This is a genomic window from Paenibacillus liaoningensis (assembly GCF_059609455.1).
This window is the reverse complement of the sequence record NZ_JCAALU010000010.1, coordinates 173,015-230,685: the sequence shown is the minus strand read 5'-3', so window position 1 is coordinate 230,685 and position 57,671 is coordinate 173,015. Positions and strand designations below refer to the sequence as shown.

The following is a 57,671-nucleotide window of genomic DNA, read 5'->3' as shown; positions in this document are numbered from 1 at the left end:
TCTGATTCAGCTTCAAGTAAATAATCCCTTACCGACCGCGCAACAACACTATCACGGAGCAGCATGCCAATCCTTAAAATGGCGCGGCGCGGAATCACGGTGAAAGCTGCTGCATTTTTTCCAATTACACCCATCTGCTTAAAGTAGGTCAGTTCAGCACCAGTTAAAACAAGAAGACCATCGGACTCTACCTCTTCGCGATTATCTTGAATCGCTGCTTCAAGGGTTTTTTTGTTGATCTCGTAATACTCGGCTACCATTTCGACGCTCGCATTCATATCATCAGGTAGCATAATTAATTTCTTAACCTTGTCCAAAACGTCCGTTCGGTTCATGTGCGCTTCTCGCAATGACTTACTTTCGATCAATCCATCACTTTTCGACATACAAATTCCTCCTTTGATGGTTTAAGCTCCTGAATCTCAGTGAGGAAATTCCGGTTCATTTCCCTTGCTGCCCAAAACCTTCAATTCAGTTTTTCGCGGTTCCATTGATATGATGTCGCCGTATTCGTCGAACCTAGCAGAATAGGTTGTGATCGGCTTCCCTGCAATCTTTTCCAGCAGCTTAAACGTATCAATCATCGGCTTTCCATTCTCTTCTTCATACCTGTCCATAAGTATGAACGTATGCTTTCGAAGAATGTCCCCGAGATAACTGTCGTTTTCATCTTCCAAATTTTCAACAAAAATCAATTTCTCAAACTCGTCGTATCCCAATTCGTCCGGAAGACTGGAAAGGGTAACCGAAAAAGGTTCGACAAGCGTTCCATCCCAATGCTTCCTGCCCTTGTTCACGGTTATTACCTGTAAAAAATCATCAGTTTTTATTTTTCCGCCTCCGACAAACAGCGACATTACCGCTGCCCAAAAATCAAAGTCAGAACCAGGAAGCTCCTCATCTAAACTTTCTTTCATACTGTCTCTGTAATAGATGATGTTCTCATAAGCACTTTCAAGATCGGCCGACAAATCAGTTTTCATAAGTTCTTTAGCAGCCAGATCAAGCGCCTTAAGCTCTTTGAAAAATGAGTTGACAACTTCTCTTTCTTTGTAAAATTCCTTTCTTATGGAACGAATTTTCCTGTAATTGATTCGCAAAGTAGCGAGTGCTGTAATAGGGCCGATAACAGGCGTTTCCTTCCACTTATCTAAATCGACGTCAGGGACCACTTTCTTTGCGTCTTCCAAATCTTGTTCTGTCAACGTGTGATAAGACGCTTGCATGAATTTATCGCTAATCTTGATGTTTATTTCAAGCAATTGCAGGCCTAAACGATTACGTTTGTTAATGAATTTATTTAATGCATCTTGCGCCGCTACCGCCCAAGCCTTAAGTTTCATTTGCAATTCTTTTCTTTTCATGTGAACGCTCCTTGAATGATTTATTTTATTTGGGGGCTTGTCCAACAGCGCAACTCCATTAGGAGTTGCTTTTCACAATTTTATAAGTTTGACCAGTGGACATTTCCGCCCAAGCCAGCTTACAGCGGTCATGCAAACCTGCATGTTCTGAGTCAAGCGGATTTATCTCGCGCACTTCATTGACAGTTTTTAAAAATACCGATCTGATAATTAAATCAGGACGTTTTTTCATATCACCATCCTCCTTGGTTGATTCTATGCAGAACAGTTTGTCCGAGTTTACTTCTAAACCGCAGCGACATAACCTAGTTTTAAACTCGGATTCTCTTCAAAAAAAATGATGTCTGCCACATTACATTGCAGAGATTCGGCAATCCTGCAAGCATCTTCCATTTTTATACTAGGTGTATTGTCTTCCCATCTAGCATAAGTGCTTGGATGAACTTTTAGTAATTTTGCCATCTCCTGTTTATTGAGTTTTAGATATGCCCTCCATTCACGGAGGGTTCTTCCTTGTGCCGCCATACCAACACCTCCTTTCGATATACACAGCATATATTAGTTTAAAACTCGGTGTCAACAACAATTTTACCTACTAATATAGCAAAAATTATGTTTAAACTAACTATATTGTGGACATATTAGATTTTTAGTGGTATCGTTAGATTTATCGAGTTTAAAACTAAAGGAGAATCGTCATGTCTAATATCAATTTTGCGGAAAATCTGAAAAGGATTAGAGAAGCAGCTAAAATGACTAAAGCTGAATTTGCTCGCCGCATGGACGTATCCGATGTTACTGCAGGTCAATGGGAAAGCGGCAAAATTAAACCTCGCATGGGTAAAGTAGAGAAAATCGCGGAGATACTCGGTGTCACCACGGATGAATTGATTTTTGAAAGCCAATCATCACCAATAACGAACACATATAAAGCAGTCGGGCAAATACCGCTGATTGGCACCATTTGTGCCGGCGCTGGTTTGCTTGCTGAACAAAATATAGAAGATTACATTTTTTATCCGATCCCCAAAAAAAGACAGCCTGATTATGCGTTGCGCGTTAAAGGCGACTCAATGACAGGCATTGGCATCGATGATGGAGACATAGTTTATATGAGGACAGCAGAATGGGCCGATCACAGCGGCCAAGTTGTTGCTGTATTGCTAGGAGATTCAAATGAGGGAACCTTGAAACGAATTAAATGGTCAGAAGGCTCTAACAAGATATTTCTACACCCTGAAAACCCAAGTCATGAAACGATAGAAGTTTTCCCGAATCAAATAAGAATCTGTGGAGTTTATGCAGGTCATTTCAAATTTGAGGAGGATATCTGATGCGCGTAGCTGCTTACCCAAGGGTCTCGACGGACGAACAAGCTGATAAAGGTAATTCGCTGAGAGAACAGAAAGAAAGGCTAACCGCTTATTGCACTGTTATGGGATGGCCGCCGCCTACTTTTTTTGTTGACGATGGTTATTCTGCAAAGGACTTAAATAGACCAGGCATGCGCAGATTAATTCGCAGAGTAGAAAGCGGGCATTTCGATATAGTTTTAACTACAAAACTGGATAGGTTTTGCCGCAACCTCTTTGACCTCCTCAAACTACTTGAATTGTTCACAGAGAACGATTGCAGCTTTGTGTCCGCCACGGAGCACTTCGATACCTCTACTGCCGTAGGCCGAATGACTATTCAATTACTAGGCACATTTGCTGAATTTGAACGCGAGCGTAACAGCGAACGAGTCACGGACAATATGCTTTCTCTAGCCACCCACACAGACAAAGCCCTAACAATTCCTTGCTTTGGATACGACATTATAGATGGTCGTTATTCAATCAATGATTCAGAATCATTTTTCGTCAATATGATGGTTGAAGCTGGCGAAGACGGCCATGGTCACCGCTCTATTGCAAAAATATTAAACAATGCCGGATCAACGACCAAGAAAGGCAAACCATGGGATCAAACTAACGTTAAAAGGCTACTGAATAACCCTACAATAGCAGGTACGAGAATATACAATAAAACGAAAACCGTTAAAATTAAAGGCAAAACGAAAACCGTAGCCAGAGATAAATCGGAGTGGATCATTAAAGAAAATAACCATCCTGCAATAATACCCATTGAGCGACTGAACGCCCTTCACGATACTTTCAAGTCACGCGCACGCGCCCATAAACATGCCGAAAGCGAAACATACCTACTTACTGGATTGGTGAAGTGTAAGCATTGCGGAGGCGGTATGAAGGGCAGTACAGCACGACACAAGGCAAACAATAAAGACTATATTTACTATCGCTACATTTGTTCCGCTTATACCGCTGGATATGGTTGTAAGCATCACGCCGTGCATCGAGAAGATTTAGAAACGAAAATTATAGATTTCATAAAAGAAATTTCTTCACCTTCAGGAGCAGGACTGGAATTGCAGATATCAAGAACAAACACAGTAAAAGATGAAATAAAAGACATCGAGGTAATGATGGAGAAGATTAACAAGCGAATGCAAAGGCAAATTTTAGCGTTTGAAAATGAATTAATATCGGCTGAGGATCTGCTGGAAGCACGAAAAAGGATTGATTTAGAACGGGATGCTCTGAATCAGGATTTAGAGGCTTTCAAAAATCAGGAAGCTAACCCCGAAGTGATAAGAGCAAAAAGCAAAAAGCTGATGAGCACCATAACGGGCATAGACCGGATTAAAGCCAAAAACGCCCTAAGATCCTTGATTGACACGATTGTTGTAGAGGGACCGTTTTTAGATATAACATTCAAAGGATAGTTTGTGCCTTAATATACATAGGGCGATCCGCTTGCGGATTTATACGAGGATATTGCGGCTGAGGAGAAGGCGCGAGCGACCTATCAGTGGCTGATCGATATGACCGACGACGTCGATTTGCAGGACAGTCTGAAGTTTTTGCGCGAGCGGGAAATTGTCCATGCGCTGCGCTTCAAGGAAGCGGTCGAAATTATTAAGGAGGATCGGGATCAGAAGAAGGTTTATTGAGGAAGGGACAAAAAAAGGAGTAAAGCAGCCACCTGTGTGAGATGCTTTACTCCTCTGATTATTGCTGTGGGTAATCGCTTAAACATCAATGTTCTTAATGATTTTTGCAGGATTGCCTCCCACGACAGCATTGGCAGGTACATCCTTGGTTACTACCGCTCCAGAAGCGATGACGACGTTATCCCCAATCGTAACCCCCGGATTGATGACCGCTCTTCCTCCTATCCAGACATTGTTGCCGATGGTTACCGGCTTGCCAAATTCGGCGCCGGTGATTCGTTCAAACGGATTCAATGGATGAGTAGCTGTATAGATATGTACGCCTGGTGCTATAAAACAATTTTCCCCGATACGAACCTCGCATACATCCAGAATTACACAGTCAAAATTAACATAAAAATGGTTGCCTACATGAATGTTGTAGCCATAGTCGCAACGAAACGTCGGTTCGATATAGAGATGTTCCCCTGTTGAGCCAAAGAGCTGTTTGAGCAAATCAACCCGTTTGCCATAATCCGTCTCTATCGTTTGATTCAATAAACGGGTCAATTTCCTGGCATTTTCCCGGTCTTTCGTTAATTGCGGGTCCGAAGCCAGATATAGTTCTCCAGCTAGCATTTTTTCTTTCTCGGTTCTAATCGTCACGCTCGTTCACCCTTTCATATTGCATGAACTTATCTTAACAGCTGCACAATTAAATAGTATGGTCCGTCCATTAAAAAGGCTACCACAGTGCTATTTTCTCTTTAAAAGCGCGCTCGACCAACCAGACTGGCACCATGAGCTGCATGGAGTCGCCAATATAAGCGCCTATTGGGTCAGCAGTGGGCTTTCCGTTCACAACCGCCTCATTTCCCCAGCTGCGAACGACCAAAGTCGTATCATCCCGGGAGAAAATCGCCTCGCTCTTCTGCTCGTTCCACTCAAGAGAGGCTCCGATCCGCTCGGCCATTTCCTGTGCAGGTATCCTCGTTGCATTGTAGGCTTCCACATCCGCTGCGGATGCGACAGCATTTAAGGCATCACCCGGAATCTCAAATACAGCGAAGCCGCCTGTCTCCGGAAGCGGAAAGCGGAAAACGAGGCTCCCCAGCACAAGTGATGCGGATTCCCGAAGAGCCGCCACCGAATGATACATATGATCTAAATCGTTTGCTTCCATCGCCCGTTCCAGAGTAACTGCTAAATCGAAGGGCAGTTTTGTAGTTCCGTAATGCGGCACTTCCCCGCGAATCGACGCAAAATCATATTCACTGACCTTACAGCAGGAAAAATCGATACTCGCGTGTCGAGCGTAATCAGGCTGTATGGGACGCAGTAGTGCCTCCGCTTCATTCATCGCCTGTGTTTTCCAAAAAGTGGTCGCATAGTCGTCCGTTAATCCGAGCTCCCGTTCCTTACTATGGTAGATATAAAACTGGAGCGATGGATCGGATTTTGGCTGTACAGTCGCTACTAGCGGTTCTATGTTATCCCATAAATAACGAACGTTCACAATCGTCATGTCTTCGGCATAGGTCTCCGCCAAATAATGCTCCGCCCGCTGCTCGAATCGGAACTTTTGGTAAAAGCCGTATTGAAACTCCGCGTAAAGCAGAATAGGGATGAGAATCGCAGCAACGATTCCCACCACCACGATTTTTCCGGCATTTAGCTTCATGGATGCGCTCCTTTTGCTTTGCTTATTCCCAAGTCGTTACTAGGAAGTACAATAACTAGACGTTCCCATTCCATTCTTTGTTGCCATAAATGGGTATCCGTCAATAATTCGAACTAACTACTATAAAGAAAAAGCAAGATATAGATTCAAACTTTAAAAAAAACAAAAAAAATCATTTCAATGCACCCCAACTTCGATTACAATATGAACTGTCTTCATATTATTGAACTGGGGTGTTTGATGTGGATAAATACAAGTTTAGTCCTGCACATAATAATATGATTGTTGATGCTATTGTTGAAGGTTATCGTGACTATGTTGATCATCGGAAAGACAGAAAATCAAAAATGAAAATCAGCTCTGCGTTTTCTTGGACTAAGGGTAATTTTATTGAGAGCAAACTCGCTGAAGAGTGCATCGCTCATGGATTTACATACAAGAAAGCAAAGGCTGGATTAACATGGGACTACCTCCAATTCATGAATGGAGATTCCAAAATTCTTTTTCTTATTAAAAATGCCGCTTATTTCAATGAAGATTGCTTTTCACAAGCTACGCTCCCAGATGAGAGCGAAAGCAATGGGTCTCTTCGCACCTATCTTCACGAACTCTCAAAAATAAATAAAGATTTAGCATTTTCCTCATCAGAACAATCGCTAAAAAGAGGAAAACGAACAGAGCGAGTCGAACAACTTTCCTTATTTATTTTAGAAAGTAAAGTCAAAGCCGACCTGGATCATTTCAAATCTTCTTACAACGAATTCCACATACTCACCTATTCTATTGATGAAGCGTATCAAATTTCTGAGGTTTTGCACTACCTTCCTAATCCAAATGATAACATCGCATACCTTGTCGAGGATCTGTCCGATTTCATCTCAGGAGCTACACTATCTGATGAGGACCGAGAAGTAGTAGCACCTGAATTAAATGATGATCGTATGGACCCAGCAGCATTTGATATTGGTATTATTGAAAAAGATAAAAAACAAGATATATAAAATGGCATTATGTTAAATAAATTAGGAGGCAGCAGGCATGTTTATTGGTAAGAACCTAACCAATTTACGAATCATGCACGGATATTCGCGTAAAGAGCTCTCCGACAAGTTAGGCGTAACCGAACAAGCAGTCTGGCAATACGAGAATGCTTATACATCTCCTAAAATGCAAATCGTAAATGAGTTAAAACAGATTTTTCAAGTGAAAAGTAAATATTTCTATATAGAAGATATGCTTGAAAAGAATATCACTTCAGCCAATATCGACTTAACGAATATTGCTTATCGCTCAAAAGTGCTGAATGTCATCTCAAAAACACAAGCAGAGGCTAAGCATGTTGAATTTTTGAATGTATTTGTCAACTATCTTACAACTAAAATTAGTTATCCCACCCTTAAAATGATTAAATTACGCGATGAAGTTATAGCGTATTTAAATCATACAGAGGACGATAGATCTGTTCAAATCAACCATGTTGCTCTCTTGGCACGACAAAGACTTGAGCTATCAAAAACGAATAATGATGATCTTATGTTCTTAATTGAAAAAAGCGGTGTTTTCGTGTTTGAAAAGGCTATTGGTGAAGAAATTGATGCCTATAGCCTTTGGACTCTGGAGGATAGGCCATATATTATACTTGGCAATATGAAGCGTTCCGCCGTTCGTAGGAACTTTGATATCGCTCATGAATTAGGTCATTTATTACTTCATTATCGTATGGAGTTTACGAACTTAGAACGAAAAGAACACAAACTTATTGAGAATGAAGCAAATATGTTTGCTGGCGCTTTATTATTGCCTGAAGACGAATTCACCACCGATATGCAGGACGTGTCCCATCTTACCAATCCAGATGATTATTTGGATTTAAAAAAGAAATGGAAAACATCGTTGCAGGTGTTGGGGTATAGAGCAGCTAATCTTGGAATCCTTCAGCCAAAGGATCATCGTAACTTCTATGCAGCCATGCATCGGAAAGGTTATTTGGAGTTTGAACCCCTTGATAACGTAATTCCAATTCAGAAACCAATGAAAATCAAAACCATCATTGATTTCGTTTCAAAAAAAGGAGTTATTGACATTGGTCAAATGATTGAGAATGATTGGAAAGCCGAAATTCCCTTCTTCCATCAGCTGACAGGAATTGATTCAAGTTTTTTCAACAAATATTTGACTCGAAGCTTGGATTTTGAACTCCGTGATATTTCTGAAATATCTAAGCATACTTCTTAAGTAAAATTATTATACAAAAGGATTTGTATATTGTTGAAGGTGCAAGTTACTACGATCTCTACGACAGACCAGAACCGGTTAAACAAGCTGTTGTAAAATGGGGAGCTTTCTATAAAGCTAATCTTTAAGTGATTATTTTAATCGCAGAACACAAAAGTAAAAAAGCAAAAAAACACATTGTCGAAGTCGCAGACAATGTGTTTTTTTGCTTTCTACTGAAATAAGGTGGAAGATACGTTCCACCAAGCTTTATGAACCTATACCTTTACAAACTAAAAAGGCGAATCATTTTAGGCTTTTCATGGGTTTGCAACCCTCACTACAATTTAAGCGTCTTATAGATATTATTAGTGAGGGTTAGGTGGTGAGGACATTGAAATATATATTCTCTTTCTTGATTTTCCTTTTTGTAGTTACTGGTTGCAGTAGTAACGACGGAGGCTCTAACCATTCAAAAAAATCGAAAAACTCACTTCTTACACTTGAAGCTTTCGTTGTTGCAAAACATGATTTGGAAGGACGCAAGAAAATTCTGCTTGCATTAGATATAGAAAATACTGAGTTGCAGTCCAAATTAGAAACGATAGTTGATCAAAATGCCGAGGACATTCTAAGGGCTAATAAATTCGATTTACACTGGCTGGATGTAAGAAACATTTCCGCAGAAGAATTTGATTTTGACGCTATGAAAATCGGTTCGAAAATTCGTTTTGTTGCCGAAAATGAACAGCTGGATACCCATCCCCCAACTTCAATTGCCAAAGCAGTAAATATAATGAACTAGAGCGTGTATGCAAACGCAAGCGAGCTGGTTTCCGATAAAAACCAGCGTTCAAACGTCTTCCCTCTACTGCCGGGAATAGCACAACTTATAAATATGAAAAATGTGAACCTACGAACCAAAAGTCTGCTTCATGCTCTTCGTTTCTGGGGTTTGCTCCCTGCACAAAGACATATAGACAGACTTGGCGGACACAGAAACCGCTATTTTAATCGAATCATGGGCTACGACAGAGGCTGCGGACTCAGGGGCCGCTAATGCGCTGCACATCGTCATTTTGAGAGGATTATTAAGACAATAGCGGCTCTCCTGTCCGCTTAATGCCCGAAAGGGAATCAAAAGCCAGAATAACGGAGACTCAGTCCGCCAAAAAAGGAATTCGCTTCCAAAACTGCGTGTTCTCAGCCACAGTGCTCACTGCAACTGTGCTCTCAGCAACAATTGCATGCTGTGGTTCCTTAAGCCTTGAATGGTCCGAAGAGATTTGCCTCGAATAATCACTTAACAAGGAGCAGCAGAAGGGCTCCCGTTTGCATACACACCCTAGAGCAAAAGAAAAAGGCCGGAGGTTCACCTCCGGCCATAAGGAAAAGCTTATTTGTTTAAGTGTTTAGCGGTGTTACTTGATTACAACGTACTCCAGGTTCACAAGTTTAGCATAAGTCACGATTTGGTCTGTCGTCAGGTTCAAGGAAACGACCGTATGATGGCCGCCGCCATTCTCAATCCAAGCTTTTACGCCATCCTGGAAGTTCGGCTTCACCGTCCACAGCACACGAGCTACAGGGAGCTTAGGAGCTGGAACCGTTGGCTCGAATGCGGAAACCTCGTTGATTAACAGCTTGTAATGGGTGCCGAAATCCGCCATGGAGACGACGACACCTTCGCCAGCTTTGCCGTCGAATATGAGACGCGCTGGATCCTCGCGATCGCCAATACCCAATGGGGAAACGATGATTGTTGGTTTGTTGCTGGCCAAGGTCGGATCTACTTCGAGCATATGAGATTGCAGAATGGCTTCTTGCCCAGCTGCCATCTCATATGTGTAATCCTCCATAAAGCCTGTATTTTGGTTATGACTCATCACTTTCAGCAAGCGATCAAGCGCAGCCGTCTTCCAGTCGCCTTCACCGGCAAAGCCGTAGCCTTGTGCCATCAGGCGTTGGACAGCCAGACCCGGAAGCTGCTTCATCCCATGCAAATCCTCGAAGTTCGTAGTGAAGGCATTGTAGCCCTTCTCTTCAAAGAAACGTTTCATCGCGATTTCATAGCTCGCTTGTACTCTTACGCTAGCTTCCCAAGACTCTTTGCTGCTCGTGCCATAATCAAATGTATATAGCTCTGCATAAAGCCCCATCAGATCGTCGATTTCTTGCTCCGTAACGGCATTTACGTATTGTACGAGGTCGCCGATGCCGTAATAATCTACCGTCCAACCGAATTGAATTTGAGCTTCAACTTTATCTCCATCCGTAACGCCGACGTTGCGCATATTGTCGCCAAAACGAGCAACCTTGATGTTAAAGCTTTCGTTATAGGCAACTGCTACGTCCATCCAGTCGGCAATTTGCTGATGCACTTCCGGACGCTCCCAGTAGCCTACGACGATTTTATTTTGCTTCTTCAGACGGGCATTGATGAAGCCGTATTCGCGGTCACCATGAGCGGCCTGGTTCAGGTTCATGAAGTCCATATCGATCGTGGCCCAAGGAATGCTTTCGTTGTATTGAGTTGCCAAGTGAAGCAGCGGCTTCTGCAGCAATTTCGTGCCGCGAATCCACATTTTCGCAGGCGAGAACGTATGCATCCACGTAATGACGCCCGCCACTTCGTCGCGATAGTTGACTTCTTTCATAATGCTTGTGATTTTATCTGCGCTGACAGCCAGATCCTGCAATACAACCGGGTAAGGCAACACACCGCTTGCATTCAAGGCATCCGTCATCGTCTGAGCATGTGCTTTCACTTCAGCCAATGCTTCTTCCCCATACAGGTTTTGAGAACCTACGACAAACCAAAACTCTTTAGCTAATGTTACTGACATACCGATCATCCTCTTTTCTAATTTTAGTCGTGGATAAAATGATTATTTCTGCCCGTAATAAGCGTCTTTCCCATGTTTGCGCAAATAATGTTTGTCCAAAATGCCTTGCGGCAGTTCTTTGGCAAAATGATTCAATTGCCGTGCATACAAGTTCATTTTGCAAACTTCCTCCAGCACGACGCTGTTCACGACTGCCGATTTTGCATCCTTGCCCCACGTAAACGGTGCGTGACCATGGAGAAGGACAGCCGGTATCGCCATGACATCCAGCCCGCGCTGCTCGAAAGTTTCAATGATGACACGTCCCGTTTCGGCCTCATAACCCCGGTCAATCTCCCCTTGATTCAGGAAACGGGCACAAGGCACAGCTCCATAAAAGGTATCCGCATGCGTCGTTCCCATGACTGGCACATCAAGTCCTGCTTGTGCCCAGATCGTTGCCCAAGTGGAGTGGGTATGCACGATGCCGCCGATCTCTGAGTAATGTTTATACAATACGGCATGAGTCGCGGTATCAGAGGAAGGTCTTAGCTCTCCCTCAACCACATTGCCATCGAGATCGACAACGACCATATCGCTCGCCTTCATCTTGTCATAACTGACACCGCTTGGTTTGATGACGAAGAGTCCGCTTTCCCGATCAATGGCGCTTACATTGCCCCATGTGAATTTTACGAGTCCATGCTTCGGCAATTCCAAATTCGCCTCATATACCTCTTCCTTCAGCTGTTCTAACATCGCTAGTCCCTCCCGTTCTCTATCAGATGGTCTACAGCAGCCTGCTCAATGGCCAGCCCATTCCGGTAGCGCTCCATAAATAATTCAAAACCCAACACATCGGATGGGTCTGGAGAAATTTCCTGCCCTTCCACATCTTTAAAGACCTTGTGTTCAAGGAAGTCGTCCAGGCTTTCCTGCTGATCCTTGTTGATCAAATAAGAAGCAAGAAGCGCCATTCCCCACGCCCCGCCTTCGCCGGCTGTAGACATGACGGAAATCGGAACGTTCATCGCCGCGGCTACCATTTTTTGTCCGACGACAGGGGTTTTAAATAAACCGCCGTGAGCCAAAATGCTGTCAATGGCGACTTGCTCGTTTTCAGTCAAAATGTCCATGCCAAGCTTGAGTGCTCCGAAAGCCGTGAACAGATGGGTGCGCATGAAATTAGCCAGAGTGAAGCTGCTCTCCGGCGAGCGCACGAATAGCGGACGGCCTTTTTCAATACCGGTAATGTTTTCGCCGGAGTAATAACCGTAGCTCAGCAAACCGCCGCCATCCGGGTCGGCCTCCAAAGCTTTATTAAACATGACGCTGAACAATTTTGCATTATCCGCTTCGTAGCCCATGGCTACAGAAAATTCGCGGAACAATCCCATCCATGCGTTGATATCGCTGGAGCAGTTGTTGGCATGCACCATGCCAACCGGACTCCCGTCTGGCGTCGTGACCATGTCGATTTCCGGATAGACCTTGGATAATTCCTTCTCCAGCACAATCATCGCAAAAACGGAGGTGCCTACAGAGATGTTCCCCGTACGCTTTCTCACGCTATTCGTGGCAACCATGCCTGTCCCGGCATCACCTTCCGGAGGACAAAGCAAAATGCCTGGCTGCAGATCCAGTGACGGGTCCAAAATGCGGGCTCCCGCCTCCGTTAATTGACCAGCTTGCTCGCCTGAAAGGAGGACTTTCGGAAGAAGATCCTCAAGCTTCCACGGATAACCGCCCGCTGAGATCAGTTCATCGAATTGCTTAACCATCAATGGATGGTAATTATGAGTCGATTCGTCAATAGGAAAAATACCAGAGGCATCCCCGATACCAATCGCTTTATTGCCAGTTAGCAGCCAGTGAATGTAACCGGCCAAAGTCGTCACAAAATCAATACGAGGCACATGCTCCTCTTTGTTTAAAATCGCTTGATACAAATGGGCGATGCTCCAGCGCTCAGGAATATTGAATTGGAACTTGTTCGTCAGTTCCCTTGCTGCCTCGCTGGTTGTTGCATTGCGCCAAGTCCGGAACGGTACGAGCAATTCACCCGTGCTGTCGAACGCCATATAGCCGTGCATCATTGCGGAAAATCCGATCGAGCCCACGGTCTTAAGGGTGACCTCGTATTTGCGTTCCACTTCTTGCTTCATTTCGCGATAAGCCGTTTGGAGGCCGATGAGAATATCCTCTTGGCTGTATGTCCAAAATCCGTCTTTCAATTGGTTTTCCCATTCATAGCTTCCTGATGCGATGGTCTCAAAACGATGATCGATCAATACCGCTTTAATCCGCGTAGATCCAAATTCGATCCCCAGCGAAGTTTCTCCCTTAGTTATCGCTTCTTTCAACTCTACATGATTCATGATCACGCATGTCCCCTCTCTGTTCGCGGTTTTTAAACCTGAAGGATGGAAAATAAAGTGAATGTGACACCTCATAATAACGGGTCTATGTTGTTTCGTATAATAGCTGCTCCTAATTAAACGGTTCACCTCTTAAAGAGAGGCGTATCGATTTAATCAAAAGAAGGCGCTTTCCATTAGTGACAGCCTTAGTATATTTTTTGTACGTACATTTGTCAATACAAACAAATAGTTATACTTACAACGGCACGCTCTCCTCTTAATCCTTGGAGTTAGCTTCTTCTTTTCAGACAATTCCCCATGTAAAATCCCAGTAAAAAGCATGGAATTACCTCATTTTTTTCATGAAAAATGGTACTGCATTTTCATTCACTGCAAATCATGTTAGAATGTGTACGTACAACTTTCTGAACAACGATGAAAGAAGTGGATTGCGTGAAGCCAAAGTATCAGATCATCATTGATGATATAAAAAGCAATATCCTGTCAGGAACGTACAAAGCAGGAGAGCAAATTTCTACAGAATCAGCTTTGCAGAGCAGTTATAATGTTAGCCGCCAGACGGTTCGGAAGGCCATTTTAGAGCTGTCCAATGAAGGGTTCCTAAGAAGCGAAAAAGGATCTGGGACGTATGTCAGCAGCCAATACCGCTCCAGATCGGGCGGGAATGCCGCCAAAAAAACGATAGGCGTCATTACGACCTATATCTCGGATTACATTTTCCCCTCTATTATCCGTGGTATTGAAGGCCGATTGAATGAAGACAACTATTCGTTACTGTTAGCCAGTACAAATAATGATATTATGCAGGAAAAAAAGGCGCTGGAAATGATGCTGTCCTATGGCGTGGACGGTCTCATTATTGAGCCGACCAAAAGCAATTTATACAACCCCAATATTGCTTATTACCTGTCTTTCAAGGAGCAGGAAGTTCCGTTCACCATGATTAACGCCTTCTATGAAGAGCTGGAGGTCCCTTTCTTCTGTTTGGATGACGTGCAGTCCAGCTATCTCGCAACCCGGGAACTGATTGCTAAAGGTCATTCCCAGATTGGCATTATCGCGAAAATGGATGATCTGCAAGGAAAATATCGCATGAAGGGATATATCAAGGCACTTGGGGAAGCCAAACTGCGGTTTCACCCCGAGCAGGTGCTTTCCTTCGACACGGCGACGAAGCCGAACCTCTCCACGAGCTTGGAGGAGTTCCTAAACGACAACAGGGATGTTCTGACTGCGCTTGTTTGCTACAACGACGAGGTAGGGCTGGAAGTTGTGCATGCCTGCAGAAAACTGGGGATATCCATTCCAGATGAACTATCCATCATTGGCCAGGACAATTCGTATATCGCCAAAAATGCGAATATTAAACTGACGACTCTGACGCACCCCCAAGAACAAATGGGACGGGACGCAGCGGACTGGGTCATTAAAAATTTACAAGGAAAAAAAGACCTGCCTACCAACACCTACTACCAACCCGTGTTAGTTGAAGGTGAAACCGTAAAAGAGATTGAAGTGGAGTAATTTTTTGTGATTAAGTTCGACTTAAAGGTTTCGGATCTGTCGGCGAAAAAGAAAAAAGGAGCCGCCGCGGCAAGCTCCTTCGTTGTGCTTATATTGCTGCCGGAAGCACCTCAGGCATCACGTTGTTCATTTTTAGACATCCGTTGGTCCTGCTCATAAATGCTGATGTCTAAATCTAGAACGGCCTACACACGTTTCATCCCCGAATATCGACCATTCAACTATTTCCTCATTTTTCTATCCAGCGTTCATTACCTGATCTATAAATGCCCTTAACTTGCCGCTTCGTGCTTCGAGAGACGTTTCAGCAATTCCTGCAGAGCTGGCATCTGATGGCCGCGACGCTGCCCTTCGGCAAGGGAGCTACGCATCGATTCAACGTCCTGAGCACGAACCTTGCCGCCATGATGGAAGCGGTTGAATGCCTGATAATCTAGCGGCAGCATGTCCCGCTCCATTTTAATGTGCACGTTTGCCGTCATGCGCGGCCCCATAACCAAGGCCATTAATTTGCCCAACAATCCATGCTGCGGCAGTGCCGCTATTTCGCCTTGTGCACGGATGGCAAGCCGCCAAAGCTCCTTGTTCGCCGAAACCGTCGAAAAATCAGACCAGCCCGCAATGTCACACGCTGCATATACAGGAAAGCCAATACTGGAATAAATGTTAAACATCGATGGGCTTACTTGACCACAGCGCGAAATCTTACTGCGGTTGTAAAGCTCAATGAATTGCTTCGCTGCCGCTTTATTGTTGGTCTCGACTTGGAAGCCGACCTTGTTCGTGGGATGCTTGTAACAGACAACAGCCTTTGCTATTTTCGCTGGATCTGTTGGTGCATGTACAGGCAGGTTCGCGCTTCCCTGGTGGCTGAGCATGCCGAGAATTCCTCTTAGCAAGCGGTCTTCCGAAATTTGCATGACCTTGATATAGTGCTCGCGAAGGCCAATCCCGAAACCGTTCATAATGACAGTAGCTTTAGAAGCGCGCACGATGTCGCCTAATTTGCTCAACATAGCCATGCCTTCTGCCGTTCGACTGGCATTTCCGTCAAGTGTAATGAAAATAAACTGAAGTGGTGTATCCGCCAGTTCAGCGACATTCTCAATGACGTTGAAGCCGGTAAAATTTTTCAGTGTTGCATCGTCATAGCAATAAAGCTGTTGAGGAGATTGGAATGCCGTTTTCCGTCCTTCTCGCACGAGGAAGGTAATGTTAGCGCCGGACAAACTGAGATGGTAGCCGACAGAGAAGCCTACTGCCCCCGCTCCTACAATGAGAATATTGGGTTTGTTCATGCTAGTTGTCATTTTTATTCACTCTCCAATTATTCGTTGAAATAAATTTATGCCGCAGGAATAAGAGGAACGACTATGTGATTGCCGTTTCGTCCACCCCTATAAGATGAACACCTGTTGATTTAATATCATGGTGATAGTATAATCTCAAAATAGCTGCAAGCTCAATCATCAATATGCGGAATAATGTTATTCATTCAACACTTTCCCTGGCGTTTGTTCGATTAGATACGGAAAGGGACGGATCTTATGGTCGGAGTAAAAAACAATAGAAGAACCAAATATACGACGGAGCTTATTAAGCAGTGTTTTCTTGCTCTATTGGAAACGAGGAAATTGCCGCAAATAACGGTTACCGAAATATGCAAGCAAGCTGACATTAACCGAGGTACCTTCTATTTGCATTACAAAGATCCTTATGAATTATTTGAAGTGATGCAGAAGGAATTTAATCAAGAACTATGGGAGACGCTGCAAAAGGATCAAAGTCCATGCGCGGAAGATGGCTCCTTGATCAAGCTATTGAACATTATCCAAGAGAAGAAAACAATTTTTCGCATCATGATTTCGGATCGAGGAGAAAGCAGCTTTTTATCCGAGGTGCTGGTTGAGGTTCATCAAGATTATTTGCAAAGAAAAGGAGATGACCCAAACCGAAAAGACTCGTCCGCATTGGACTACTCTTTTACTTATATGGTTCATGGCTCAATGGGAGTCATTAATCAATGGCTGGAATCAGATGGCGAGGAAAGCCCGGAAGCGATTGCGCGTATCATTTCTTCTTTCAAACCACAATGAACGGCTCCTTTCCACTTAGATCCATGGCGGAAGAAGCTTTTTATCTGCAATAATATACTATAGGCTTATCCCTTTAAGATGTAGCATATGAGAATAGCTTGAAAGGGGTATTCTCATGGATATGACATCTTTTTTAATTTATTGCGTGATTGCTACTTTTACACCAGGTCCTACTAATATCGTCATATTATCTACCGTGCAAAATTCGGGTGCCAAACTAGCCTTGAAATATACGTATGGAGCAGCGGTTGGTTTTGGACTATTACTCGTTATATCGGCTATGTTGAATACGGCGCTCTTAACGATATTGCCGAAAATTCTATTGGTGATGCAGATAGTGGGAAGCTGTTATATGATCTATCTCGCTTATCAAGTCTACAAAATGGATGCATCAAACCCAGCTGCAAACCATACGGCTACCTTTAAGTCAGGCTTCCTTATGCAGTTTTTAAATCCAAAGGTAGTTCAGGTGTACTTAGATAGAGGTGAATCGAGTGGACAAATTTATTTATAAAAAATCGGCAGGTATTACTGCGCTGTCAGCAAGCATGACTGATTTTAAATATAAAAAGCACGCTCATCAGGAATATGCAATAGGTGTAACCTTGCGTGGGATTCAACATTATAACATGGATGGCGGTTTGCAATTATCCTACCAAAACGGCATTATGCTTTTTAATCCTGAGCAGGCCCATGACGGTATGGCCCATGATAAGACAGGCCTCGATTATGTCATGCTGTATATTGAACCGCAATTGCTTCTAGACGTAATTGAGAAAAAGGATAAAAAGCAAAGGATATGCTTCATGCCCATTTTGAACATGTCCTTAAGCTTGACGAGATCTGTGAAGAGCTTCAATTATAACTGCAAGATCGAATATGCCAAGCAATTAATTGAAAAAAATAGCGATGTTTATTCAGCAGTAGCTGAATGCGGTTTTGTTGATTTAACTCATTTAAATAAACATTTTAAAGGCGTATATGGAACAACCGCATTTGAATATATTTCGCAAATAAATGGATGTGCAAAATAAAAGACTGCTCGTTCATCTTCCGTTCACATTGTCGTCATCGCGAGGACATCTTCGTCGTATAAGCTTACATGAGCAGCCTTTAAGGCAGTCTACTATCAAGATAACGACAGGAGAAGATACGATTATGAAAAAATGGCTTAGGGTTTTACTTAAAATATTGGCAGCAATTGTGATAGCAATCGTCGTTTTTATGGCTATTGTGTTTATAGTCAACAAGGTCAGCAGCAAATCTGAGCAAGGCAAAATACATGCCTATGGCCAGCTCGTACCCGTAGACGGGAAAAAGATGAATGTGCTGATTCAAGGGGAAGGCAAAGAAACCATCGTGCTTCTGCCGGGTTATGGAACAGCAGCGCCGGCGCTCGATTTTAAGCCGCTAATCGATGAGCTTTCACCCTCTTACAAAGTAGTTGCAGTTGAACCATTTGGTTATGGCTTAAGTGATGGAACCGATAAGGAAAGAACGACAGAAAATATAGTAAATGAACTCCATGAAGCGCTGCAAGCTCTTAACATTGACCGCTATATTCTAATGGGCCACTCCATTGCAGGCATTTACGGAATCGATTATGCAAACAAATATACAAGCGAAGTGACTGCCTTTGTCGGCATCGACAGCAGTGTTCCGACACAACCCGGCATGGATGTGAAATTTCCATTAAAAATGTTTGGTTTTCTCAAACAATCCGGTTTGCAACGATTGATCGTAAAAACAGGCAGCGACCCTTATGAAGGACTTCCATATGATGAGGAAACCAAAGAACAGCTGAGCATGCTTTCGCTCAAGAACAGCAATAGTCCCACGATGCTAAATGAAATGAAAAATATTTCTTCTAACTTTAAAGCAGCTGAACATTTAACCTTCCCAAAAGAGCTTCCGATTATTTTCTTTATCCAAGCGAATAATGAAGACATTCCAACCTGGATACCGCTGCATGAAGAGCAAATTAAAGATTCTGTGCATGGAAAAGTGATGACCTTTGAAGGCGGACATTATTTGCACCATACCAGATCCAAAGAAATCGCTGAAAACCTTAAGGCGTTTATGGAAGAAGCAAGGTGAAACGGCCGAAAGCCGTCCCCTGGCGGCGCGCGGCGTTTCAGTCCGACAAGCAGATAAACGCTTTTAGTATTCCCTATGCCATGGCCATATGTGCAAGCTTACTTGCATATGATGCCATGGCATTTTTTTACTTATTCATACTCCGTTCATAATGACGTCACGGTGAGGACATCCCCGTCATATAAGCTTTATTTAGCGGCCCTTAAGGCAGCTGAATACACTGCTGAAGATAGGAGTAGATAAACATGAAACGAACTTCCATTGTCGCTGTCACCCTCGCGCTGAGTATGCTGGCTCCCATGTCTGCAATGGCTGCTGCGAATAGCAACCCACTTGCTTTTGATGCGGCTAAAAAAATAGCGGCTGAGAAAACCAAGCTGCTGACAGAAACCTACAGCATCACAAGCGTCCAATACGCGCTCATCGATGACGGGGAAATTACGATTTCGGGGCATGCAGGAAAAAATGATTTAACGGATTCGATTCCACTTTCCTCAAAAACAATATACGGCATCGGTTCTACAAGCAAAATGTTTCTCACGGCGGCTGTTATGAAGCTTGTAGACGAGGGCAAGGTAGATTTGGATTTGCCCGTTGTGAACTATATCCCTGATTTTAAGATGAAAGACAACCGCTACAAACAGATTACACCACGCATGCTGCTGAATCATTCCTCCGGCTTACTCGGAACGACGGGCAATAATGCAACCTTGTACGGGGATAATGATACTTATGCACATGATACTTTTCTAGAGCAGTTGGCGACCCAAAGCTTAAAGGCAGATCCCGGAGCCTTTTCAGTCTATTGCAACGATGGTTTTACGTTGGCTGAGATTCTGGTAGAAAGAGTTAGCGGCATCGGCTTTACAGCATTTATACACAAATATATTACTGAGCCTCTAGACATGAACCATACGAAAACACCGCAGGATCTCATTGATCAAGCGGCGCTGGCCGGCATCTATTCCCCGCTGTATGAGGGACAGCTCCCACAAGAGAATTATAATATTATTGCAACGGGAGGGCTTTACTCCACAGCTGAAGATCTCGCTGCTTTTTCACAAATTTTCACAGGGCAGGCTGAAGGCATTCTTTCTGCAAAATCGCTAGAAGCGATGGCACAAGAGGAGTATAAAAGCGGCATGTGGCCGGAGGAAGCCAATCCGTCCTACCTCTCCTACGGGCTAGGCTGGGATAGCGTCCACTTGTTCCCCTTTAACGAATACGGCATTAAGGCCCTTTCCAAAGGTGGCGACACGATTTCGTATCATTCATCCTTAGTCGTGCTCCCGGAATACAAGCTGTCTGCCGCTGTTATCTCTTCAGGTGGTTCAAGCGCATTAGACCAAATGATCGCCAATGAACTGCTGCTTAGCGTCCTTCAGGAGAAGGGTGTTATTAAAGAACGGAAACCGGAGGAGTCGTATGGCGTGCCTATTAAGGCAGACATGCCGCAAGAAATAACACAGTACGCGGGTATTTATGGTAGTGGTTCAAATAAGTTATTGAAGATAGAAGTGAATACTGAGGGCGAAATGGCTGTATCCACGGTTACGGCTCCGAACAATCCTGCCCAAACGTATACGTACACTGCTGACGGTTCTTTTGTAAACGATGAAGGCACAGAGAAATTAAAATTCGTTGAGGAGAAAAATGGGCATGCCTACTTGTGGTCCCGCTCCTATATAGCTGTACCGGGGATAGGACAAACGGCAATCTCCGAGTATAATGCCGAGAAGCTTGAAGACAACCCATTAGCTCAAGACGTAGCTGACGCATGGGAACAGCGTGACGGTCAAAAATATTATTGGGTGAATGGAAAATACACATCAACGTCCTACCTCCATTCAACACCTATCATACCTTTTCAGACCATTAAAGCAGTTCCAGGGTATGTGTTGAATCATAAAATTATTGGAGCAAACAAAGCCGTTAACCAGTTGCAAATCCCTGGCATGGATGGCCGTGACACGATGGAAATCGAATTTTTCAAGAAAAATGGAGTAGAGTATTTGAAGGCAGCAGGCAACCTATACGCCAGTGGGGAGCTTGTAAAACCGCTCTATTCGGGTAAACAATCCTGGGCAACGATCCAAGCGGACGGCGAAGCCAAATGGTATACCGTTTCAGCGAAGGATAAAGGAAAAGTTTTGACGGTTAACATGCCTGCCCACGGCTCCTTTGCCGTCTATAATCAAGCCGGAATATGCATAAACCATACCGTTATCAGTGATAGCAATCAGGTCGTATTGCCAGAGAACGGCAGCGTTGTCTTTGCGGGCGAGGTTGGATCTACGTTTGGCATTTCATTGAAAAAGTAAAAAATAGAGACTTGTCTTCATATATTAAACAACACTAGGGGTCACCTCATTTAAGGTGGCCCCTTTACTCCTTGAATTCGTATTAGAGACGTTGCTCAAAATATTATGAATGAGCAGCATTCTAAAGAAGGGACTGAACAATGCTGACATCCGGAATCTTATACCCGTTTGGAGCTGCTTGAAAAACACGCTCCCAGATGCCCTCCTCTATTGGAGGAAGCTCGTCATATCGCGGGTATACAAATAGAGAAGATAAAAGATTAGAGATTTTATCTACAGGCTGCTCTGGCTGTATGGCTGGATCATGGTCATTTGTGGGCACTACTTGTTGATTTTGTAATACATGGCTTGCCCGTTTCAGTCTGGGGTGACGTTTACGTACCCGCCTTACGATCTTTTTCTTGTAAATCTTCTTTGTTTTCTTCTTATTTTTCTTTTTCGCTTTATTGCTGCCGGTTGTTTTTTTCTTCGATTGGCGCGCCATTTTCTTCTTCCCCTCTGTAGTGGCGTTATTGGGCTTTGCTGCTCAGTCTGCTGTGCGAGCTGTGGTTCGATTTGCGGTTCGATCTGTTGCTCAGCCTGCTGTTGAGCAGGCTGTTCCGGCTGCGGCTCAATCCCCGTATTTTGTTCGGGATGCTTGCTCCTCGCCAACTCATACAGTGCTAACACACGGTTAGTCATCTCAGGCAATGCCCAATGCCGCTCTCCCCATTCTTTTGCCTGACTCGCCATGCTGCTTAACCAGTTTGTATCCTGTAAAGCGGATCTTAAGCATAAATGAAGCTCATTAATATCTCCGGCATGAAATACAAGCCCATTCACGGAATGGGTTACCATTTCCGGTATACCGCCAGCGTCAGAAGCGATGACCGGCTTGCCCGCTATTTGAGCCTCAATAACGGCAAACGGCTGATTATCCTGCATGCTGGGCAAAACGATAAAATCTGCCTGATGAATCAAAGCTGGAACGTCCTCACGGTTTCCTAAAAATAGGACGTGGTCGCCCAGACCGTAATCTTTCGTTATATTCATGATTTCATCACGGAGTGAGCCTTCTCCAGCTAACCAGCAAACCCAGTCCGAACGCTCCGCTTTCAGTTTTACTAGTGCATGAATGAGATAAATATGTCCTTTCACAACATCAAAGCGGGCAGGGCATAAAAATACACTTACTCCTTCAGGCTTGACAATCATGGAATCACGCAGCATATTTTGTTGAAATTGTTCTTTATCAAATCCATAGTGGCTTACGATAATATTGGGTTCGGGAACTGCAAAATCCTCAACCATTACTCTTTTTAACCACTCTGAAGGCGATATCGTGACATCACTGACTGTTGCCCCCAGATGCTCACGTAATGACGAATATTTCCAAAGAGGGGAGTTTGTATCTTGGTCTGTTAACCCCAATGTCTTTAATCTAACGAACCATTCCTTCGTGAGGCATCCGTGAATAGTCGTTACTAAGGGCGTATGAGGAGGCTTCACACGTGACAATGCATGAGCACTCATAATGTCCTGTGCGTGTATTAAGTCATACTCGGCCAAGCCGAAATACATAGCAGCTGCTTCAAAACAGTAACGCTCAACTTCAGAAAATGTAATCCAGGGATCAATTCCGGACAAATGGTGATCCATGTAATGGTTCGATTGATGGGCAATCAGTGGTTGCAGCTTGGCTTTATCAATAGCCATTTCTTTGCCTGGAATATAAAACCCCTGCCCATCAGGTGTCGGGGAGAAGATATCAACATGATGCCCCGCGAACTTTAGTCCTTTTTCCAGCTGATTTACATATGTGTTTACGCCGCCGGCATGTGGCAGCGACCAACTGCAGGCGATTAATATTCGCATGTGTTCCCTCCGATTGGTCTGTCGTCCAAATATAATATGAGATTTCAAGTGCGTTGTTAACGTACACCAACCTATTTATCCCTCGTATCGATACAGGCAATTATCATATCGTTTTTTCTTTCCAGCCCCTTTAATTCCAACTATTGTTTCCGAAACCCAGCGCCTCTCTCTATTTCTGCTAGACCTCGTGATACTCTACTATTTCCATAAAATTTAGACACTCAACTATAGCGGCTTTCATTCATTCGCGTATCATGCTAGAAGATGAATGAAAGGAGTTGACAGAATTATGGAGCAGGCCCCTGAGTATAAAATTGGTATTATCGGTCTGGGGTACGTCGGATTGCCACTCGCCAAATTGTTTCTGGAAGGAGGAAACACGGTTTATGGCATTGATGCAGACGAACGAAAAATCAATATGTTGAACAAGCAGCAATCCTACCTGTCTGACTTTAATAGAAAAGACATCCGAAAGCTTTTTAGTAAAAATAGTTTTCATGTAGGTACTGCATTCGATGTCATTGAGAAAGTCGATGTCATAATCCTTTGCGTTCCGACACCGCTTGATGAGCAGCATCAACCTGATTTGAGCTATGTAATAGGCGCAGCACAAAGCTCACTCCCCTATTTGCATAGAGGGCAGCTTATTGTACTGGAAAGCTCTACATTTCCAGGAACAAGCGAGGAACGGCTAAAACCGATGTTGGAGTCAACTGGACTTCTTGTAGGTAAAGACATTTCGCTCGCCTATTCACCAGAGCGAATTGATCCCGGTTCTAAATGGGAGCTGGAACAAATCCCTAAAGTGGTTGGCGGCGTAACTCCATCCTGCACAGCCTATGCGAAGCAAGTATATGGCTCAGTGTTTAATGAAGTGGTCCTCGTGTCATCGCCACGCGTAGCTGAAATGACGAAGCTTCTGGAAAACTGCCAGCGATACTTGAATATTTCATTTATGAACAGTCTGTTGAAGTTAAGCGAGGAACTGGATATTAATCTCTGGGAAGCCATCGAGGCCGCGGGAACTAAGCCGTTTGGATTTACAAAATATTATCCAGGCCCTGGCGTTGGAGGGCATTGTATTCCGGTTGACCCCCTATATTTGCTCTGGAAGGCGAGAGAACATCATATGGATTTGCCGTTCATTGACCTTTGCCATCAAGTAAACGAGGATATGCCTGGGTATATTGTGGGACGAGTGGCAAAAAGCCTGCAGCCAAAAGCGCTTAACGAATGCAGTGTGCTTGTCATTGGAGTTACGTATAAAAAAGACGTTAACGATATGCGGGAGTCCGTTGCGCTGCCTATTATGGAGCATTTACTGCAAGCGGGCGTCAATCTGGGATACTTTGACCCCTATGTGAAAACTCTGAAAATAGGTGAAACTTTCCTTCATAGTACACCGCTTACTGCCAGAAAAATGAAAAATTATGATTGCACTTTAATTTTAACGGATCATTCTAATATCCCATATGAGCTTCTTGTGGCGCACACGCCCATTGTCATCGATACACGTAACGCCACTGGAAAAATGGCAGATCGAAACAATGTTATTTTACTCTAGGAGGGTATTCCAATGAAGGTAGTAGTAACGGGTGGTGCAGGTTTTATCGGCTCTCATTTAGTAGAGCGTCTGCTGGAAGCGGGCCATACGGTTTGGTCGTTGGATGATTTCTCGACCGGACGGCCGGAGTTTTTATCCCATCTTCAAGCTAATAAACGTCATACGCTCATCCAAGGCTCAGTAACTGACCGAAGGACGCTCAAGAAATTGATGGATAGAGCGGATGTTGTCTTTCATCTTGCTGCTGTATTGGGTGTCAAAAATACAGTAGAGGATCCCCTCAAGGTTATTGAAGGCAACATTGATGGCACGCGCAATGTCCTTGAATTGGCATATCCACGTCATACAAAGGTCATTTTTTCATCAACGTCAGAAATATATGGAAAAAATGAAGTTCTGCCCTTCCACGAAATGTCCGATCGTTTTTATGGTGCCCCCTCTGTCCATCGTTGGTGTTATGCAACAGCAAAATCGCTCGATGAGCATATGTGCTTCGCCTATGCAGCAAAGGGACTCCCTGTCACTGTGCTTCGATATTTCAATGCATATGGACCAAGACAAACGAACTCGCAATATGGCGGGGTAGTCGCAAGATTTATTAAAGCAGCTTTGAAAGGGGAACCGCTAGAGGTTTATGGCGACGGAGCACAGACGCGTTGCTTCACCTATGTGGACGATACGGTTAATGGCACCTTAGCAGCACTTCACGAGAAAGCAAACGGACTCGCCTTTAATATTGGCTCAAATTGCCCTATCACAATCTGGGAGTTGGCGCAGCTGATTATTAGGCTTAGCAGTTCGACCTCTCCGATCTTGCTCAAATCGTATGCCGAAGCTTACGGCTCAGGCTATGAGGATATGCCTGGACGTGAGCCGGATTTGACTCGATCCGAATCATTGCTCGGCTACAAGCCTTCCGTGAATTTAGAAGAGGGGCTTTACAAGACAATCGAATGGTATCGTAATCGGTTATGATATGAATCCTTGCAGCCGAAGGGGGAGTGACAGATGAAAATTGGACTTGTTTCCTATTGGTGTATTCCTTATACAGGCGGAGTATCCACTTATGTTTTGGCGCTGCGAAAAGGCCTTGAGGAGAGGGGACATGAAGTTGACATCCTCTCCCATAACCAATCCGGATTACATTATCATATCGTTGATAAAGGCAAATCCATGGATAAGCAAACCTTTTTAACTCCGATTATGAAACAAATTGGGATTCGCTTCAATATGAATTCAAGAAACTACGATGCTTGGCTTGCGGCAATGGAAGGTGAGCGTCTTGCTTTTCGTCAAGCTCTAACAGCATTCACACTAACAAAATACGATGTACTTCATGCACAAGATGTCATTTCTGCGACTGCTGTTTCTGAAATTAAGCCAAAGAACACTCCGCTTGTCGTTACCCTCCACGGCAAGCTGGCAGCCGAATGGAAGCTTCAAGGTGTTATTTCTGACCCCTCCCCGGCAGCAACGTGGGCCAATACACTTGATCAATATGGAAGCAGGGTGGGAGACCGAATCATCGTCCCTTCAGAGTGGCTCAAGCAGCAGTATGAGTCAACTAGCGATTTAGAAAAAGATCCATTTGACGTCATACCATATGGCTTCGATACGTTATCTTTTCTTCGCCAAACCATAAGTCTGAATGGGGCCATTCCAAAAAACGATTTAAAGCTAATCGTTTGTCCGGCGCGCCTAGACGCGGTTAAAGGCCACGAGGTTTTACTACATGCTCTTGAACTTCTGCGAAAGAGACGGTCAGATTGGGTTTGTTGGCTAGTTGGGGATGGTCCGCTGCGCCCAAGGCTTGACCAACTGACCCATGATTTAAAGCTTCAGCAGCATGTTATGTTTCTGGGACATCGCAACGATATGGCAGCACTTCTAAGTCAGGCTGATATGGTTGTGGCACCAAGTATTCATGACAATTTCCCTTTTGTCATCATGGAGGCACAAGTAGCCGGGAAGCCAATAATTGCGTCGGATGCAGGAGGAATTCCAGAAATGATAGCTGATAGAGAAAGCGGGTTATTATTCACATCCGGTCGTGCAGATTTATTATGTGAACGCATCAATGAACTTCTTGACGATGACAGGCTTCAGAAAAGACTTGCCAATCAAGCCAGATACCACGGGCTTAGGCAATGGTCTTTGGATACAATGACGGAACGAACGCTGCAACTGTACGATGAGGCACTTCAAACCAAGCAGAGTGGTGGAAAATGAGGATTCTCCTTGCCACGTATTGGAAGCTTCCACATGTTGGCGGTGTATGGGCATATATCCAAGATTTAAAAACTAGTTTGGAGCGTCTAGGCCATGAGGTAGATGTGTTTGCGTTACATCCCGATGAAAAAAGCTACTATATGCTGGGTACAGGGCAGCGAGTACAGAAAAGGTATTTCAAACAGCTCGTCGAGAGAGAAATTAAGGCCGTATATGCTGCACAGCAAATTCCCATCGATCCATGGATCGTCGACCAAGAAATTGAGTTTTGCACCTATGCGCTAGCAGCCTCGTATTTCGGACTGAAAAAATATGATTTGATTCATGCACAGGATGTCATATCCTCCCGGGCGCTATGGCAGATTAAGCCGGAGGGCCTGCCTTTAATAAACACTATTCATGGATGCCTGGCGACCGAATACTGGATTTCGCTTGAAGGAAAAGCACCACCTGAATTCATTTGGAAATATGCTTGCGCAAGAGAATATTACGGAGCTACTTCGAGCGATTTGTCCATCGTGCCGACAAAATGGCTGCAGCAAACACTAGCCAGCTATTTAGTGCCCATCGATCATATGGAAATTGTACCCTATGGAATGAACGTTGAACATCATTTGCAACGGATGAAAGAGAATACTACCTTAAAGCTCCCGTCCAATCTTAACATTATTGCCTGTCCAGCTAGGCTTGATAAAGTGAAAGGTCATAGCAGCTTGCTCAGTGCTTTATACAAGTTAAAGCAGATCAGGAGCGATTGGATTTGTCTGTTTATTGGTGACGGCTATCTTCGGTCGGAGTTGGAAAATCAGACTGCTCATTTGGGACTGAGTCATCATGTGCTTTTTATTGGCAGCAGAAACGACGTTCCCGCACTGCTGCAGCAATCCGATATTGTTGTACTCCCGAGTCTGCATGATAACCAGCCTTATGCTGTGATGGAAGCGCAAATCTCGCGCAAGCCCCTCGTCGTCTCCAATGCCGGTGGAATTCCGGAAATGGTGCGGCATAACCATACCGGATTGATGGCAAAAGCAGGTGATAGCAATGAACTGTCACGTTACTTGCAAGTACTGCTCGAAAACCAATCGCTTTCACAAAGATTAGCTTATAACGGTTACGAATGGGGGATCAGACAATGGTCGCTTCCGAAGATGGTCGATCGGTTAGTTGACTGTTATGAAATACTTCTAAGTAACCAGCATATACGAAAAGCAAATCATCCTCCGAAATATGCTGGCCATTATGGATCTGGCATATGTGAATTGCTCCGCAATAATCAACGAATGTATATTCCAGCTTCCTTCTCCATCGTGGATGATCACATTGTCGGCTCGATTATTTTTCAAGCGAGATAAGATTAACTAAAAGTATAGAAAGGAAGCTGCAGATGGCCAACATACAAGTAACCCCCTCAGGCCCTCAACAGGAGCCGTCGATTGCGCTCAATTCACTGGATCAAGCAACCGTTATCGTGACGACGAATGACTTGCGTTCGGGAAACAATATGACGACCGTTTACCGCTCAATTAATAGCGGGGCATCGTATACCCAGATGCTGATGTCACCCCCGGTTGGATTCGCAGCCTCCGGTGATGGGGTTGCTGCGTATGGTTATCCCAATTTGTTTCTTGTTGCTGCGACTGCCCTAAATGTTAACCCTGTAGCAGATTCATCCATCATTGTTTACCGATCAACAAACAATGGCGCTTCTTTCTCCACACCCATCATTGTCAATCAAGGGTATAGCACGGCGATCTATAATGATAAACCAGCGATAGCCATTGATACGGCGAATGGGAGTCCTTATGTTGGCCAGGCGTATATTGCATTTACACGCTATTTCAACAATTTCAAAAGCTCCGAAACGTTATTTCAACGATCACTCGATCAAGGTGTGACCTGGTCTGTGCCTATATTGCTAACGAACCAAGTACAAGGTGTAACTAGCTTCGGATCAACCATTGCTATTGGACCGCAAGGCGATATTTATGTGGGGTGGATGCAATATGGGCCAGGAACACCGCAATTTCTTATGCGTCGATCTGTTGATGGCGGGATAACGTTTGGACCCATTATTACGATATCGACCGTTTCGCTCGTTCCGACCCCTCTCCCTGTACCAACCTTTAGCTTTCGCGTCCTGACTATTGCTTATTTAGCGGTCGACATTTCGCCGTTCAATGGCGAAGGAATTGTCTATGCCGTCTGGCAGGATAACCGATCAGGCAATGCACACATCTATATGTCACGATCAACCGACAGAGGCGTTTCCTGGTCGACTCTCCGTCAAGTAGACGATAGCCCTGCCGCATCACAAAACTTTTTGCCCAATTTAACGGTTTCTCGTGATAATGGAGGGGTGCGGGTTATGTATTATACAAACCGTCTCACCACCACGCTGCTCGATGTGTATTTGGCAGAGTCCAACGATGCAGGCTCCACGTTTTTACCTAACCGCCGCATAACAAGCGTCTCCTTCGATCCTAACGCCGATCCGTCGATTGGAGTCCCTACTCCTTCAATTGGGGATTATAACGGCCTCGTCGTAAGAGCCACGGGCACTCCTATTATTGTATGGATGGATACTCGCACAGGGTCCCAAAACATTTTTGAGGATGTGTAAGCGTAAACGGCTGTCGCCGTCCTCTAACGGCAAAGCTTCCGTTTCGAGGGTGAAATATAAGCCCACTATACGGGGGAAACTTATACATGCTTATATTTTAAGAAAGAGTGGTCGGATTTTCATTTTCACGAAAATCCGACCACTTGGTAAATTTCAACTACATCATAAATAAACAATACCATCAAAATGAACGGGTCCGGTTATCGTGGCGGAGTTTTGCCCAATATGCTCTACAGTCAGGGCGTATTGTTGAAAGGTACCGACGATTCCAGCTGTGGCAGCTTCAGTATGCTGAAACGAAGTTGTGAAATCAAGCGGAACCCATGGACCTTCAGATGCTGTTCCCAAAAAAACGGAATCCGTTGTTTGAAATACAACGGTTGCCGGGGCGCTTGTTCCTCCGCGACGAATCCGAAAAAGCAGCTTCGGCACAATATTCAAGAGCAGTAATTGCGCCTCCCATCCGATTGTAGCTTTTAACTCAATACGGTTATTAATATTGTTAATCTGGAGAAAGAGAGACGTCAGCAGCACTTCCGATCCTGGAGAAATGATAAACGGAAGCGAACCTGTTCCAACAGCAACCTCTTGAAACTGATAATCTACTATTGTAACGGTCATAGCGATCACCTCCTTTCTAGTAACGCGTTCTATATATTAGATTCATAGATAGGGTTTGATGCAATGTACAGATGTACCAGGAGAAATAGCTGATATTTTCAAAGAGAGAAAGCCGTGAGAAAAGAGACTAGACTGGTAATGGAGGGAAATTAGATGGATGACGAAATCGCAAAGATGGAACGGATGTATGCTACCTCCATTCATGATGTCATGATGGATCATCATTACCGCTATCATTTTGCAACGCGCTTTATCCGCCCTGGAGATTTCATACTAGATGCAGCATGCGGCTCGGGATATGGCACTCATTATATAGCCATTCATTCCCCAAGTGCATTAGTCGTAGGGGTTGATCGCTCGGAGCATGCATTAAATTGGGCCATTGATCATTTTTCAGGTGACAATACGGTTTATGTAAAAACGGACTTGTCCGAATCGTTTCGTGATGAGCTTCCTATCCAAACGTTCGATGTTATTACCTGTTTCGAAACCGTGGAGCATATAAAGGATGATCGGACCTTTATTCAAAAGCTTTATGAATCGCTCCATACAAACGGTATTCTTCTCATCTCGGCCCCTAACGAAGAGATTATCCCCCATTTGAAAAACCCTTATTTTCTTAACGGGGTGAATCCTCACCATTATCGGCATTACCGGCCAGATGAATTGCGTAAGCTGCTAACGGATTGCGGTTTTACAATCGAACAGGTGCTGACACAGGATAATGCGACGTATGAGCTAGTTTATGGGCGGGAAGATGGGTTTGCGAATGTGCTTGTAGCCATAAAATAATGCATAATAGTAAAGCCGATATATGTCATGTTTTTGAATGACATATATCGGCTTTTGGCTTATACCTATCCTTCAACGATATTGCTGATAGCTTTGCGTTAATCCTTCAAACAGGCTGCTCATTGGCCGCCATCCTAGCACTCGTTCAGCTTTTGAGTTATCTAGACAGCTATCCATAATATCACCCGGCCGTTCGGTGCCATACGTAATCTGGGCGTCCTGGCCATGAATCATTTTCATCATGTGTATGAGGTTGTTTATAGAAGTCCGCAAACCCGTGCTTATATTAATCGTCTCTTGCTCTCCTTGGTGAATGGCCGCCATGTTTGCCTTAACAACATCCTGTACATAAATAAAATCTCGAGTCTGATCGCCGCTGCCGTGAACAAGTACAGGAAGTCCTTTATTTAATTTATTTAGAAATATGGCGACAACACCACCTTCTCCTGTATAGCTCTGTCGTGGGCCATACACGTTGCTATAACGCAAGATGGTATAGTTAATGCCGTACATTCTATGAAACAATCGAATATAGCTTTCGCTAGCATGTTTGGAAAGCCCATAATAGGAAATTGGGGCGGGAATAGCTTCTTCTTCATGGCGTTCGTTATTGGAGTCTCCGTATGTGGCAGAAGTAGAAGAGAAAATAATCTTACTTACTTTAGCTTGTTCGCAAGCTTTTAAGAGCCGGATTGTTCCGACAATATTAACAGTAGAGTCAAAAGCGGGGTCAGCCATTGAACGCTGGACATCGACTTGAGCAGCTAGGTGAAAGACAACATCAGGCCGAACATGTTCAATAATTTTAGAACAGGCATCACTGTTAATATCCTCAACATGCAGGATAGCGGCAGGATGCACGTGATTCTTTGATCCCGTTGATAGATTATCAATGACATGTACCACAGCACCGCTTTGGATAAGCATATCCGTTAGGTGGGAACCAATAAACCCCGCACCCCCGGTAACCAACGCTTTCATAACTCCACTCCTCATTAAACGATATACTTCATAGTACGCATATCAATGGAATTGGAAATGTGCATATATCTCATCAGCTATAGCCAATTTATTCGTTTGTAGACACTAACGATTACAACATGCTAAAATCATCATGTGATGAATTATTGTTTTGAAGAAAGTAGGCCGACAAAGTGAAAGAGACGAAGCGCCGCCCGGGGCGTCCATCCAAGGATGAACCATTCCAGAAAGAGCAGATATTGACTCATGCCCTTATTGAATTTGCTAAGCATGGTTATGAGGGGGCAAGTCTTAGAAAAATGGCAAACTTATCGAATGTGGATGTCGCCCTGCTATCCTACCATTTCGGGTCAAAGCTTGGTTTATGGACTTCGGTGGTCGATTATTTAACTGAACGGATCACGCTTCAAACCGTACCCTTTAAAAATAATTATAGGCATATGAAGCTAGAGGCTGCTTGCCTTGCTCTTGTCGACAACATTGTAGATTTTTGCTTTGAATTTCCTTTCCACATGATGTTTGTGACGAACGAGTTGTCCCACCCGAGTGAACGCTCCACCTATCTAATGGATAAAATGCTCCTGCCGACTTACCGGCATCTCGTGCCTTTTATTAAGGATTGTATGGAGGCTGGCGTTATCAAGAAACAGGAGCCTACTCTCTATTATTTAATGCTTGTGAACTCCGTTTCCCTTCTTGGAACGATTCCTAATTTTGTAAATGAGTTCAAAGAAGACGTTACGGCAAACAGCGATCTTAAAGGCGAAATGAAGCAATCCGTTTTGGCTAATTTTTTTCAAATAGCCGTCGATTAAAAAGGGAATAATAAGAAAGGGAAACCATTTTGCTGGAAAAATGGCTCCTCTTCTTATGATTATAATTCATCGATTGTTGAATTAATTCCATTCAAATTAGACTTGAAAGGTGTGGAACAAATGAAACGAAACAAGCATGAACATGAAGAAGAGCATGTGGATGAGTCCTGGCTGCTGCCCTATTCGGACTTAATGACTTTACTAGTCGCTTTATTTATCGTGCTTTATGCCATGAGCAGTGCTGATGCTGCAAAGTTTGAACAGATGTCGCAAGCTTTTCGAATGGCCTTTAATAGCGGTACTGGCGTACTCGAAGGGCAGCCTGCATTAGAGAATCCTGTCATTGCAAAATCAGATAAGGGAAACGTGCAGGAAACGCCGGATACCGCGCAAGCACAAGAAATAAACGAATTAGAACATATACAATCGCAGGTGAACCAATATATTTCCGAGCACCAGCTCACCGCAAAGCTAGAAACCCAAATGACGGATGAAGGGCTGCTCATTACGATCAAGGATGATGTTTTATTTGCTTCCGGCAGTGCCAAGGTCCAAAGCTCCAATATCAGCATCGTCAAAGATATATCACAGCTTCTGGTCATGGACCCTATACATAATGTAATCATTAGCGGACATACCGACAATGTCCCGATTGGCATGACTGAATTTGATTCCAATTGGCATCTTAGCGCCATGCGAGCACTCAATTTTCTAAATTTATTGCTGCAAAACAAGGAGCTCGATCCCCGGAACTTCAGCTCCAAAGGCTTTGGCGAATATAAGCCCATTGACAGCAATGCTACAGAGGCGGGCCGGCAGCGCAACAGACGTGTTGAGATTTTAGTGCAGTCTAATACGATTCAGATGAATTAACCTTCAGGATGCGTCACCAAATCAATGACCGTTTAATGCTGCGCCGATGCTTTCTTGGAGCCGAAGATTATAAAACTAATCGCGGCCAAAACCCACACGCCAAGGCCACCATAGAGCATCACCAAGCCAAAGCCGTGCACAAGTGCTGCATGGACCACTGCTCCGGACGCGTCCAGAGCAGTTAGCTCTGGCAAACCCTGCTTGAGAGATGCAAAGTTTCCGGCGGCTATTTTCTCGGCTAAATCCCGTAATTGCGTTGTATTGAGATTCCCAAGAAGGGTTCCCTTCAAATAAGACCGTATCCCTTCCTGTAAAATGAATCCCATCACGGCGATATTGATGGCTAGACTGATTAATCTCGCACTCATGTCTATACCTGAAGCCATGCCTGCACGGGTAATCGGAACGGAGCCAGTCGTCGTGTTGGTCACAGGCGTATTGGTCAAGCCCAGCCCAATCCCAGCCAACAGAGAGCCTGGAAGCATGGTCAGCCAGCTGGCGTGATCGCCTCCACTGCCATATTTCATCAAAATAAAGCCCAGCCCAATGATGAACAGACCCAATGGGATAACTATACGAGGCTGATAGCGAAGCGAAAGGCGCTCTGCCAAGGGCGGGATCACCAGAGTGGGAAGAGCATACGCCAAGAGGGATAACCCGGCGGCTACAATGCCATAGCCAAGGCCGCTCTGAAAATAGATTGGCAGATAGATCATGAACGGCCAGAAGCTAAAATTCATGCCGATGGATCCAAGGAGAGCACCGGAAAAATTACGTATCTTAAATACGGAAAAGTCGAACATCGGATGAGCGCTGAGCTTTTCCGCAAAAAGAAAAACGATAAAGCTTGTTGCCGCTGCAGCAAGGATGATGATGGAGGTTAGACTGGTAAAGCCTAGTTCAGATCCTTGTGTGATAAAATAGGCAAGGCCAAAAACCGCGAGCGAAAGCGTGACGATGCCGATCATGTCCAGCTTTTTCGCTTGCGGATCACGCGACTCCTCGACACCGCCAAAGACAAGAATCAAAGTGAGAATGGTCAGCGGGACGTGGACTAGGAAAACCCAATGCCAGTTCAATACGACCACAATCATCCCTCCGATGATGGGTCCAAAGCCGAGGCCGATCCCAAACACGATCCCCCATGCTCCAAAAGCTTTGCTGCGTTCTCGTCCTTCCTGAAACCGATGCGAAAGAATGGCTATCTGGCAAATCTGCATCGCGCCAGCACCCACACCTTGAAGAAACCGACTGACGATTAGAACCGATGTGCTCTGGGCCAAGCCACAAACCAAGGAGGTAATGCCGAACAAGACGAGGCTGATAATAAAAATGCGCTTCCTTCCATAACGGTCAGCCAGCGTTCCCACAGCCATCAGAACCGTCGCACATGCAATAGTATAGGCATTCATGATCCATTGCATATCCTTAAGATTGCCATGCAATACCTTTTCGAGGGTCGGCAGTATCACTGGCACACTGGAAATTTCGAGGCCGAACATTAGCGCGGACAAACATATCGCGGACAATGCGATAATATTTTTACTGGAATGGGAAAGAGTCATTGAAAGCACCCTCCAAATAAATCGTATTTACTCATTGCTTGCCATCCTCTCCAACTTCTCATATGTGAATCACCTTACTCCCGTGTGACTTATTATATAATTTAAATTCTTTATTTTACATACTAGATCAAATCAAATATGATGAATACACAAATGAATATAAGCTGTTTTATTTAAAACGCCTTAAATTTAAAGGAGTGTATTCTAAGTGGATCATACAGACAAGCAAATCCTCTTCTATCTTCAAAACCAGGCAAGGATTTCTATGACTGAGCTGGGTAAAAGCGTGGGGTTGTCCCAGCCTGCTGTAACGGAACGAGTGAAGAGAATGGAAGAAAAGGGGATAATCGAAGAGTACCGCACCGTCATTTCTCCCGAAAAAATTGGGAAGCATACGGCAGCCTATATGTTATTTCGGACTAAGGACTGCTTGGCGTTTCTTGATTTTATCCATGCATCTCCCCATGTTGCCGAGTGCCACCGCATAAGCGGAGAACATAGTTATTTATTAAAAGTAGTGACGGACTCCACACGTACGCTAGAAGAGTTTGGCAATCAGTGCGATAAATATGGAACCTATACCATACTGATTGTCATGTCTTCACCGATCGATCATAGTCTTCTCATTCGTTCTCTCGAAGAAGCAAATGGAGTTTCCTAATGGGGAAAGTAAAATAGTGCGCTTCTTCTACGGATAAACATGCAAGTCACCACGCGTATCGATTGCTGGCTAAAGCCTTTCTTCAGTAAATGGCGGAAAATGCAGCGGTGTATGCTTCAAGTTCCACTTGGGCTGGGATAAAATTCAATCCAACTTCTCATACTACACTTTGAAAAGATGGAGGTGAATATCATGCCCAAAAATAGCGCCGATCCCAAAATGGACCGCTCTAATAATCGTGCAGATAAGAAAAACAATCAACAAAACGACGATCACTTAACGGAAGAAGCTCAGACGTTGACTAGCAACAAAGCTGCCGATTTTGCCCCAAGCTTGAATGGCATTTCCAAAAATGAAATTTAATTAGCAGCCTAGCTGCTTTAACGTCGCTGCATGGCGAAGGTTTTACTTTCTGCACAACGCCTCGACTTGGCGGACTCAGCAGCCGCTATTTTCACCGAATCCCGGGATAAGCCATAGTCTGCGGATTCAGGAGACGCTAATGCGCGGTAAACGGCCATTGGGACGGGATAACGAGAGCCATAACGGCTTTCCTGTCCGCTTACGGCCTGAAATCGAAGCAAAAGCCAGAATAGCGGAACGTCAGTCCGCCAAAAAGGAGTAAAGCAGCCTCAATGGGGCTGCTTTACTCCTTTTAATTTCCCAGAATCGCGCCTAACCTAGCTTTCTTTGAATGGCTATTTTTTGATACTGTCATACACAGCTTCACAAAGGTCGACCGTAAACTGGCCCGACATGCCTTCCAGTGCAGTATTGGTAAACGCCACGACGCTGAGCCGCTGCTCTGGATCGACAAACCATGAATGTCCGTATGTACCGCCCATACGCCATGCGCCCGGTGATTCCGGTGTATTTGCCGCAATGGGATCCTTGAGCACCGTGATGCCTAAACCGAATCCTCGCCCTGGCCAATAAGCCATCGGCAAATCTCCAATCTGGTTGGTAGTCAGCTCATGAACTAGAGCCTCCGGCAGCAGAGGCGCTCCTCCTTTACGCAAAGCTTCCAGCAGCTGCATAAAGTCCCCGGCGCTGCCGACCATACCGGCTCCTCCCGAAGGGTATGCCGTACCGTCAAGTGCACGGCCTGGAGCAAGCCGGAAGCCTGCCGTGCCTTCCAAAAAGCCGATTTTATCAGGATTCCGTATTGGCCTCGGCTCTGGATGATCATTGGTATAAGCTTTAGCCAACCGATCAGGGTCCACTGCAATAAAATCGGTGTCGCTCATGCCAATCGGCTTTGTCACTAGGGAATGCACGGCCTCGCTGAGCGTTGTTTCCGTTACCTTTGCAATGACTGCTCCAAGCACATCTGTCGCGATGGAATATTTCCACTCGGTACCTGGCGTATAGAGTAGCGGAACAGAGGCAATACGCTGCAGATTTTCTTCCAACGTAATACCCGACTGATCCATGCCATCTGATATCCCGGCTTGTTGATAGGGACCATTTTCTTCTTGAAAGAAGCGGTAAGTCAGACCTGCGGTATGCGTCATCAAATGTCGAATCGTCAAAGCAGCTATCTCTCCGCTTTGTAATCGCGGCCGGAACTCGGGAAGCCAACGATCAACGCGGTCATCCAACTGCAGGCGACCTTGCCCCACCAGCACTAGGGCGGCCGTTGAAACGATAGGTTTAGAAACGGAAGCGAGGCGGAACAAAGCATCTTCTTGCATGGGCCGGTTCATCTCGCGATCGGCAAAGCCAGCAGCGCGGCTGTACACCATTTTTCCATCTATCGCCACTTTAATGACAGCACCGACCAAACGCTTGTCAGCAATCGTCTGATCGATTACCTCATCCATTCGGCCGGGTAGAAATTCTGGGCTAACTTTGCTTGAATCCATCTTATTCAACAGTCTTCATCCTTTCGAATAGTTAAAGCCTTTCGACTTTACTATTGTGAGTTAATTATATTAAATAAGTATTTTCGTTTATATAAGGCAATTAAGTTAAATCGGTCTTGCAGCAATCAAAATGAAGACAGTTTGCATGGAAAACCTTAAATTTAAAAGAGCCGGTTTCAATAAAATATTAGCTCAGTGTCAGAACCACAGCTAAACAAGACATTATTATGCAAAACCCATAATCCCATATGATTTTCGCAAAAAGACAGCTTTTTAATACGGCTGCGATACGTTATGATAAGCTTGCTTAGTTATTAAACATCTTTAAAAAGTATGATAGCGAGTAAGGGGAGCTTCTAATGAATGAACAATTAAGCGCAAGACAGATTGAATTATGGCGTAATGCCATCTATGTGATTTTCACTTTATGCGGCTTTGCCACGGCATCCTGGATCTCCCGTACGCCCGCCATTCGCGATACACTCGGCGCTTCGACTGGCCAGATGGGCTGGATTATTTTCGGGCTGTCTGTTGGCTCAATCCTCGGCCTGCTTGGGGCAGGGCATTTTATTGCCAGCAAGGGCGGACGTTTCGTCATGATGAACGGGATGCTCATTGCTGCAGGAGGCCTCGCAATCATTGCTCTTGGCAGCTCCTTTTTCACCTATGCTCCTGTTGTGTTCGTGGGGTTAGCAATCTTCGGATTTGGCTTTGGCATTTGTGATGTGGCAATGAATGTTGAGGGCACCATGCTGGAGCGCGCAATGAAAAAGTCTTTGCTGACCGGCTTTCATGCTGCCTTCAGCTTAGGAACCTTTATCGGCGCTGTCGCGGGCTGGTTAGCAACGAAGTCTCATGTGTCCGTCATCATGCATTTGGGTATTGTTCTTATTTTATTAGTTGTGCTCATCGTCTATTTGTCCCGATTCGTGCCTAAAGGAACAGGACAAGAAAGTAAAACAGACAAGAATGCTCCTACGCTAACGACTAAAGAGCGCCTTGCCATCTGGAAAGAGCCGCGCACCTTACTGCTCGGCATTATTATTTTGGGTATGACCTTCGCCGAAGGCTCAGCCAATGACTGGCTTCCTTTAATTATGGTCGATGGCTATGATACTTCTGCTTCAACAGGTTCGTTCGTCTATGGCATATTTGTAGCAGCAATGACGATCGTTCGGGCAACTGGCGGCATGCTGCTCGATAAATTCGGCCGAGTAGCTGTGCTGCGAGCGTCTGCTGTATCCGCTATTGCCGGCCTGCTCATCGTGATCTTGGGTCACAATTACATCATCGCTTCTATCGGCGTTGTATTGTGGGGCTTTGGCGCAGCCTTCGGCTTCCCTGTCGCTTTGTCCGCCGCTGGCGACAATCCGCATGGTGTAGCTGCACGGGTCGGAGCTGTAGCAACAGCCGGATATTTGGCTTTCCTTGTTGGGCCGCCGCTGCTTGGCATGATTGGCAACTCAATTGGCTTGCGAATGGCCTTAATCGTCGTCCTTGTCGGCATTGTATTCGCAGGGCTGACGTCTCATGCCGCGAGACCTCTTGGCGAGAAGGATCAGGCAAAGACCAAGTAGGTCTCACATTTTATAACCGTCAGGAGGGTGGAAAAAATAAAGCTTCCATTTGTGAATCCTAAATTAATGGGCGAAATGATCCGGCAGCAAATTCGCAGCGCGCTCTATTATGAGCAGGAGTCGACCAAGGTCGAAATCGCTCAAATAACAGGGCTGACCTTCCCGACCGTGAGCAAAGCGATTGAGGAAATGAAGGCGGATGGCGAGGTTTTGCTGTCGGGGCTGCGGGAATCCAGCGGAGGCCGAAGGCCGCAAATTTATATGCTGAATGCAGCGCATATGTCGGGCTTAGCTGTGTATTTGGAAAAGGACTGCACCATTTATACCTTGCTGAATTATGTCGGAGAGGTCCTTCTGCAAGACAGGCTGCCCGGTGTTTTGGATGAAGGGCCGGAAGCGCTGGACCGTCAAATGAAGGTTTATTTGGAGCGATATCCGCTCATTCGCGCATTAACCTTCGGCGTTCCTGCGAGCGTGACGAACGGCCAGGTTTTTCATATTCCCAGCTACGAGAAATTTAACGGCTATGATTTGAAGGCCGCTTACGAGAGCCGCTATCCGCTTCAGGTCCAGATTGAAAATGATATGAACGCCACGGTACTCGGCTATCATGACCAACTGGATAACAACAAAAGTTTATCGCTTGTTTATCTGTATTTCGGCATGAATGGCCCCGGTGCTGGCATTATGGTCAATGGAAAGCTCGTCAGAGGGAACACCTTTTTTGCTGGCGAGGTTTTTTATTTGCCCCTTGGGCAGCAGAACTTTGGCGAGGTCATTCAAGAGCTTACCGATCGTTCCAACGAAAAACGCGATGATGCCAAGCTGATTGATGCCATGAGCCGCTTGGTTGCGATTTTCACGGCAACGCTGAACCCGGATATTTTTATTTTTTGCAGCATCAATCTGTCTGAGCAGGAGCTGGAGGAGGTAAGAAGCCGCAGCGCTATTTATGTGCCAGAGGCTCATTTACCCGCACTTATCATTCGAGATTGGCAGCAGGACTACATTCATGGATTAAAGCAAATGACAATCCGTACGATGCTGGGCACGGGAGTCGAATAACGTTCGTTTCAGGGTTATATGCGGCTTGCCGCAGCCGTTATCGCTATCTGCATAGAAAAAACCGCATGGCAGCAGCCGTGCGGTTTCCTTCTATTTTCACGCCCTATTTACATGCCCTTTTTACACGCCCCATTGTCTGGCTATGCCCTTACTTCCAACACCTACAGCGCTGCAAGCTCCTCAAGCACCTGGTCAATCGTCTCCTTGGAAATACGGAACATGCCATTGTCGCAGATTTGCTGAAGAGAGAACGGCTTAGCAATGTTTGCCTGTGCGCCGCTGAACAGATTTGGCATATGCCGGCTCACAATGGCAATCGCCCGCTCATCCATCCATATTTCACTCATCTTCGTCTTGGCACTGTACTGCGAGCGGAACAGGCCTTCACTCTCATAGGCAAACTGGTACGTACCCGAGCCGGCACGGATGATCAAGCCAGCTGCGGTTTCCTCCGCCGATGCGATGCCCGCTTTATTTTCAAGCGAAGTCCCGCCTTCTGTCGTGCCAGCGAGCGTCGCTCCCCGCAAAATAATATCTGCTGTCGTATTCGCTGGAATGACTACTTGAAGCTCAATACGGCTGCCTTCTACACGCCAGCCCGACTCGATCCGTCCGTATACGGAGTCGTAGGAGGCTTTAGCATAAGTCAGCATGGTCGATCCGAACAACGGCTCGATTCGAATATGCTTGAAGGCAGGCTGCGAAGGGTCCATGTCTAGCCCAGCCACCTTGCGGTACATCCAATCGCCGATCGCCCCATAGGAATAATGGTTGAACGAGTTCATGTCGTCGCTCCAGAACGAGCCGTCCGGCTTAATACTGTCCCAATGCTCCCAAATCGTCGTTGCGCCTTTCGATACCGAATACAGCCAGCCCGGATAGCTCTCTTGCAGCAGCAAGCGAACCGCCGTCGTATGATAGCCGCTGTTCGACAGGGCAAAACATAAGTACGGCGTGCCCACAAAGCCGGTCGTCAGGTGGTAGTCATTTTCGACGATGAGGTTGTTTAGATCCTCCGCTACCCGATCCTTCACACTCTCATCCACCAGGTCGAACATAAGCGCCAAAATATGCGCGGTTTGCGTCGGCGAAGCGATCCGTCCCCTTTTGGTCATAAACTCGTCGCGGAACGCGGAAATTACGCGGGTGTGCAGCTCGTCATAGCGCTCGGCGTCCTCGTCATGGCCGAGCACCTTCGCTGCATCGCGAACAATGCGCGTGGAGTAGGCATAATAGGCTGTTGCAATCAATGCCGTTGGCGTCGCGCCAATATAGCTGTTCTCCTTCGCATCGAGCGCAAGCCAATCCCCGAAATGAAAGCCGCTATTCCACAAATACTCTTCGCTGCCCTGTGCCCGAATGTACTCCACCCATTGCTTCATGCTTTCATACTGCTCGGAGAGCAGCCGCTCATCGCCATAATATTGATAAACCGTCCATGGGCAAATAACCGCAGCGTCTCCCCATGCCGCCGAATTGGCTCCGCCAACAATATCGGGAATAACGAAAGGAATGCCGCCATCCTCATGCTGCTCCGCCTTCAGGTCATGCAGCCATTTTGCAAAAAACGGTGCACCTTGGAAGTTGAACAAGGCCGTGCTAATAAATACTTGCGCGTCGCCCGTCCAGCCCAGCCGCTCATCGCGCTGCGGGCAATCCGTCGGCACGTCGAGGAAGTTGCCGCGCTGTCCCCAGCGTATATTTTGCTGGAGCTTGTTGATTCGCTCGTCTGAGCATTCGAATTCACCAGTTGAAGGCATATCGGAGTGCATAACCTCGCCTTGGAATGCATCTGCCGGCAACGCAGCGCCTGCTTCCTGCCCGGGGAAGCCCTGCACCAGCACATAGCGGAAGCCCATAAAGGTAAAATGGGGCGCATAGCTTTCTATGCCGTCGCCTTTCGCGATATAGGTCAGCGTCTGCTTCGCAGGACGCAGGTTGCCAAAATAAATATTGCCGTCCTTGTCCAGCACCTCCGCATGGCGCAAAACGATTTGCGTTCCTTCCGGCGCCTCGACGGTAAATCTCATGCGTCCAACGATATTTTGCCCTAGATCCAGCACATGATCGCCTGCCGGTGTAATAAACGAGGAGATCGGCTTGATGATTTCGGTGACGTTCGTCGGCCAGTTTTCTTGTGCTACAAGCTGGCTGTATGGCAGATCCAGCACTTGCACACCCGACCATCCGCCAGCTGTCTGCAACGCATCGCTTTGAGCTTCAGCTCCATTCACTCCAGCGGCTTCGCTCCAGCCCTCGATTTCCAAGCGGGCATCATACGTTTCACCGTGATAGATATTCGCGTATTGAATCGCGCCAAGCGCCGCCTGCCACGAGCTGTCCGTCGCTACGACCTCTTCCGTGCCATCCGCATAACGGATATGCAGCTCCAGCAGCGCGGCACGATTGTCGCCGTACATATAATTTTTGTCATCAAAGCCCAGTCCGCCGCGGTACCAGCCGTCGCCCAGCATAAAGCCAATGCCATTTGCGCCTTCTTTCAGCTCCGCCGTCACATCATAGGTCTGATATTGCACACGGGTGTGATAGCTGGTCCAGCCTGGAGCGAGCAAATCATCCGACACCTTGCCGCCGTTCAGGTACAGCTCATACACGCCAAGCGCGGTCGCATACACTCGGGCGGACGAAATGCCCCCCGCTTTCACCTGAAAGGTGTGGCGCAGCAAATAGGCTGGGGCCGCATCTGCAGCAATAGAAGACGTATCCGGTGTAATCCATTTCGCCTGCCAGTCTGCCCCGCCAGCAAGGGCCAGCTCGAAGGTGCCCTCCTCGCTCCAAGGCGACTCTTCTCCTGCCGTATCCCATACTCTAACCCGGAAGCGATAAGCAGTACGGGCTGCAAGCGCAGGACCGCCATATACAATATGAAGCGATTGCTCCTGTTCGATCCGCCCCGTATCCCAAAGGCTTGTCTCAAAGCCGCTTGATGCCTCGGCTACTTGCAGCTGATAAGCGGCCTGGCGGACTCCTCTGCGTTCTGCTGCTTCCAGCATCCAGCTGAATCGCGGCTTTGTGAGGTCTGTGCCAAGCAGAGCACCTCTATATTCACAGCTTGCGGAATGAACATTTAACATGTAGCTATCCCCTTTTTACTGGATTTATGAATGAGACACTAACCTTTAACCGAACCAGCTGTCATGCCCGCTACAATACGCTTGTTAAAAATAATAAACAGCAGCAGCGGCGGAATCGTAATCAGCAATATGTTCGTGAACAGCAGATTGTATTGCGTCACATACTGGCTCTGGAAGTTATAGAGCGTCAGCTGCACCGTGACATTGTCCGAGCCCGGCAGAAAATAAAGCGGGTTCGTGAAATCATTGAAGATGGTAACCGAGGACAATACGACTACCGTTGCCGTTACAGGCTGGAGCAGCGGCAAAATAATACCAAAGAACAGCCGAAGGCCGCCAGCGCCGTCAATAACGGCCGCCTCATCCACTTCACGCGGAATGCCGCTCATGAAGCCTTTATAAAGCAGAACTGCGAATGGAAAGCCCAGCGCGACTTCGATCAATATAAGACCGATCAGTGTTTTGAACAGGCCAATCCCGTCCATGACCCAGATCGTCGGCACGATGGCCGGCGGAATGATAAGCCCGGCAAGAATCAAGAAGTTGAACAGTGGCGACAGCTTTCCTGTTCGGCGCTGCAGCACATAGCCTGCCATCGCGCACAGTACGATCAAAATAGCGATGGAGGCCACCGTCAGCACCGTACTGTTGATGAAGGCGCGAATCAGCATAAAATCGCGGGCCACAACGACGGTTTTAATATTTTCCCAATATTGGCTATTGGAGGCCCATGACATCGTGAGCAGCGAAGACTCTTTCGCGTCCTTGCCCGAATTGACCAGTATGAAGTAGAACGGAATCCAGAACACGACAATCGTAAACAAGACGGCACCAATCTCAAAGCCCCATTGTCTGATCTTTCTCACAGGTCTACCTCCTTGCGGTTCAAATACGTATAGAGCGGGAAGGCAAGCGCTGTCACAACGAGGAACAAAATCACATTGCCCGCAGTAGCGAGGCCATAGAAGCCGCCTTGATATTGCTTGTAAATGATCGACGCAATCAAGTCGGTCGTGAAGCCCGGGCCGCCCTTGGTCATCGCCCATACCAGATCGAAGGAGCGCAGACCGCCGATGAAGGCCAAAATAATAACGGAGTTCGTAGCTGGACGGCTCAGCGGCACAATAATGTTCCAGAACTTATGCCAGTTGTTGCCGCCGTCGATTTGCAAGGCTTCATAATATTCCGCGGGGATCGACAAAATCCCGGCAATGTAAATGACAGTCGCGAAGCCTAAGCCTTTCCACACATCGACCATGGCGACCGACAGCAGCGCGATTCTCGTATCGCCGAGCCAATCCGGACCTTCAATGCCGATGGCGGCAAGCGCTGTATTAATGACGCCTTGCGTCGGGTGCATCATCATGCTGAAGGCAATACCGACAGCAATCGTGCTCACCAAGGTAGGGAAAAATATGACAGACCGCAAGTAGCTTTTGGTCCGAATTTTCGAGGTTAGCAATACGCCTAGCAGCAGTCCCAGTGCAACCTTGAGCGTACAGGTAACGACCGCATAGATCAGTGTATTTTTAAAACCAATGCTTAAGGACTGCTCCTGAAAAAATGTAATAAAATTTTCAAACCCGATAAACTCCCAATCCGACAGCGTCCATCTCGTCATACTGAAGAAGAAGGACATAATCGTCGGCAGGATGAAAATAATAAAATAAATAATGGCTGCTGGCAGCAGGAACCAATAGGAGTAGGTTCGTTTAAATATATTGTTCATCGTTATCACTCCTACACAGTCAAGCGTATATTTTGAAGTAAAGCGGCCCTGCAAGCAGGGCCGAGCTTATCTATCTATTTTTTACTACTACTTAAGTTGAAAATTACCAGCCCGCCAGTCCAAGCTGTTTCGCTTGCTTCTCCACATCTTTATCGTAAGCAGCCGCGCCTTCCGCTGCCTTCTTAATGCCTGCGCCAACCTCGACGGTAATTTGCTCCAGGCTTGGTCCTTTAACTGGGGAAACGAACTCCAGCGCTGGCGCCGTTTTGCCCGATTCGAAATACGGCAGCATGTCTTTCACCAGCGTAGGCACATCGTCCGGAATCGTCGCATCCTTGATCAGATACGGGCCGGTTGGCTTCGAGACAGCTGCCGCAACCTGTGTCCCTTCTACAGAAGCGATGAAGGCCACAAACTGCTTGGCTGCCTCTACATTTTTAGTTTCCTTGTAAATATAACTCGCCCCTGGCATCCAGATGCTCAAACCGTTTTTCGAGGCATCGTCGCCAGGCTGGGCGAAAAAGCCGATATTTTCGATTTCATCCGGGAAGTTCTGCACAAGCGATGGTGATGCGAACGATAGCATTGGATAATGCGCGCCCTTGCCATCGGCAAGCATTTTGAGGCCTGCATCATAGGTTGTCGCCAGCATATCCTTGTTCATAAAGCCTTTATCATACAGCTCCTGCAGCTTCTCGAAGCCTCTCAACGCTGCAGGCGTGCCTGCGAAAGTTGCCTTATGAGCGGTAAAATCTTCCGCAAATGACGGTACCTGTGCCTGTACATTGTAATAATCGGCCAGCACAACGAGCTGCGAGGTCCACGAGTCCTTGTAGGAGCCTATAACCGGGGAAATGCCTGCCGCTTTAATTTTCTCGTTATTGGCAATCAGCTCATCCCAAGTAATAGGCACCTTCAGTCCAAGGTCAGCATAAATTTTCTTATTATAGAACCAGCCTCCAGCAATCGTGGAAGATGTCGGCACGCCATACACTTTTCCATTGAAGGAAACCGTCTGCTTGAAGGAGTCCACGACGCCCGACTGGAATGCTTCATTCGTCAGGTCCAGCATGTTTTTCTCTGGAGACAATGCCTGCATCAAGGAGCCCGAGTTATAAAAGAATACATCCGTCATATCGCCTGTCGCCAGACGAGTCTTTACAATATTGTCGCCTTCGCCGCCGCCCGGCCTTGTTTCCATCTCAACTGTAATGTTCGGATATTTCTTCTGGAAAGCGTCGACATAAGCATTCGCCAAATTGACCGAATCCTGCGTATTATCAACCAGCAGCGAGAGCGTTACCTTCTTCTCTGTATTGCCGCCTGTGCCGCCCGCCGCCGTATCCGTACCGGTATTGCCGCCCGAATTGCTTCCGCCGCATGCCGCTAGCGTTCCGGTAAGCACAAGTGCGGTTGCTGTCATTGCGAGCGATTTAAGCTTCATGTTCTTCATGTTTCGTTCCCCCTCGTTCGTTGTCGCTGATGCTGTATAAGTAGCTTTCTATACCCTTATTGTAGAGAGGAAACGGCCTTTATGAAAGCGCTTCATTTTTCAGGTGAGTGTCGGTTTTTTTTAGGTAGATTCGATGGGTTGAAGCGCAGGGTCACACGGGTGCCCTCTCCTTCTCGGCTCCAGACGGTCAGCGAGCTGCCTTCCCCATAAGACAGCGACAGCCGTTCCTTAACGTTGCGCATGCCGTAGCCCTGCTCTGTCTGGGCCATATCCGCCATCCCCACCCCGTCATCCTCGACCGTGAAAATCAAATACGGCCCGTCAGTTCCACCCGTCAAACGGATCGTTCCTTTTCCGACCTTCGGCTCCAAACCATGGTAAATGGCGTTTTCGACCAGCGGCTGCAGCAGCAGCTTCATGATCTCCAGCCCCTTGATCGTCTCCTCCACCTCCTCGATATAGTGGAAGCGGTTGTTGAACCGAATGTTTTGGATGTTCAAATAATGCTCGATATGCTTCAATTCGTTGTATACGAGAATCGTCTCCTTGCCCTTGTTCAAGCTGAGCTTGAAGCTTTCGGAGAGAGATACCGCCATTTGGGCGACCTCTTTATTATTTTGCAAAATCGCCATCCAATAGATCGAATCCAGCGTGTTATACAAAAAATGCGGCTTAATTTGCGATTGCAGCGCCCTAAGCTCCGCCTCCCGCTCCTTCAGCTCCGAGTTGATGAGCCGCGCATTCAGCTCCTCATTTTCGCGGGCAATGCGCTTGAACGTTTCACCGATGACACCGACCTCATCCTGGGCAAATTCCGCCGGAAAATCGCGCTTGCCAAGCGTCCAGTCGTTCATCATTTTTTTCAGCCGCAGCAGCGGCCTTGTGATGGTTCCCGATATAAAAAAGGATAGAATCAGCGCTGTCACCGCGAAAGCCGCGGCAATAAGCGTCGTCGCCAGGCCAATGTATTGGGTATGCTTTAGCAGCTCCTTCGATTCGACGAGATGGACCAGCGTCCAGCTTGTCGTCTGATTATAATAAGGATTGACCAGAAAGCCTTCATCCTTCAAGTGGCCCAGCGTTTCCGAGATGGTCCCGCCAGCAAGCGGAACAGTATCATTATGGCTGTATACTGCTTTTGTCGAGCCAGTCCCCTCGCTGAGCACCATGAAGGAGCCGTTCTCCTTGCTGCCCCCGAACACTTTATCAAAAATCGTCTTGGATACATTGATGACGAGAATGCCGATCGGCTGGCCGCCCGGGTCCTCCGCATCGCGAAACAGCTTCACGGTAGAAAAGGACTTATTCGTATCGTCAAAAATATCTGACGGATAATACACAACCTTTCCCTTGCTCTCATACGCCGCCTTGTACCAGTCCGAGCTTGTAATCTTGGCTATTTTATCGCTTCCTTCATACACGCCCGCATCATCGGAGCGGCCAAAGCAGTAGGTGTGAAGCAACAGATCAAGCAGACAGACCGAGGTTACGTAACGCGTATCAGCAAAGCTGCTGCTGATTAAGCCTTTGAGCCGCGAGGAGGTTGTGCTGTTCACCGTATCGGGCTGGCTGCCCGGATTTTCTCCGCTGCTGCGCAGGCTCTGCCGAATGGCATCGTTGACAACAATAGATAGATGAAAATTGTTAATATTCCGAAATAATAGGTCGGCCACCTCGCTGGACGTACGCAAATGGTCCAAATTCGTTTTTTCATTCATATCCGTCAGCGTGTCCTTCGTAATATTGAAGGAAATGTAGCCGAGCAGCATAATCGAAGGCACGATGAGCAGAATCATTGCCGCCAAAAACCGGCTTCGGATTTTTTTGAACCGCAGCCATTCTACTAGCCGTTTTTTAGGCATGGCCATCTTCCTTACGCTCGATCGAGTGGGCTTCCCGGTAATGCTTAGGCGTCATGCCTATGAGCTTTTTGAACGTTTCCGTAAAATGCCTGTAGTTGAGATAACCGACCTTCTCGCTGACTTCCCCGACGAGCATCCCTTCTCGCAGCATCACCTTTGCACGCTCCATCCGTTCGTGAGTCAAATGCTTAATATAGGAGATGCCCATCTCTTCTTTGAAAAGCAGGCTGAAATACGTCGCATTCAGGCCAACATGCTCCGCCAGCTCCTGCAAGGAAATGTCCTGCCCAAAGCGAGCCTCCATATAGGCAAGCGCCTTCTCGACCGCCGCATGCTTCGCGGAGCGCCTAGCTTCGGTAACGGCCGTCAGCATCGCCTCCACCTTGCCCCGGAGCCAGCGGAACATTTCCTCGCGCGTATGCATGACGCCAAGCTCCTGATGCGCGACCTTGCCGAGAGAGCGAATGTCCCGCCCCGTCTCCTTCAGCACCTCAAGGCCCACATAAACGAGCTGCAAAATTTCGCGCTCCGCCTGCTCCGGGTCCAGCTTCTGCTCCCCAACCGACACCTCGAATTCGTCCAACGCAGCCAGCAGCCCCTTCTTGTCCCCCGTGCGCAAGGAGAAAATGACCGACTCCTCATGCTTCGTCAAATGGCCTGCCAACTCATCGCTGCCTTCCATTTCCTCAATGCGGATCAAGCCGCTTTCCTCCAAAAACCGGCCGTAGCGCAGCGCCCGCAGCGCTTCCTTGCAGCTTTTTGGCGCTTCTGCTAGCGTTGCATAGGTTCCTCCTGCTGCGAACAGCTCACAGTCTCCGCCCTGCAGCATAAGCTGCTCCCACAGCTCGTCTGCGGGCAGCTTGAAATGAAGCACCGCCGACAGCCGGTCTGCCCCATTCGTCACCTCAACGATTTGATAAGCGGCACTTTCTGGCAGCTCTACACATTCCGAGGAAAAAGCGAGCACCGTAATGCCCGCAATCGCTTCCCACTCCGGGCCATAGCTTTCCTTCCATTTGCCTAGCGCACTATCGCCCGCTAACAGCAAGTTCAGCGTCGCTTTCTCCAGCAGCTCCTGCTTCGACGCCTCCCATTTGGATTTCATGGAGCTGAATGCTTGCTGCTTCTCAATTCGCTCGATTGCTTTGCGCATCACTTCATCTATTTTCTCTACCGTAACCGGCTTCTCCAAATAATCAACAACGCCAAGCCCAATCGCCCGCATCACATATTCAAATTCATTAAAGCCGCTGAACACAATAAACATCGTATCCCCTGCTTCGCCTGCCACCGTCTCAATGAGCCTCAGTCCGTCCATGCCCGGCATCCGAATATCCGTCAGCACAATGTCCGGCCGCTGTTCGCGAAACATCTCTAGTGCCGATAAGCCGTCTCCCGCCGTTCCTACCAGCTCGACGCCATAACGCTGCCAGTCGATCATTTGGCTCAGCCCTTGGCGGACAATATATTCGTCATCAAATACAACCGCTTTCAGCATTTTCCCCATCCTCCCTGCAAAGCACCTTCTAAATAATTCTAGTATACCCGCCTTATTCTCCTTCATCGTAATGGAGAGCTGGATTTTTTCCTACCGTTGTTTATTTCAGGTCGATGTCTGCTTTTTTCAGGTAAAAAACAAGATGAAACGGCTGTCGCCGTCCTTTGGCGGCGCAGCGCGTATCATTACGAGAAAATCATATCCTTTCCTATATTCAAAAAACGGCACATCGGAGCATGCTCCGATGTGCCATTTTTATAAAGTATATATAGCTACTCATCCTCTTTCAGCAGCTTGTAAAGATAATCGACAGAGCGCATCGCGTATTCGAACCGCTGGGGCTCGCCGTCCTTCACCAGCACTAGGCAGGGAACGCTCGTAATTTTCCAAGCCTCGCGCAGCTTGGGCGCGTAATTGATGTTAATTTTATACATCGTCGTCGGCACTTCCGCTGCCTGAACGATGTCCAGCATCCGCTCGGCTACCTTGCACGTTCCGCAGAAAGGGCTGGAGAACAGCAGCGCATCCTTCCCATTGCCGATTCGCGCCAGACGCAGCCACTCATCCTCTTCAATTTCATAAATTGCCATACGCTCTTCCTTCTTTCCTTGCTCTGGCTGTATATGTGCCCAGCGGCACCCGGCCAGCTTCGTTGTCTTCTATTTTAACATAAGACATAGACGAGCAGCCGCCAACATACGTTTTTATAACAACCGTTTTTGGAAAGGATGCGATAAGGCTTGATGGACCTGCTGCTGCTGCTCGGAATGGCGTTTTTTTGGACAATCACCTATCTGCTTATTATTTATCAAGGCTTCAAGGATCGGACGTGCGGCATGCCTTTGGCTGCGCTCTGTGCCAACCTGACGTGGGAGCTGCTGTTTGGCTTTTTCATGCCCTTCAACCCGCTTCAGCAAATCATTACAATCGTCTGGTTCGCGCTCGACATCATCATTTTGCTGCAATTTTTGTATTACACCCGCAATGACTATTCACCGAAAAAAATTGCCGTCATCGTAGGCTCTCTGCTCGCTACCGCCTTCTTGCTGCATTATGGCGTCTCGGTCGAATTCCATGACCCGGAGGGCAAATATACCGCCTTTGGCATCAATTTGATGATGTCCATATTGTTTATTCAAATGCTGTTCCAGAAGGACTTGCTAGGGCAGTCCCGTTTTATTGCCTGGGCGAAAATGCTCGGCACCCTATGCGCCTCCGTGCTCAGCTACAAGCTCTACCCGGATTCCCTGCTGCTGATGTTCATGTATGTCCTTATTTTCCTTTTTGATGTTGGCTATATTTTACTCGTGCAAAGCCGTTCGGTGAAAATCGTGCAGCGCCCCGGCGCAAAACAGGACAATTCGCAGCAGATTGTAACATAAGACGCAAAAATCGTCTATTTGTCTTGTTTTATTTGATCCATAAACATCCTGAGGTTTTCAACGATTTCTGCCGAATGAGTACGATATAAATAGTGGTCTGCTTCAAATAACACTATTTTCCCATGAACAGAATCCTTGATTTGCTTCTCATGCTCGGGTATCCATCTATCCGTTACTGGATGATTGGCTTGGATAAAGAAAATAACGGGAAGAGCTTTTGGGAAGGTTAATTGTTCTGCTGCTTCAAAATTAGCATACATACTTCCGGCTTCATTTAATTGACTGGAATTATAAATGTTTTTGCGAATCATGATTTTCAGTTGCTCTTTGGTTTGATCATCATATGGCAATTCAGCATAAGGGTCATCGCCTAATTTCAATTGCAATCTGGCGAAACCTGATTCTCTGAGCAGGCTAAGCGTCTTTAATATGGAAGATCCTATCTTCTGCTCTTTGAGCGTTGGGACACTGCTGTCGAGTCCGACAAATGCGCTCACTTCGCTTGGATATTTGTTCACATAATCTAAGCTGTATAATCCTGAAATGGAGTGGCCCATTAAAATGTAACGGTCAATATGGAGACTTTGCAGCGCTTCATGAATTTCACTTACTATATTTTCTGTGCTTCGTTCCTTGTCGGTCAGATCGCTTAATCCATAACCAAATGGCTCAACTACGACGACTTTGTAATACGGTGACAGTTGTTCGATTAGCGGCTTAAAATCAAGTGCTGGCGCTGCTGTGCCATAACCTGGCAGGAGCACGATCGTTTCTTCTCCTTGTCCATGGGTCGATACATTCATATATTTCCCATCTACAGCTACCGACTGGCCATAAGGCAATAATTTCGCTTGCTCTGATTTGCTGCTGAACAAATTCACGAAAAAAACGACGGCTATAAAAACGACGATTGCTATTCCTATGGCCGCTATTACTTTAAGCAACCTGCGAAGCCATTTTTTCAACCTGCTGGCTGGCTTTTTATTTGTTGTTGTATCCAGCTCCATCTTGTTTACCTCTCGTATTTCCACTTGCATCTTCTCCTATCGTCATCTCTCTACTGGGCGCCCTTAAGGGCCGATAGGGAAAGCTTACACGATGAAAATGTACTCTATATGCCGGCAGGATGAACGGAATATGAACACGCAAAAAAACCTGCGTCATCATAGGCAGGAGGCTTGTACCTGATGACGCAGGCATGGGGAGAAGCGAGGGGACCGCTATGAGATAATGATGGATAAGCCTCTTATTCAGCCAGCATTGTGACGGGCAAGGTGATGATGAAGGTCGTTCCCAGACCCGGTTCGCTTTCCACTCGAATATCGCCTTGATGAAGCGAAATAATCTGCTTAACGATGGCCAGACCCATACCGCTGCCTTCATATTTTCGGCTGTGAGAGCGATCTGCCTTAAAGAAACGCTCGAATATACGCTTCTGGTCCTCTAGTGAAATACCAATGCCCTCGTCTGATATTCGGACGGTCAAATGTTTGATGTCTTGCTCGATGCTGACTGTAATCATGCCGCCATCGTTGGAAAATTTGATGCTATTGCCAATGATATTGATCCATACCTGATTTAGCTGATCATGATCAGCCGTTAGCATAGCTGGCTTCAAATTAAGCTCAAAATGGATGTTTCGCGCCGACCATTGCGGCTGAATCCCGACGATGACTCGCCTAATCTGTTCATCAAGTCTGAGCGTTACGAGTTGCAGCTGTTGTGACTGTGATTCGAGCAGGCTTAGCTTGAGCAGACTATCGCTCATCTTGGACATCCGCTTGGCTTCATTAATAATAATATCGAGATAACGGCTGCGCTCATTAGCTTCGATGCCTTCTTGCTTGAGCGCTATCGCATAGCCGGATATCGAGGTGAGCGGCGATTGAACCTCGTGCGACACATTTGTTACGAATTCCCTGCGCATCTGCTCCAGCTGCTGCAGATCATGCATCATTTCTTCGAAGCTGCGAGCCAAAGTGCCTAATTCACCCGTTTGCTTAATATTCAGCTTGACGTTGAAGTCTCCCGCCGCTATCCGCCTGGTCGCTTTTGTCAGCTTGTTAATCGGGCTTATGATGAAGATCGAGGCAATTAGAACAAACAAGCTTCCTGTAATTAACGAATAGGCTGCAATCGTCAATCCCCATTTTATGACAAATGAGGTGGACGGCGGGGAGAGCGTCTCCACAAACATCGCTTTCGTCCCCATATCTGTGTTCAACGGAAATCCAATGTAGGCAACCGTAACACCTTCCTTATTGCCTTGAACCGTTTCTCCAGCTAATACCTTTTTTACTTGCTCCGTTATTATAGCAGCAGGCTTATGTCCGCCCAGCGCTCCAAAAGACTGGAATCGATCCGTTGCTTCATAAATTCGAATATGATAGGAATTGAGCTGCTTCATTTTACTAACTAACGCGTCCGCTTCACGCGACGGAATGGTCTCGTAGATCGAGGCGATGTCATGTCCAAAATTACGCAAAAGAATTTGCGAGTTTTCGTTCAATTGATCTTCAAATAGCCAAGTGGCTGCTAAAAAAGCAATGATCGTGCTCCCGATCACGGAGACTAGGAATATTAGGACTACGCGTGTATATAATGATTTGATCATTGTTGCACCTCAAGTCGATAGCCAAGCCTACGAACCGTTTCGAGTTGAAAAATAATAAGCATCCAATCCCTCTTTCCCTGTTTCGTATCCTATTCAGTAGTAATCATTATACTATTATAGCAAGGAGATATAATAATGGGATTTAGGTGCCTTTCCTTCGGTCATCGAGTATCCGATTGTCGGAAGATGTATATCCTAAGTATATACATGATAAAAGGGGTGAAGTATACTTGAAAGACCAGAAGAGAGAGGATATGAGCCCAATGACGACTGTAACGCTTAGTAAATGGGGAAACAGCAGTGCTGTCCGGATTCCGAATCAGCTTCTTAAACGTCTGAATTTGGAGGAGGGCGCTGAAATCGAATTGGTCATTACTCCTGAAAATGAATTGCTGCTGCGTCCTATGAAACAACAGCAAGAAACGAATGAAGAGCTGCGCACTCATTTAAAGCAACTCCTTGCTAAAATCCAGCCCGCTTCCCCACGGCATGAGGAATTCGATGTTGGCATTGAAGGAGACGAGCTCATTTGACGATACCTATCCCCCAGCGCGGCGATTTAATATGGCTGGATTTTGATCCCCAAGCTGGTCATGAGCAGGCTGGGAGAATACCAGCTCTTGTGTTGTCCGAGGCTGATTTTAACGAACTAACCGGCTTTGCAGTTGTGTGTCCCATTACGAGCCAAATTAAAGAATATCCGTTTGAAGTCGCGTTGCCTGGCGGTCTTGCCTTCTCTGGAGTTGTCCTGACCAATCAAATGAAAAGTCTCGACGTGCAGAAACGGAAAATTAAAATTATGGGCAGCGTCCCTGTAGATTCTCCTTTCATGAAAGCTGTGCTGCGCAACACGCGCTCTATACTGGCCTAATTAAGCAATCGCCGCGCCCTTAACCATTAGGAGCGCGGCGATTTCGTATGAATGAGCGATTTGCCAACTCTATTTTTATTCGCGTATAGTTAGGATGAGAAACACGGTGGGCGAACAAGAGCAGCATACTAAAGCGCTCGGTCAGCTCAGCACGAATATTCTCCATTTAAAAGGACTGACATTCCGCTATTTCAGCGATTTTCATGTTTTCGACTGCTGCGCGGACAGGGAAGCCGTTATGCCACACCCTATCGCTTCAAATAGGAGGAATAGGGGCGATTAGCGGCTTCTGTGTCCGCCAGCACGGCCAAAAACCATTTTTGCAGAGAATAACGGCTGCTGTGTCCGCCAAAGTCTCTATATATCCAAATACATAATCATAATTGCCTATACCTCGCACTTTTTGATGAATGGAAGCTGAATGAAGCTAGCCCACAAGCCCAGCCTTCAAGAAAATGTCTCAGGAGATTGATTCGAATGATGCCTATAGATAAACAGAACGAGCGAAAAAAAAATGCCGCACTCCAGCAGCTACCCGAGCAGCCGATTTCGCAGTGGCGAAAATGGCTGCTGCAATGCTTGGAGCCGCTGGCCGCACAAACGAGAAACAGCGACTATGCTGGCCGCGCAGCTGAGCTTATTAAGCAATCGCGGCCCGCTTTTTCCCCTGCGATGAAATGCCTGTTCGAGCTGCACAGCTTCCTGTTTATTATGGAGCAGCTGCATACGGGCACGTTCGTCGGCTACCACACGCGAGTCGCGATGGAGGATGTGCAGGGCAGCATCAACAAGCTGTTCGAGCTGTCGCCGGATCTCGCTGATGCCGAGCCGGCGTTTTGGGACCGCCTGGCGGAAACGCTGGCGGATTTGCGTGGAAGACTGCTCGCGGAGGAGCGGTATGCGGATTATTTTTCACCTGTGTATTATGCGCTTTGGAGAAAATGGCTCTATCCCCGCCTGCCCGGCAGCCCGCTGCTTGCGGAGGAGCTTGAACACCTGGAGGCGCTAAAGCCCCAGCAGAAAATCGCCCAGACGCGCTATCAATGGATGTTCGCCAAATGCTGGCTGAGCTTTCTGCTAGGGCGCGACGAGGAGGCGCAAGCGCTGCTGACCGCGCTGGGCCGCAAATCCAAGCTGCGCATTCATGATTATTATGCCTTGCTGGATGAGCTGGAGCAGCGCAAGGAGTGGAATCGGCTGCTCTACTGGCTGAAGCAAACCGCGAGCCTGCTGGCGGATCATCATGGCGTGCATTTGAACGCTTTTTTCGCCTATTGGGATGCGGTGCTGGCGGAAATGCCTCAGGAGGAGGAAGCGATGTGGGAGCAATTGCTGCTCCTGCTGCCCGCCTCGCGCTCCATCTATGCAGACAAGCTTCATCATTATGAAAAATGGCAGGAGTGGATCGATTACCAGCTAAGCGAAGGCATCGACCCCCTGTATTATCGCGTCGCCATGTTCGCTCCGATCGAGAAGCACGCGCCTGAGCTGCTGCTTCCCTTCTATCACCAAGCCGCCGAGCGTTATGTGCTGCTGAAAAACAGGGACGGCTACAAATCGGCAGTCAAGCTGCTGAAACGATTAGCGAAGCTGTATAAAAAACGCAAGGACGAGGCGGGCTGGGAAACGTTCATCACCGCCTTCGCTGGGCGCTACAGCCGCTTGCGGGCTTTGCAGGAAGAGCTGCGAAAGGGGAAATTGCTGTCATGAGCATGGAGCTGACGAAGAGCCCATCATGGACGACGATAACGGTACATTTGGCTTTAACCGATTTTGGCGATGCGCTGCTGTATGCGGTGGATGACCGCCAGGATCTGCTTTCCGGCGTTCGCCTCAAGCAAAGCCTATTCGCTTGGCATGCGGCCACCACCTATGGGACCGAGCTTGAAATCCGGCAAATGGAGCAGGTGGAGCTGGTTGTGCTTCCCGCGGAGCATGTGCTCCCCTTCTTTGCCGAGCAGCGCCTGCTGGCGCATATTCATTGGGAATGGGACGAGCAGTCGGCTGCGCTCATCCGGCTTGCGCCTTTGCTGCACGAGCACACGGAGGCCAAGCGCTACTTGCCGAGCCACTCCGCATGGCGAGCCGGACAGCTGCAATGGGTGTGGGACAGCCCCGCTTCGGCGGAGCTGGCAAGCGAGCTTGCGCTTGCTGAGGAGAAAGTGAAGGACGGCTGCTTGTCGAATGGCTTTCTCGGCATGCTGGAAGCCGCCTTCTCGGCGGCGGTGTTCCAGCGCTATTACAACAGTGAAGCAGCATCCGCCGATTTGCGCGCGGAATATCCGCTGCTGTTCGTGAAGGAGAAGGCGATCTTCGCTGGCCTTGATGCGTCCGGCTGGCTGATGGCCGTCGGCTGGAAGGCAGACCATGCGCCGTTCCGCCCTATGCTGCAGCTGCTTGAGCCGGGCGAGGAAACCGATGAGGCGTGGCAGCTGCGGCTCGTGCTGCAGGACAAGCTGGACCCATCGGTGCTGCGGCCTGTGAGGCTGTCGCAGCATGGCGATGTCGCCGGCGAAGTTCCGGCGGCTTGGGTTCATGCTGTGCGCGAGCGATCCTCCGGATGGCTGGATCATCTGCGCGCCAGTCT

The 57,671-nt window shown here is 46.7% G+C and carries 50 protein-coding genes and 3 pseudogenes (2 of these 53 running past the window's edge); 29 read left to right on the top strand and 24 right to left on the bottom strand.

Annotated features, from left to right (window positions below):
* The 4 genes in view from AC6B99_RS16895 to AC6B99_RS16880 are tightly spaced (at most 58 nt apart) and all read right to left on the bottom strand, a layout consistent with a single transcriptional unit that may run on beyond the window.
* Window positions 1-386: the 5' portion of an ORF6C domain-containing protein gene (locus tag AC6B99_RS16895; RefSeq protein WP_496663811.1), read on the bottom strand. The gene continues 382 nt to the left of window position 1, outside the view; the window shows 386 of its 768 coding nt (coding positions 1-386); it begins with the start codon at window positions 384-386; the stop codon falls past the left edge of the window.
* 36 nt (window positions 387-422) lie between these two features.
* Window positions 423-1,364, bottom strand: coding sequence for a hypothetical protein (locus tag AC6B99_RS16890; protein WP_496663810.1), 942 nt, complete (start codon window positions 1,362-1,364; stop codon window positions 423-425).
* A gap of 58 nt (window positions 1,365-1,422) precedes the next feature.
* Window positions 1,423-1,596, bottom strand: a complete 174-nt coding sequence (locus tag AC6B99_RS16885; protein ID WP_496663809.1) for a hypothetical protein — start codon at window positions 1,594-1,596, stop codon at window positions 1,423-1,425.
* Between the two features lie 53 nt (window positions 1,597-1,649).
* Window positions 1,650-1,889: a helix-turn-helix transcriptional regulator gene (locus AC6B99_RS16880; protein WP_496663808.1), complete on the bottom strand. Its 240-nt coding sequence runs from the start codon at window positions 1,887-1,889 to the stop codon at window positions 1,650-1,652.
* A 173-nt stretch (window positions 1,890-2,062) separates the two neighbouring features.
* Between AC6B99_RS16880 and AC6B99_RS16875 the strand changes: the two genes are divergently transcribed.
* The 3 genes and pseudogenes from AC6B99_RS16875 to AC6B99_RS16865 form a co-directional block, all read left to right on the top strand.
* On the top strand, window positions 2,063-2,698 hold the full coding sequence (locus AC6B99_RS16875; RefSeq protein WP_496663807.1) for a LexA family protein: 636 nt from the start codon (window positions 2,063-2,065) through the stop codon (window positions 2,696-2,698).
* A complete protein-coding gene (locus tag AC6B99_RS16870) occupies window positions 2,698-4,149 on the top strand; it encodes a recombinase family protein (protein ID WP_496663806.1) in 1,452 nt (483 codons plus the stop codon). Before AC6B99_RS16875 ends, AC6B99_RS16870 begins: the two co-directional genes overlap by 1 nt.
* Window positions 4,150-4,170: 21 nt before the next feature.
* Window positions 4,171-4,377 (top strand): annotated as a pseudogene (locus AC6B99_RS16865) (manganese catalase family protein); the annotation flags it as partial.
* A 78-nt stretch (window positions 4,378-4,455) separates the two neighbouring features.
* Here the strand turns inward: AC6B99_RS16865 and AC6B99_RS16860 are convergent.
* Both AC6B99_RS16860 and AC6B99_RS16855 read right to left on the bottom strand, forming a co-directional pair.
* Entirely contained in the window at window positions 4,456-5,016 is a 561-nt protein-coding gene (locus AC6B99_RS16860) for a maltose acetyltransferase domain-containing protein (protein WP_056033042.1), read from the bottom strand.
* Between the two features lie 85 nt (window positions 5,017-5,101).
* The gene (locus AC6B99_RS16855; protein WP_056032164.1) at window positions 5,102-6,037 is read right to left on the bottom strand and encodes a stalk domain-containing protein; all 936 of its coding nucleotides are present in this window, start codon (window positions 6,035-6,037) and stop codon (window positions 5,102-5,104) included.
* 242 nt (window positions 6,038-6,279) lie between these two features.
* On the opposite strand from AC6B99_RS16855, the gene AC6B99_RS16850 reads away from it, so the two are divergent.
* The 3 genes from AC6B99_RS16850 (at window position 6,280) to AC6B99_RS16840 (ending at window position 9,056) form a co-directional block, all read left to right on the top strand.
* The gene (locus tag AC6B99_RS16850; protein WP_056032167.1) at window positions 6,280-7,038 is read left to right on the top strand and encodes a spr1630 family ClpXP-sensitive toxin; all 759 of its coding nucleotides are present in this window, start codon (window positions 6,280-6,282) and stop codon (window positions 7,036-7,038) included.
* A gap of 37 nt (window positions 7,039-7,075) precedes the next feature.
* The gene (locus tag AC6B99_RS16845) at window positions 7,076-8,272 is read left to right on the top strand and encodes a spr1629 family repressor/antitoxin (protein WP_056032169.1); all 1,197 of its coding nucleotides are present in this window, start codon (window positions 7,076-7,078) and stop codon (window positions 8,270-8,272) included.
* Window positions 8,273-8,645: 373 nt separating this feature from the next.
* Window positions 8,646-9,056, top strand: a complete 411-nt coding sequence (locus AC6B99_RS16840) for a hypothetical protein (RefSeq protein ID WP_056032172.1) — start codon at window positions 8,646-8,648, stop codon at window positions 9,054-9,056.
* Window positions 9,057-9,672: 616 nt separating this feature from the next.
* Here AC6B99_RS16840 and araA read toward each other — a convergent pair.
* From araA to AC6B99_RS16825, 3 genes are read right to left on the bottom strand one after another with little or no spacing between them, the layout of a single operon-like run.
* Window positions 9,673-11,097, bottom strand: coding sequence for an L-arabinose isomerase (gene araA, locus AC6B99_RS16835; protein WP_099517569.1), 1,425 nt, complete (start codon window positions 11,095-11,097; stop codon window positions 9,673-9,675).
* 42 nt (window positions 11,098-11,139) lie between these two features.
* On the bottom strand, window positions 11,140-11,835 hold the full coding sequence (locus AC6B99_RS16830; RefSeq protein WP_056032178.1) for an L-ribulose-5-phosphate 4-epimerase: 696 nt from the start codon (window positions 11,833-11,835) through the stop codon (window positions 11,140-11,142).
* A 2-nt stretch (window positions 11,836-11,837) separates the two neighbouring features.
* Window positions 11,838-13,454 (bottom strand): xylulokinase, encoded by a 1,617-nt coding sequence (locus AC6B99_RS16825; RefSeq protein WP_496663805.1) that lies wholly within the window; start codon window positions 13,452-13,454, stop codon window positions 11,838-11,840.
* 435 nt (window positions 13,455-13,889) lie between these two features.
* Here AC6B99_RS16825 and AC6B99_RS16820 point away from each other — a divergent pair, with 435 nt between their 5' ends.
* On the top strand, window positions 13,890-14,981 hold the full coding sequence (locus tag AC6B99_RS16820) for a GntR family transcriptional regulator (RefSeq protein WP_056032181.1): 1,092 nt from the start codon (window positions 13,890-13,892) through the stop codon (window positions 14,979-14,981).
* Between the two features lie 272 nt (window positions 14,982-15,253).
* On the opposite strand, the gene AC6B99_RS16815 is transcribed toward AC6B99_RS16820, so the two are convergent.
* Entirely contained in the window at window positions 15,254-16,291 is a 1,038-nt protein-coding gene (locus tag AC6B99_RS16815; RefSeq protein ID WP_200931589.1) for a ketopantoate reductase family protein, read from the bottom strand.
* Window positions 16,292-16,528: 237 nt separating this feature from the next.
* On the opposite strand from AC6B99_RS16815, the gene AC6B99_RS16810 reads away from it, so the two are divergent.
* From AC6B99_RS16810 to AC6B99_RS16790, 5 genes and pseudogenes are all read left to right on the top strand, one after another.
* The gene (locus AC6B99_RS16810) at window positions 16,529-17,077 is read left to right on the top strand and encodes a TetR/AcrR family transcriptional regulator (RefSeq protein ID WP_056032184.1); all 549 of its coding nucleotides are present in this window, start codon (window positions 16,529-16,531) and stop codon (window positions 17,075-17,077) included.
* 115 nt (window positions 17,078-17,192) lie between these two features.
* Window positions 17,193-17,543 (top strand): annotated as a pseudogene (locus tag AC6B99_RS16805) (LysE family translocator); the annotation flags it as partial.
* A gap of 28 nt (window positions 17,544-17,571) precedes the next feature.
* Window positions 17,572-18,111: pseudogene (locus AC6B99_RS16800) on the top strand (AraC family ligand binding domain-containing protein).
* Between the two features lie 124 nt (window positions 18,112-18,235).
* A complete protein-coding gene (locus AC6B99_RS16795) occupies window positions 18,236-19,174 on the top strand; it encodes an alpha/beta hydrolase (protein ID WP_496663804.1) in 939 nt (312 codons plus the stop codon).
* A gap of 245 nt (window positions 19,175-19,419) precedes the next feature.
* The gene (locus tag AC6B99_RS16790) at window positions 19,420-21,495 is read left to right on the top strand and encodes a serine hydrolase domain-containing protein (protein ID WP_496663803.1); all 2,076 of its coding nucleotides are present in this window, start codon (window positions 19,420-19,422) and stop codon (window positions 21,493-21,495) included.
* Window positions 21,496-21,882: 387 nt separating this feature from the next.
* Here AC6B99_RS16790 and AC6B99_RS16785 read toward each other — a convergent pair whose 3' ends face one another.
* The gene (locus AC6B99_RS16785; protein WP_496663802.1) at window positions 21,883-23,349 is read right to left on the bottom strand and encodes a glycosyltransferase family 4 protein; all 1,467 of its coding nucleotides are present in this window, start codon (window positions 23,347-23,349) and stop codon (window positions 21,883-21,885) included.
* A 289-nt stretch (window positions 23,350-23,638) separates the two neighbouring features.
* Here AC6B99_RS16785 and AC6B99_RS16780 point away from each other — a divergent pair, with 289 nt between their 5' ends.
* Genes AC6B99_RS16780 through AC6B99_RS16760 form a run of 5 tightly spaced genes read left to right on the top strand, consistent with a single transcriptional unit; the run spans window position 23,639 to window position 29,765 of the window.
* A complete protein-coding gene (locus tag AC6B99_RS16780) occupies window positions 23,639-24,913 on the top strand; it encodes a nucleotide sugar dehydrogenase (protein WP_496663801.1) in 1,275 nt (424 codons plus the stop codon).
* Window positions 24,914-24,925: 12 nt separating this feature from the next.
* Window positions 24,926-25,888 (top strand): SDR family NAD(P)-dependent oxidoreductase, encoded by a 963-nt coding sequence (locus AC6B99_RS16775; RefSeq protein ID WP_494882439.1) that lies wholly within the window; start codon window positions 24,926-24,928, stop codon window positions 25,886-25,888.
* 33 nt (window positions 25,889-25,921) lie between these two features.
* Window positions 25,922-27,142, top strand: a complete 1,221-nt coding sequence (locus AC6B99_RS16770; RefSeq protein WP_496663800.1) for a glycosyltransferase family 4 protein — start codon at window positions 25,922-25,924, stop codon at window positions 27,140-27,142.
* A complete protein-coding gene (locus AC6B99_RS16765; protein ID WP_496663799.1) occupies window positions 27,139-28,497 on the top strand; it encodes a glycosyltransferase family 4 protein in 1,359 nt (452 codons plus the stop codon). Before AC6B99_RS16770 ends, AC6B99_RS16765 begins: the two co-directional genes overlap by 4 nt.
* Window positions 28,498-28,529: 32 nt before the next feature.
* Window positions 28,530-29,765 (top strand): sialidase family protein, encoded by a 1,236-nt coding sequence (locus tag AC6B99_RS16760; RefSeq protein WP_494863670.1) that lies wholly within the window; start codon window positions 28,530-28,532, stop codon window positions 29,763-29,765.
* Window positions 29,766-29,927: 162 nt separating this feature from the next.
* Here the strand turns inward: AC6B99_RS16760 and AC6B99_RS16755 are convergent, their stop codons facing one another.
* The gene (locus AC6B99_RS16755; RefSeq protein WP_056032204.1) at window positions 29,928-30,386 is read right to left on the bottom strand and encodes a hypothetical protein; all 459 of its coding nucleotides are present in this window, start codon (window positions 30,384-30,386) and stop codon (window positions 29,928-29,930) included.
* A gap of 153 nt (window positions 30,387-30,539) precedes the next feature.
* Here AC6B99_RS16755 and AC6B99_RS16750 point away from each other — a divergent pair, with 153 nt between their 5' ends.
* The gene (locus AC6B99_RS16750; protein WP_056032206.1) at window positions 30,540-31,178 is read left to right on the top strand and encodes a class I SAM-dependent methyltransferase; all 639 of its coding nucleotides are present in this window, start codon (window positions 30,540-30,542) and stop codon (window positions 31,176-31,178) included.
* Between the two features lie 72 nt (window positions 31,179-31,250).
* On the opposite strand, the gene AC6B99_RS16745 is transcribed toward AC6B99_RS16750, so the two are convergent.
* Complete coding sequence (locus tag AC6B99_RS16745) at window positions 31,251-32,159, bottom strand: NAD-dependent epimerase/dehydratase family protein (RefSeq protein WP_056032209.1); 909 nt, start codon at window positions 32,157-32,159, stop codon at window positions 31,251-31,253.
* A 173-nt stretch (window positions 32,160-32,332) separates the two neighbouring features.
* Here AC6B99_RS16745 and AC6B99_RS16740 point away from each other — a divergent pair, with 173 nt between their 5' ends.
* Both AC6B99_RS16740 and motB read left to right on the top strand, forming a co-directional pair.
* Complete coding sequence (locus AC6B99_RS16740; RefSeq protein WP_056032211.1) at window positions 32,333-32,974, top strand: TetR/AcrR family transcriptional regulator; 642 nt, start codon at window positions 32,333-32,335, stop codon at window positions 32,972-32,974.
* 120 nt (window positions 32,975-33,094) lie between these two features.
* Window positions 33,095-33,847, top strand: a complete 753-nt coding sequence (motB, locus tag AC6B99_RS16735) for a flagellar motor protein MotB (protein WP_056032213.1) — start codon at window positions 33,095-33,097, stop codon at window positions 33,845-33,847.
* Window positions 33,848-33,879: 32 nt separating this feature from the next.
* Here motB and AC6B99_RS16730 read toward each other — a convergent pair whose 3' ends face one another.
* Window positions 33,880-35,412, bottom strand: coding sequence for a DHA2 family efflux MFS transporter permease subunit (locus AC6B99_RS16730; RefSeq protein WP_494863667.1), 1,533 nt, complete (start codon window positions 35,410-35,412; stop codon window positions 33,880-33,882).
* Between the two features lie 208 nt (window positions 35,413-35,620).
* Here AC6B99_RS16730 and AC6B99_RS16725 point away from each other — a divergent pair, with 208 nt between their 5' ends.
* The gene (locus AC6B99_RS16725; RefSeq protein WP_056032219.1) at window positions 35,621-36,073 is read left to right on the top strand and encodes an Lrp/AsnC family transcriptional regulator; all 453 of its coding nucleotides are present in this window, start codon (window positions 35,621-35,623) and stop codon (window positions 36,071-36,073) included.
* Window positions 36,074-36,265: 192 nt separating this feature from the next.
* Complete coding sequence (locus AC6B99_RS16720) at window positions 36,266-36,436, top strand: hypothetical protein (RefSeq protein ID WP_155972888.1); 171 nt, start codon at window positions 36,266-36,268, stop codon at window positions 36,434-36,436.
* 335 nt (window positions 36,437-36,771) lie between these two features.
* On the opposite strand, the gene AC6B99_RS16715 is transcribed toward AC6B99_RS16720, so the two are convergent.
* Window positions 36,772-37,938, bottom strand: coding sequence for a serine hydrolase domain-containing protein (locus AC6B99_RS16715; RefSeq protein ID WP_496663869.1), 1,167 nt, complete (start codon window positions 37,936-37,938; stop codon window positions 36,772-36,774).
* Between the two features lie 359 nt (window positions 37,939-38,297).
* Here AC6B99_RS16715 and AC6B99_RS16710 point away from each other — a divergent pair, with 359 nt between their 5' ends.
* Together AC6B99_RS16710 and AC6B99_RS16705 are read left to right on the top strand one after the other, a co-directional pair.
* A complete protein-coding gene (locus AC6B99_RS16710) occupies window positions 38,298-39,515 on the top strand; it encodes an MFS transporter (protein WP_494882425.1) in 1,218 nt (405 codons plus the stop codon).
* Between the two features lie 27 nt (window positions 39,516-39,542).
* A complete protein-coding gene (locus AC6B99_RS16705; protein ID WP_056032226.1) occupies window positions 39,543-40,580 on the top strand; it encodes an ROK family protein in 1,038 nt (345 codons plus the stop codon).
* A gap of 161 nt (window positions 40,581-40,741) precedes the next feature.
* On the opposite strand, the gene AC6B99_RS16700 is transcribed toward AC6B99_RS16705, so the two are convergent.
* The 7 genes from AC6B99_RS16700 to AC6B99_RS16670 all read right to left on the bottom strand — a co-directional run bounded on the left by AC6B99_RS16700 (window position 40,742) and on the right by AC6B99_RS16670 (window position 50,807).
* Window positions 40,742-43,675 (bottom strand): family 78 glycoside hydrolase catalytic domain, encoded by a 2,934-nt coding sequence (locus tag AC6B99_RS16700; RefSeq protein WP_496663798.1) that lies wholly within the window; start codon window positions 43,673-43,675, stop codon window positions 40,742-40,744.
* 38 nt (window positions 43,676-43,713) lie between these two features.
* On the bottom strand, window positions 43,714-44,541 hold the full coding sequence (locus AC6B99_RS16695; protein ID WP_056032237.1) for a carbohydrate ABC transporter permease: 828 nt from the start codon (window positions 44,539-44,541) through the stop codon (window positions 43,714-43,716).
* Window positions 44,538-45,404, bottom strand: coding sequence for an ABC transporter permease subunit (locus tag AC6B99_RS16690; protein WP_494863657.1), 867 nt, complete (start codon window positions 45,402-45,404; stop codon window positions 44,538-44,540). The genes AC6B99_RS16695 and AC6B99_RS16690 overlap by 4 nt, the downstream gene beginning before the upstream one ends.
* Window positions 45,405-45,507: 103 nt before the next feature.
* Entirely contained in the window at window positions 45,508-46,857 is a 1,350-nt protein-coding gene (locus AC6B99_RS16685) for an ABC transporter substrate-binding protein (RefSeq protein ID WP_056032245.1), read from the bottom strand.
* A gap of 92 nt (window positions 46,858-46,949) precedes the next feature.
* Window positions 46,950-48,719, bottom strand: coding sequence for a cache domain-containing sensor histidine kinase (locus AC6B99_RS16680; RefSeq protein WP_496663797.1), 1,770 nt, complete (start codon window positions 48,717-48,719; stop codon window positions 46,950-46,952).
* Window positions 48,712-50,217: a response regulator gene (locus AC6B99_RS16675; protein ID WP_496663796.1), complete on the bottom strand. Its 1,506-nt coding sequence runs from the start codon at window positions 50,215-50,217 to the stop codon at window positions 48,712-48,714. The genes AC6B99_RS16680 and AC6B99_RS16675 overlap by 8 nt, the downstream gene beginning before the upstream one ends.
* 272 nt (window positions 50,218-50,489) lie before the next feature.
* Window positions 50,490-50,807, bottom strand: coding sequence for a thioredoxin family protein (locus AC6B99_RS16670; RefSeq protein WP_056032253.1), 318 nt, complete (start codon window positions 50,805-50,807; stop codon window positions 50,490-50,492).
* A gap of 153 nt (window positions 50,808-50,960) precedes the next feature.
* Between AC6B99_RS16670 and AC6B99_RS16665 the strand changes: the two genes are divergently transcribed.
* Complete coding sequence (locus tag AC6B99_RS16665) at window positions 50,961-51,599, top strand: transmembrane-type terpene cyclase (protein WP_056032256.1); 639 nt, start codon at window positions 50,961-50,963, stop codon at window positions 51,597-51,599.
* 14 nt (window positions 51,600-51,613) lie between these two features.
* Here the strand turns inward: AC6B99_RS16665 and AC6B99_RS16660 are convergent, their stop codons facing one another.
* Window positions 51,614-52,636 carry an alpha/beta fold hydrolase gene (locus AC6B99_RS16660; protein ID WP_442952507.1) on the bottom strand — a complete coding sequence of 341 codons (1,023 nt, stop codon included), beginning with the start codon at window positions 52,634-52,636 and terminating at the stop codon, window positions 51,614-51,616.
* Between the two features lie 209 nt (window positions 52,637-52,845).
* Window positions 52,846-54,213: a sensor histidine kinase gene (locus AC6B99_RS16655; protein ID WP_496663795.1), complete on the bottom strand. Its 1,368-nt coding sequence runs from the start codon at window positions 54,211-54,213 to the stop codon at window positions 52,846-52,848.
* 230 nt (window positions 54,214-54,443) lie between these two features.
* Between AC6B99_RS16655 and AC6B99_RS16650 the strand changes: the two genes are divergently transcribed.
* From AC6B99_RS16650 to AC6B99_RS16635, 4 genes are all read left to right on the top strand, one after another.
* A complete protein-coding gene (locus AC6B99_RS16650) occupies window positions 54,444-54,746 on the top strand; it encodes an AbrB/MazE/SpoVT family DNA-binding domain-containing protein (RefSeq protein ID WP_235533080.1) in 303 nt (100 codons plus the stop codon).
* A 2-nt stretch (window positions 54,747-54,748) separates the two neighbouring features.
* Complete coding sequence (locus AC6B99_RS16645; protein WP_056033054.1) at window positions 54,749-55,084, top strand: type II toxin-antitoxin system PemK/MazF family toxin; 336 nt, start codon at window positions 54,749-54,751, stop codon at window positions 55,082-55,084.
* Between the two features lie 477 nt (window positions 55,085-55,561).
* On the top strand, window positions 55,562-56,794 hold the full coding sequence (locus AC6B99_RS16640; RefSeq protein WP_056032266.1) for a hypothetical protein: 1,233 nt from the start codon (window positions 55,562-55,564) through the stop codon (window positions 56,792-56,794).
* A protein-coding gene (locus tag AC6B99_RS16635; protein ID WP_496663794.1) for a DEAD/DEAH box helicase crosses the window boundary here: on the top strand, window positions 56,791-57,671 show its 5' end (the start). Its footprint extends 2,146 nt past the window's final position; the window shows 881 of its 3,027 coding nt (coding positions 1-881); its start codon is at window positions 56,791-56,793; its stop codon lies off the right edge, out of view. The genes AC6B99_RS16640 and AC6B99_RS16635 overlap by 4 nt, the downstream gene beginning before the upstream one ends.

Coding starts and splice junctions, on each gene's coding strand:
- AC6B99_RS16855 (WP_056032164.1), bottom strand. CDS start 6,037: ATGAAGCTAAATGCCGGAAAAATCGTGGTGGTGGGAATCGTTGCTGCG.
- AC6B99_RS16870 (WP_496663806.1), top strand. CDS start 2,698: ATGCGCGTAGCTGCTTACCCAAGGGTCTCGACGGACGAACAAGCTGAT.
- AC6B99_RS16745 (WP_056032209.1), bottom strand. CDS start 32,159: ATGAAAGCGTTGGTTACCGGGGGTGCGGGGTTTATTGGTTCCCACCTA.
- araA (WP_099517569.1), bottom strand. CDS start 11,097: ATGTCAGTAACATTAGCTAAAGAGTTTTGGTTTGTCGTAGGTTCTCAA.
- AC6B99_RS16785 (WP_496663802.1), bottom strand. CDS start 23,349: ATGCGAATATTAATCGCCTGCAGTTGGTCGCTGCCACATGCCGGCGGC.
- AC6B99_RS16790 (WP_496663803.1), top strand. CDS start 19,420: ATGAAACGAACTTCCATTGTCGCTGTCACCCTCGCGCTGAGTATGCTG.
- AC6B99_RS16665 (WP_056032256.1), top strand. CDS start 50,961: ATGGACCTGCTGCTGCTGCTCGGAATGGCGTTTTTTTGGACAATCACC.
- AC6B99_RS16680 (WP_496663797.1), bottom strand. CDS start 48,719: ATGCCTAAAAAACGGCTAGTAGAATGGCTGCGGTTCAAAAAAATCCGA.
- AC6B99_RS16755 (WP_056032204.1), bottom strand. CDS start 30,386: ATGACCGTTACAATAGTAGATTATCAGTTTCAAGAGGTTGCTGTTGGA.
- AC6B99_RS16810 (WP_056032184.1), top strand. CDS start 16,529: ATGGTCGGAGTAAAAAACAATAGAAGAACCAAATATACGACGGAGCTT.
- AC6B99_RS16715 (WP_496663869.1), bottom strand. CDS start 37,938: ATGGATTCAAGCAAAGTTAGCCCAGAATTTCTACCCGGCCGAATGGAT.
- AC6B99_RS16750 (WP_056032206.1), top strand. CDS start 30,540: ATGGATGACGAAATCGCAAAGATGGAACGGATGTATGCTACCTCCATT.
- AC6B99_RS16890 (WP_496663810.1), bottom strand. CDS start 1,364: ATGAAAAGAAAAGAATTGCAAATGAAACTTAAGGCTTGGGCGGTAGCG.
- AC6B99_RS16845 (WP_056032169.1), top strand. CDS start 7,076: ATGTTTATTGGTAAGAACCTAACCAATTTACGAATCATGCACGGATAT.
- AC6B99_RS16795 (WP_496663804.1), top strand. CDS start 18,236: ATGAAAAAATGGCTTAGGGTTTTACTTAAAATATTGGCAGCAATTGTG.
- AC6B99_RS16640 (WP_056032266.1), top strand. CDS start 55,562: ATGATGCCTATAGATAAACAGAACGAGCGAAAAAAAAATGCCGCACTC.
- AC6B99_RS16780 (WP_496663801.1), top strand. CDS start 23,639: ATGGAGCAGGCCCCTGAGTATAAAATTGGTATTATCGGTCTGGGGTAC.
- AC6B99_RS16765 (WP_496663799.1), top strand. CDS start 27,139: ATGAGGATTCTCCTTGCCACGTATTGGAAGCTTCCACATGTTGGCGGT.
- AC6B99_RS16670 (WP_056032253.1), bottom strand. CDS start 50,807: ATGGCAATTTATGAAATTGAAGAGGATGAGTGGCTGCGTCTGGCGCGA.
- AC6B99_RS16770 (WP_496663800.1), top strand. CDS start 25,922: ATGAAAATTGGACTTGTTTCCTATTGGTGTATTCCTTATACAGGCGGA.
- AC6B99_RS16685 (WP_056032245.1), bottom strand. CDS start 46,857: ATGAAGAACATGAAGCTTAAATCGCTCGCAATGACAGCAACCGCACTT.
- AC6B99_RS16775 (WP_494882439.1), top strand. CDS start 24,926: ATGAAGGTAGTAGTAACGGGTGGTGCAGGTTTTATCGGCTCTCATTTA.
- AC6B99_RS16660 (WP_442952507.1), bottom strand. CDS start 52,636: ATGCAAGTGGAAATACGAGAGGTAAACAAGATGGAGCTGGATACAACA.
- AC6B99_RS16885 (WP_496663809.1), bottom strand. CDS start 1,596: ATGAAAAAACGTCCTGATTTAATTATCAGATCGGTATTTTTAAAAACT.
- AC6B99_RS16690 (WP_494863657.1), bottom strand. CDS start 45,404: ATGAACAATATATTTAAACGAACCTACTCCTATTGGTTCCTGCTGCCA.
- AC6B99_RS16875 (WP_496663807.1), top strand. CDS start 2,063: ATGTCTAATATCAATTTTGCGGAAAATCTGAAAAGGATTAGAGAAGCA.
- AC6B99_RS16825 (WP_496663805.1), bottom strand. CDS start 13,454: ATGAATCATGTAGAGTTGAAAGAAGCGATAACTAAGGGAGAAACTTCG.
- AC6B99_RS16655 (WP_496663795.1), bottom strand. CDS start 54,213: ATGATCAAATCATTATATACACGCGTAGTCCTAATATTCCTAGTCTCC.
- AC6B99_RS16760 (WP_494863670.1), top strand. CDS start 28,530: ATGGCCAACATACAAGTAACCCCCTCAGGCCCTCAACAGGAGCCGTCG.
- AC6B99_RS16710 (WP_494882425.1), top strand. CDS start 38,298: ATGAATGAACAATTAAGCGCAAGACAGATTGAATTATGGCGTAATGCC.
- AC6B99_RS16830 (WP_056032178.1), bottom strand. CDS start 11,835: ATGTTAGAACAGCTGAAGGAAGAGGTATATGAGGCGAATTTGGAATTG.
- AC6B99_RS16730 (WP_494863667.1), bottom strand. CDS start 35,412: ATGACTCTTTCCCATTCCAGTAAAAATATTATCGCATTGTCCGCGATA.
- AC6B99_RS16720 (WP_155972888.1), top strand. CDS start 36,266: ATGCCCAAAAATAGCGCCGATCCCAAAATGGACCGCTCTAATAATCGT.
- motB (WP_056032213.1), top strand. CDS start 33,095: ATGAAACGAAACAAGCATGAACATGAAGAAGAGCATGTGGATGAGTCC.
- AC6B99_RS16880 (WP_496663808.1), bottom strand. CDS start 1,889: ATGGCGGCACAAGGAAGAACCCTCCGTGAATGGAGGGCATATCTAAAA.
- AC6B99_RS16815 (WP_200931589.1), bottom strand. CDS start 16,291: ATGACAACTAGCATGAACAAACCCAATATTCTCATTGTAGGAGCGGGG.
- AC6B99_RS16700 (WP_496663798.1), bottom strand. CDS start 43,675: ATGTTAAATGTTCATTCCGCAAGCTGTGAATATAGAGGTGCTCTGCTT.
- AC6B99_RS16675 (WP_496663796.1), bottom strand. CDS start 50,217: ATGCTGAAAGCGGTTGTATTTGATGACGAATATATTGTCCGCCAAGGG.